56 protein-coding genes and 2 riboswitches are annotated in these 57,671 nt (G+C 44.5%); of the genes, 41 read left to right on the top strand and 15 right to left on the bottom strand.

Annotated features, from left to right (window positions below):
• Positions 1-15: 15 nt before the first annotated feature.
• On the bottom strand, positions 16-1,635 hold the full coding sequence (locus CS921_RS11100) for a putative polysaccharide biosynthesis protein (protein WP_099223894.1): 1,620 nt from the start codon (positions 1,633-1,635) through the stop codon (positions 16-18).
• A 250-nt stretch (positions 1,636-1,885) separates the two neighbouring features.
• Here CS921_RS11100 and licT point away from each other — a divergent pair, with 250 nt between their 5' ends.
• The 4 genes from licT (at position 1,886) to CS921_RS11080 (ending at position 5,073) form a co-directional block, all read left to right on the top strand.
• A complete protein-coding gene (gene licT, locus CS921_RS11095) occupies positions 1,886-2,731 on the top strand; it encodes a BglG family transcription antiterminator LicT (protein WP_099223892.1) in 846 nt (281 codons plus the stop codon).
• A 196-nt stretch (positions 2,732-2,927) separates the two neighbouring features.
• Entirely contained in the window at positions 2,928-3,377 is a 450-nt protein-coding gene (locus CS921_RS11090) for a VOC family protein (protein WP_099223889.1), read from the top strand.
• 113 nt (positions 3,378-3,490) lie between these two features.
• Positions 3,491-3,889 carry a MerR family transcriptional regulator gene (locus CS921_RS11085; protein WP_099223887.1) on the top strand — a complete coding sequence of 133 codons (399 nt, stop codon included), beginning with the start codon at positions 3,491-3,493 and terminating at the stop codon, positions 3,887-3,889.
• A 131-nt stretch (positions 3,890-4,020) separates the two neighbouring features.
• Complete coding sequence (locus CS921_RS11080) at positions 4,021-5,073, top strand: bifunctional transcriptional activator/DNA repair enzyme AdaA (protein WP_099223885.1); 1,053 nt, start codon at positions 4,021-4,023, stop codon at positions 5,071-5,073.
• A 52-nt stretch (positions 5,074-5,125) separates the two neighbouring features.
• On the opposite strand, the gene CS921_RS11075 is transcribed toward CS921_RS11080, so the two are convergent.
• From CS921_RS11075 to CS921_RS11060, 4 genes are read right to left on the bottom strand one after another with little or no spacing between them, the layout of a single operon-like run.
• A complete protein-coding gene (locus CS921_RS11075) occupies positions 5,126-5,905 on the bottom strand; it encodes an ABC transporter permease (RefSeq protein ID WP_099223883.1) in 780 nt (259 codons plus the stop codon).
• Positions 5,902-6,807, bottom strand: coding sequence for an ABC transporter ATP-binding protein (locus CS921_RS11070; RefSeq protein WP_099223881.1), 906 nt, complete (start codon positions 6,805-6,807; stop codon positions 5,902-5,904). The genes CS921_RS11075 and CS921_RS11070 overlap by 4 nt, the downstream gene beginning before the upstream one ends.
• Positions 6,794-7,144, bottom strand: a complete 351-nt coding sequence (locus tag CS921_RS11065) for a DUF1048 domain-containing protein (RefSeq protein ID WP_099223880.1) — start codon at positions 7,142-7,144, stop codon at positions 6,794-6,796. The genes CS921_RS11070 and CS921_RS11065 overlap by 14 nt, the downstream gene beginning before the upstream one ends.
• A gap of 5 nt (positions 7,145-7,149) precedes the next feature.
• Positions 7,150-7,470, bottom strand: coding sequence for a PadR family transcriptional regulator (locus tag CS921_RS11060; protein ID WP_099223879.1), 321 nt, complete (start codon positions 7,468-7,470; stop codon positions 7,150-7,152).
• A gap of 236 nt (positions 7,471-7,706) precedes the next feature.
• Between CS921_RS11060 and CS921_RS11055 the strand changes: the two genes are divergently transcribed.
• The 7 genes from CS921_RS11055 to CS921_RS11025 all read left to right on the top strand — a co-directional run bounded on the left by CS921_RS11055 (position 7,707) and on the right by CS921_RS11025 (position 13,913).
• A complete protein-coding gene (locus tag CS921_RS11055; protein ID WP_099223878.1) occupies positions 7,707-7,949 on the top strand; it encodes a hypothetical protein in 243 nt (80 codons plus the stop codon).
• A 272-nt stretch (positions 7,950-8,221) separates the two neighbouring features.
• Positions 8,222-8,905, top strand: a complete 684-nt coding sequence (locus CS921_RS11050; protein WP_099223877.1) for an N-acetylmannosamine-6-phosphate 2-epimerase — start codon at positions 8,222-8,224, stop codon at positions 8,903-8,905.
• The gene (locus tag CS921_RS11045) at positions 8,902-9,696 is read left to right on the top strand and encodes a Cof-type HAD-IIB family hydrolase (protein ID WP_099223876.1); all 795 of its coding nucleotides are present in this window, start codon (positions 8,902-8,904) and stop codon (positions 9,694-9,696) included. Before CS921_RS11050 ends, CS921_RS11045 begins: the two co-directional genes overlap by 4 nt.
• A 1-nt stretch (position 9,697) precedes the next feature.
• Positions 9,698-11,209 carry a DUF4127 family protein gene (locus tag CS921_RS11040; RefSeq protein ID WP_099223875.1) on the top strand — a complete coding sequence of 504 codons (1,512 nt, stop codon included), beginning with the start codon at positions 9,698-9,700 and terminating at the stop codon, positions 11,207-11,209.
• 18 nt (positions 11,210-11,227) lie between these two features.
• Positions 11,228-12,514 (top strand): PTS sugar transporter subunit IIC, encoded by a 1,287-nt coding sequence (locus CS921_RS11035; RefSeq protein ID WP_099223874.1) that lies wholly within the window; start codon positions 11,228-11,230, stop codon positions 12,512-12,514.
• A 123-nt stretch (positions 12,515-12,637) separates the two neighbouring features.
• Positions 12,638-13,462, top strand: a complete 825-nt coding sequence (locus CS921_RS11030) for a MurR/RpiR family transcriptional regulator (RefSeq protein ID WP_099223873.1) — start codon at positions 12,638-12,640, stop codon at positions 13,460-13,462.
• A 28-nt stretch (positions 13,463-13,490) separates the two neighbouring features.
• Positions 13,491-13,913 carry a GNAT family N-acetyltransferase gene (locus CS921_RS11025; RefSeq protein ID WP_240422344.1) on the top strand — a complete coding sequence of 141 codons (423 nt, stop codon included), beginning with the start codon at positions 13,491-13,493 and terminating at the stop codon, positions 13,911-13,913.
• A 47-nt stretch (positions 13,914-13,960) separates the two neighbouring features.
• Here CS921_RS11025 and CS921_RS11020 read toward each other — a convergent pair whose 3' ends face one another.
• Entirely contained in the window at positions 13,961-14,785 is an 825-nt protein-coding gene (locus CS921_RS11020; protein ID WP_099223871.1) for a DUF817 domain-containing protein, read from the bottom strand.
• A gap of 82 nt (positions 14,786-14,867) precedes the next feature.
• A complete protein-coding gene (locus CS921_RS11015; RefSeq protein ID WP_099223870.1) occupies positions 14,868-15,188 on the bottom strand; it encodes an SdpI family protein in 321 nt (106 codons plus the stop codon).
• Between the two features lie 158 nt (positions 15,189-15,346).
• On the opposite strand from CS921_RS11015, the gene CS921_RS11010 reads away from it, so the two are divergent.
• The 14 genes from CS921_RS11010 to CS921_RS10945 all read left to right on the top strand — a co-directional run bounded on the left by CS921_RS11010 (position 15,347) and on the right by CS921_RS10945 (position 27,046).
• Entirely contained in the window at positions 15,347-16,336 is a 990-nt protein-coding gene (locus tag CS921_RS11010) for an ABC transporter substrate-binding protein (RefSeq protein ID WP_420843755.1), read from the top strand.
• Complete coding sequence (locus CS921_RS11005) at positions 16,333-17,334, top strand: FecCD family ABC transporter permease (RefSeq protein ID WP_099223867.1); 1,002 nt, start codon at positions 16,333-16,335, stop codon at positions 17,332-17,334. The genes CS921_RS11010 and CS921_RS11005 overlap by 4 nt, the downstream gene beginning before the upstream one ends.
• On the top strand, positions 17,331-18,128 hold the full coding sequence (locus CS921_RS11000) for an ABC transporter ATP-binding protein (RefSeq protein ID WP_099223865.1): 798 nt from the start codon (positions 17,331-17,333) through the stop codon (positions 18,126-18,128). The genes CS921_RS11005 and CS921_RS11000 overlap by 4 nt, the downstream gene beginning before the upstream one ends.
• A 310-nt stretch (positions 18,129-18,438) precedes the next feature.
• Positions 18,439-19,614 (top strand): rod shape-determining protein RodA, encoded by a 1,176-nt coding sequence (gene rodA, locus CS921_RS10995; RefSeq protein WP_099223863.1) that lies wholly within the window; start codon positions 18,439-18,441, stop codon positions 19,612-19,614.
• Positions 19,615-19,798: 184 nt separating this feature from the next.
• On the top strand, positions 19,799-20,152 hold the full coding sequence (locus tag CS921_RS10990) for an arsenate reductase family protein (protein ID WP_099223861.1): 354 nt from the start codon (positions 19,799-19,801) through the stop codon (positions 20,150-20,152).
• A 46-nt stretch (positions 20,153-20,198) separates the two neighbouring features.
• Positions 20,199-20,576, top strand: coding sequence for a glycine cleavage system protein GcvH (gene gcvH, locus CS921_RS10985; protein WP_099223859.1), 378 nt, complete (start codon positions 20,199-20,201; stop codon positions 20,574-20,576).
• Between the two features lie 112 nt (positions 20,577-20,688).
• A complete protein-coding gene (locus CS921_RS10980; protein WP_099223857.1) occupies positions 20,689-20,994 on the top strand; it encodes a thioredoxin family protein in 306 nt (101 codons plus the stop codon).
• Positions 20,995-21,162: 168 nt separating this feature from the next.
• Positions 21,163-22,041: a cation diffusion facilitator family transporter gene (locus CS921_RS10975; RefSeq protein ID WP_099223855.1), complete on the top strand. Its 879-nt coding sequence runs from the start codon at positions 21,163-21,165 to the stop codon at positions 22,039-22,041.
• A 90-nt stretch (positions 22,042-22,131) separates the two neighbouring features.
• On the top strand, positions 22,132-22,824 hold the full coding sequence (locus CS921_RS10970) for a response regulator transcription factor (protein ID WP_099223853.1): 693 nt from the start codon (positions 22,132-22,134) through the stop codon (positions 22,822-22,824).
• The gene (locus CS921_RS10965) at positions 22,808-23,956 is read left to right on the top strand and encodes a sensor histidine kinase (protein ID WP_420843754.1); all 1,149 of its coding nucleotides are present in this window, start codon (positions 22,808-22,810) and stop codon (positions 23,954-23,956) included. The genes CS921_RS10970 and CS921_RS10965 overlap by 17 nt, the downstream gene beginning before the upstream one ends.
• A gap of 73 nt (positions 23,957-24,029) precedes the next feature.
• A complete protein-coding gene (locus CS921_RS10960) occupies positions 24,030-24,224 on the top strand; it encodes a hypothetical protein (protein WP_099223851.1) in 195 nt (64 codons plus the stop codon).
• A gap of 75 nt (positions 24,225-24,299) precedes the next feature.
• A riboswitch (SAM riboswitch) is annotated at positions 24,300-24,405 on the top strand.
• Positions 24,406-24,505: 100 nt separating this feature from the next.
• Entirely contained in the window at positions 24,506-25,528 is a 1,023-nt protein-coding gene (locus CS921_RS10955; protein ID WP_099223938.1) for a methionine ABC transporter ATP-binding protein, read from the top strand.
• The gene (locus CS921_RS10950; RefSeq protein WP_099223849.1) at positions 25,525-26,190 is read left to right on the top strand and encodes a methionine ABC transporter permease; all 666 of its coding nucleotides are present in this window, start codon (positions 25,525-25,527) and stop codon (positions 26,188-26,190) included. The genes CS921_RS10955 and CS921_RS10950 overlap by 4 nt, the downstream gene beginning before the upstream one ends.
• A 22-nt stretch (positions 26,191-26,212) precedes the next feature.
• The gene (locus tag CS921_RS10945) at positions 26,213-27,046 is read left to right on the top strand and encodes a MetQ/NlpA family ABC transporter substrate-binding protein (protein ID WP_099223847.1); all 834 of its coding nucleotides are present in this window, start codon (positions 26,213-26,215) and stop codon (positions 27,044-27,046) included.
• Between the two features lie 114 nt (positions 27,047-27,160).
• Here the strand turns inward: CS921_RS10945 and CS921_RS10940 are convergent, their stop codons facing one another.
• Complete coding sequence (locus CS921_RS10940; protein WP_099223845.1) at positions 27,161-29,701, bottom strand: WxL domain-containing protein; 2,541 nt, start codon at positions 29,699-29,701, stop codon at positions 27,161-27,163.
• A gap of 199 nt (positions 29,702-29,900) precedes the next feature.
• Positions 29,901-30,962 carry an Lmo2079 family surface lipoprotein gene (locus CS921_RS10935; protein ID WP_099223843.1) on the bottom strand — a complete coding sequence of 354 codons (1,062 nt, stop codon included), beginning with the start codon at positions 30,960-30,962 and terminating at the stop codon, positions 29,901-29,903.
• Between the two features lie 198 nt (positions 30,963-31,160).
• Here CS921_RS10935 and CS921_RS10930 point away from each other — a divergent pair, with 198 nt between their 5' ends.
• The 10 genes from CS921_RS10930 (at position 31,161) to CS921_RS10885 (ending at position 42,463) form a co-directional block, all read left to right on the top strand.
• Positions 31,161-33,239, top strand: a complete 2,079-nt coding sequence (locus tag CS921_RS10930) for a copper-translocating P-type ATPase (protein ID WP_240422342.1) — start codon at positions 31,161-31,163, stop codon at positions 33,237-33,239.
• Between the two features lie 225 nt (positions 33,240-33,464).
• The gene (gene sufC, locus CS921_RS10925) at positions 33,465-34,253 is read left to right on the top strand and encodes a Fe-S cluster assembly ATPase SufC (protein WP_099223841.1); all 789 of its coding nucleotides are present in this window, start codon (positions 33,465-33,467) and stop codon (positions 34,251-34,253) included.
• Between the two features lie 19 nt (positions 34,254-34,272).
• Positions 34,273-35,574 (top strand): Fe-S cluster assembly protein SufD, encoded by a 1,302-nt coding sequence (gene sufD, locus CS921_RS10920; RefSeq protein WP_099223934.1) that lies wholly within the window; start codon positions 34,273-34,275, stop codon positions 35,572-35,574.
• A 1-nt stretch (position 35,575) separates the two neighbouring features.
• On the top strand, positions 35,576-36,802 hold the full coding sequence (locus tag CS921_RS10915) for a cysteine desulfurase (protein ID WP_099223839.1): 1,227 nt from the start codon (positions 35,576-35,578) through the stop codon (positions 36,800-36,802).
• Complete coding sequence (gene sufU, locus CS921_RS10910) at positions 36,799-37,245, top strand: Fe-S cluster assembly sulfur transfer protein SufU (RefSeq protein ID WP_099223837.1); 447 nt, start codon at positions 36,799-36,801, stop codon at positions 37,243-37,245. Before CS921_RS10915 ends, sufU begins: the two co-directional genes overlap by 4 nt.
• Positions 37,246-37,265: 20 nt before the next feature.
• Positions 37,266-38,660, top strand: a complete 1,395-nt coding sequence (gene sufB, locus CS921_RS10905) for a Fe-S cluster assembly protein SufB (RefSeq protein ID WP_099223835.1) — start codon at positions 37,266-37,268, stop codon at positions 38,658-38,660.
• Positions 38,661-39,111: 451 nt separating this feature from the next.
• On the top strand, positions 39,112-39,444 hold the full coding sequence (locus CS921_RS10900) for an LPXTG cell wall anchor domain-containing protein (RefSeq protein WP_099223833.1): 333 nt from the start codon (positions 39,112-39,114) through the stop codon (positions 39,442-39,444).
• Between the two features lie 60 nt (positions 39,445-39,504).
• Positions 39,505-40,230: a WxL domain-containing protein gene (locus CS921_RS10895; RefSeq protein ID WP_099223831.1), complete on the top strand. Its 726-nt coding sequence runs from the start codon at positions 39,505-39,507 to the stop codon at positions 40,228-40,230.
• Between the two features lie 106 nt (positions 40,231-40,336).
• Positions 40,337-41,428 carry a WxLIP family cell surface protein gene (locus CS921_RS10890; RefSeq protein WP_099223829.1) on the top strand — a complete coding sequence of 364 codons (1,092 nt, stop codon included), beginning with the start codon at positions 40,337-40,339 and terminating at the stop codon, positions 41,426-41,428.
• A 351-nt stretch (positions 41,429-41,779) separates the two neighbouring features.
• The gene (locus CS921_RS10885) at positions 41,780-42,463 is read left to right on the top strand and encodes a cyclic nucleotide-binding domain-containing protein (RefSeq protein ID WP_099223827.1); all 684 of its coding nucleotides are present in this window, start codon (positions 41,780-41,782) and stop codon (positions 42,461-42,463) included.
• A gap of 61 nt (positions 42,464-42,524) precedes the next feature.
• Here the strand turns inward: CS921_RS10885 and metX are convergent, their stop codons facing one another.
• Both metX and CS921_RS10875 read right to left on the bottom strand, forming a co-directional pair.
• Positions 42,525-43,649, bottom strand: coding sequence for a homoserine O-acetyltransferase MetX (metX, locus tag CS921_RS10880; RefSeq protein WP_099223825.1), 1,125 nt, complete (start codon positions 43,647-43,649; stop codon positions 42,525-42,527).
• A gap of 20 nt (positions 43,650-43,669) precedes the next feature.
• The gene (locus tag CS921_RS10875) at positions 43,670-44,947 is read right to left on the bottom strand and encodes an O-acetylhomoserine aminocarboxypropyltransferase/cysteine synthase family protein (protein ID WP_099223823.1); all 1,278 of its coding nucleotides are present in this window, start codon (positions 44,945-44,947) and stop codon (positions 43,670-43,672) included.
• 90 nt (positions 44,948-45,037) lie between these two features.
• Positions 45,038-45,139: riboswitch (SAM riboswitch) on the bottom strand.
• Between the two features lie 204 nt (positions 45,140-45,343).
• Between CS921_RS10875 and CS921_RS10870 the strand changes: the two genes are divergently transcribed.
• On the top strand, positions 45,344-45,874 hold the full coding sequence (locus CS921_RS10870) for an HdeD family acid-resistance protein (protein ID WP_099223821.1): 531 nt from the start codon (positions 45,344-45,346) through the stop codon (positions 45,872-45,874).
• A gap of 125 nt (positions 45,875-45,999) precedes the next feature.
• Here CS921_RS10870 and cbpA read toward each other — a convergent pair whose 3' ends face one another.
• Positions 46,000-46,635: a cyclic di-AMP binding protein CbpA gene (gene cbpA / locus CS921_RS10865; RefSeq protein WP_099223819.1), complete on the bottom strand. Its 636-nt coding sequence runs from the start codon at positions 46,633-46,635 to the stop codon at positions 46,000-46,002.
• A gap of 80 nt (positions 46,636-46,715) precedes the next feature.
• Positions 46,716-47,549, bottom strand: a complete 834-nt coding sequence (locus CS921_RS10860; protein WP_162921748.1) for an SMI1/KNR4 family protein — start codon at positions 47,547-47,549, stop codon at positions 46,716-46,718.
• 186 nt (positions 47,550-47,735) lie between these two features.
• Between CS921_RS10860 and helD the strand changes: the two genes are divergently transcribed.
• The 5 genes from helD (at position 47,736) to CS921_RS10835 (ending at position 54,318) form a co-directional block, all read left to right on the top strand.
• Positions 47,736-50,051 (top strand): RNA polymerase recycling motor HelD, encoded by a 2,316-nt coding sequence (helD, locus tag CS921_RS10855; RefSeq protein WP_099223815.1) that lies wholly within the window; start codon positions 47,736-47,738, stop codon positions 50,049-50,051.
• A 101-nt stretch (positions 50,052-50,152) separates the two neighbouring features.
• Positions 50,153-51,343, top strand: a complete 1,191-nt coding sequence (locus tag CS921_RS10850; protein ID WP_099223813.1) for an iron-containing alcohol dehydrogenase — start codon at positions 50,153-50,155, stop codon at positions 51,341-51,343.
• Between the two features lie 76 nt (positions 51,344-51,419).
• On the top strand, positions 51,420-52,895 hold the full coding sequence (locus CS921_RS10845; protein ID WP_099223811.1) for a peptide MFS transporter: 1,476 nt from the start codon (positions 51,420-51,422) through the stop codon (positions 52,893-52,895).
• 115 nt (positions 52,896-53,010) lie between these two features.
• Entirely contained in the window at positions 53,011-53,706 is a 696-nt protein-coding gene (locus CS921_RS10840; protein WP_162921747.1) for a histidine phosphatase family protein, read from the top strand.
• A 15-nt stretch (positions 53,707-53,721) separates the two neighbouring features.
• Positions 53,722-54,318 (top strand): DUF4291 domain-containing protein, encoded by a 597-nt coding sequence (locus CS921_RS10835; RefSeq protein ID WP_099223807.1) that lies wholly within the window; start codon positions 53,722-53,724, stop codon positions 54,316-54,318.
• A gap of 59 nt (positions 54,319-54,377) precedes the next feature.
• On the opposite strand, the gene CS921_RS10830 is transcribed toward CS921_RS10835, so the two are convergent.
• Together CS921_RS10830 and gdhA are read right to left on the bottom strand one after the other, a co-directional pair.
• The gene (locus CS921_RS10830; protein WP_099223805.1) at positions 54,378-55,415 is read right to left on the bottom strand and encodes a lactonase family protein; all 1,038 of its coding nucleotides are present in this window, start codon (positions 55,413-55,415) and stop codon (positions 54,378-54,380) included.
• 682 nt (positions 55,416-56,097) lie between these two features.
• Positions 56,098-57,477 carry an NADP-specific glutamate dehydrogenase gene (gdhA, locus tag CS921_RS10825; RefSeq protein ID WP_099223803.1) on the bottom strand — a complete coding sequence of 460 codons (1,380 nt, stop codon included), beginning with the start codon at positions 57,475-57,477 and terminating at the stop codon, positions 56,098-56,100.
• Positions 57,478-57,671: the final 194 nt, after the last annotated feature.

Genomic DNA, 57,671 nt, shown 5'->3' with positions numbered 1-57,671 from the left:
TTAAAAAGAAACTAGTTAATTTATCCGCAATTTCTGGCGCAAAAGGTCCCCGCGTCCTGGGAAAATTTTATCAAATAGACGCGTTTTGAGGCTCAGATAACCATAACTGAAAACCCCAACTGGCACGCAGATCAGAAGAAGCACAACCGAACTTAAGCGGTGCTCAGGACTGATAAACTGGCTGCAAAGTAGATACACGAGATAGGTCGCAATCAACATGCCGACGTTTAGGATTAGAATGCCGATCGTTCGCTGGCCAATCCGTTTAAAGGAATAGTGGGCATATTTATGGATAATGATCAATGTGAAAATGACCGAGACGGTATAACCAAGACCAGTGGCCATTAGTGCCCCTTTTGTTCCCATTAAACTCATCAGCGGCATTTGCAATACGGATTTGACAAGGAGACCGAGCAGGAGACTCAGTACCGTAAAGCGCTGTTCGTCAATTCCCTGCAAGATCGCGGCGGTCACGCTAAACAATGAGAACAAAATGGCGATCGGTGCATAAAAGGCTAAGATGTCCGTACCAAACGCACTGTACCCATAAAAGATTGTGTAGATCGGCTCAGCCAAAAGGGCAATCCCCAGACAGGCTGGCAGCGTCAAGAAAAGCGTCATCTGCAAAACGTCCGTCAAATTTTTATGGACAACCTGATATTGCTTTTTAATGAATGCCGATGAAACGAGCGGAACGAGTGCTACCGAGAAGGAGAGGGCAAGCGTTCCTGGAATCATCACGATTTTCTGTGCGGAAAGGTTGATGACCCCCAGCTTGTCCTGCGCATCCTTCGCTGTATCCCCAAGCCAGACCATAATCCGCTGGAAAGTGAACAGGTCATACTGCTGATAGAGTGAAGAAGCAACCCCGACAATGATAAAAGGGATGGCGGTCACAATGATGCTTTTATAAAGCGCTGGGATTGAAATATGAAGCGTCCCTTTGTCCGCCTCGTATTGTTTCCGCAGATAGGGCCGCCGTTTAAAGTAGTAGTAAAGCAGACAAAGCATGCTGGCAATCGCACCGATGAAGGCGGAAAAAGTCGCGATGCTCATGGCTGTTACAATTGAACCGTCCAAAACGTGAAGGACGATATATGTTCCGGAAAGCAGGAAAATAATCCGTGCCAGCTGTTCGATCACTTGGCTGACAGCAGAGGGTGCCATGGAATAATGACCTTGGAAGTAGCCTCTGAAAAGACTCATGACAGGAATAATGATCAGTGCAAAGCTGACAGCCCTCATGACCATCGTCACGTCTTGAGCTGTAAAGCCATCGCTGTTACTTGTCACCTGCATGACCGCCAAAATAGGTGCTAAAGCGTACATGGCAATGAATGTCAGAACGCCCGTAATCAGCATCAAGAAAATCCCGGAACGGAAAAGTTTGCGGCTGACAGCATATTCTTCAATCGCATTATAGCGGGCGATATATTTGGCAATCGCTAGCGGGACACCTGCCGTTGCGATGCTTAGAAAAATTTGGTAGGGTACATATCCGTAATTGAAAAGAGCGGCATTTTCTTCGCCGCCAATAATCCAGTAAAAAGGAATAATATAAAGTATGCCAAGCACCTTGGACAAAACTGTTCCAAAAGTAAGGATGGCTGTTCCGCGCATTAATTTTGAAGCCAATTTCTTCATCCTTTTCTTCGTTTTTCATAGATTACTTTATCACGAAAGCAGAAAAAAAGCGACATATAATCGTCAAAATGGGGTTGCAAACGGTTACTTGATAGACTATAATAAATTGAGTATAGAAGGATTGTTACTGTTCGGCAGGCAAAACCTGAATTAATTTGAATACTACAAGTGCGATGAATCATGTATAATTGTAGTAATCAGATTAGTTTGGGTTTTTTTCTTTTGAAAGGGTGGAAAAAACATGGTGATAAAGAAAATACTCAACAACAATGTCGTCGTGGCCGAAAATTCTGGTGGTAAAGAAATCGTCGTGATGGGTCGCGGACTAGCTTTTCAAAAGAAGATAGGAGACATCGTGGATGAAAGCTGCATAGAAAAAACTTTTGTTATGGAAACAAATGAGCTGTCGGAAAAACTGTCTGAACTTATTAGTGAAATCCCTATGGAACATCTGAAAGTCGCCGATGATATTGTGAGCTATGCCAAGGAAGCACTGAATGCGGATTTGAGTGACAATATCTATCTTACTTTGACCGATCACATCAATTTTGCCATTTCCCGTTATAAGCAAGGCATCAATTTGAAAAATGCACTGCTTTGGGAAATCAAGAAATTCTATCAACCGGAGTTTCAGGTAGGTTTGAAAGCTCTCGGAATCATTCAAGAACGTCTAGGTTTTATTTTGGATGAAGATGAGGCTGGTTTTATTGCTCTTCATATCGTCAACGCGCGGCAAGACGGTCAGCAAATGACCAACACGCTGGCGATGACACAAATTGTTCAGGATATTTTAAGTATCGTGACCTACCATTTCGGCATGATGTTGGATGAGACCTCCCTCAATTACACACGTTTTGTGACGCACTTGCAATATTTTGCGCAAAGGATGCTACGTAACGAAGTGATTGAATCGGGAGACGACTTTCTTTACGAACAGGTTCAGAAAAAGTACCCAGAGGCATTTCGTTGTACTGAGAAAATTAATGCCTATCTCGTCAATACGCATCAAACCAAGCTAACACGAGACGAGCAAGTTTATTTGACGATTCACATTTATCGCGTAACAGAGCGCAATACGCTTCATTGATTTACCCGTAAGATATTTTAGAAAAAAACCCACTTTGCTTTCATCCAAGTATACGCATGGCAGTTAAAGGCGATTCCTTCATTAACATGTAAGGGAATTGTCTTTTTGTCTTTCCCTTGTAATAACAATTAACGATCTTTTCCGTTATAATGAGGTGGAGCGACCTGCTCAAGTATGAAAACAAGAGGTGGAGAAGATGGCAAATTTATATCCGTATTTGGCATTTGAACGCGCAAAAGAGGCACTGGCATATTATGAAAAAGTATTTGGTGCAACAAACATCACGAGAGTTCCCGTCACAGAGGAGCAAGCGAAACAATTTGGCTTACCTGCTGAGGAATTAGATAATTTGACCATGCATGCCGGATTTACCATTTTAGGGACGGAGCTATTTTGTGCCGATTCGTTTGGCAATCAGATAGCGCCCAGCAGACAAATCTCGCTAATGCTAGATGTGAACAGTGAGGATGCGGCGGCTGCAAAAGAAGCAGATGACTTTTTTGAAAACGTGGCAGCTTCTCCCGATGTGGACGTGACCATGCCTTTTGAAGAACAGTTCTGGGGCGGAAAAATGGGGCAGTTCACGGATAAATACGGCATCACCTGGATGATTCATTCACAACCGTATTCTAAACTTGGCAAATAAATCGTCACGAGAGGTCTTGGTGTAGCCACCGGGGCCTTTTTATCTGACTTGACTTGCAGGCTACGCGAAGTGTTACAATAGAAGAAATAGAGCATGGAAAAGGAGGGCGGCAGGTGAATATTACACAAGTTGCCAAAGAATATGAACTGACGCCAGATACGCTGCGTTATTATGAAAGAATCGGCTTGATTCCGCCGGTCAATCGGTCGGCAAGCGGCAACCGCGACTATACGGAAGAGGATTTGAAATGGGTCTTTTTTGCCAAGTGTATGCGCGGAGCTGGACTTCCTGTAGACATGCTGATCGAATATGTCCATCTGTTTCAGCAGGGAGATGACACGCTGGAAGAACGCCGCGAACTTTTAAAAGAGCAGCGCGACAAGCTTCGAGAGCGGCTCGTTGAGATGCAGGCCACTTTGGAAAAATTGGAAAGTAAGGTCGAAAATTATGATCAGCGCCTGTTGAATCGTGAACGAGAATTGTACGGTAAGCAGGCTACAGTAGTTGAATAAAGGAAAACAGCGTTCAAAACAGCTTGATTTGAATGCTGTTTTTCATTTCCTAGAGCTAAAAATAGTTGTTCATTTTTCGGAAGATCTTTCATCACAATGCTCGTATAATGGTGGTAAAGGAGGGGAAGCCAGTGATCACTTCCACTAGTCAAAAGCAAGAGTTTTATCGGGCGTTGGTGGAGAAAGACCCAGCCTATGATGGGATTTTCTTTGCAGGAATCAAGACGACCGGCATTTTTTGCCACGCAACCTGTACCGCCAGAAAGCCAAAATTTGAAAACTGTGATTTTTTCTTGTCGGCAGAAGAGGCGCTCTTGGCAGGTTTCAGGCCTTGTAAAATTTGTCGACCGTTGTCATTTCCTCACACAATTCCGGAAGAAGTTCAAATGCTTGTTCGCGAAGTTGAAAGAAATCCGGAAAAAAGATGGCAGGAAGCGGATTTTTCAAAATTGGGCCTGCATTCTGCCACTGCAAGAAGGAAATTTAAAACGATTTACGGCATGACATTTGTCCAATATGCACGTGCGCGGAGAATGGGCATGGCGTTCAAAGAAATCATGGAGGGCAGCCGGGTGATCGATCAGCAATTGTCGCTGGGATATGAGTCCTCTAGTGGCTTTAACGATGCTTTCACCAAAATTATGGGCAATCCGGCCAAAAAAGCCGATATACGAGTTGTGAATGCCCATTTTATTTCCACGCCGATCGGTCGAATGCTCAGTCTGTCGGATGAGAACTATCTGTATTTGCTGGAATTTGTCGACCGGAGAGGCTTGGAGAGAGAAATTGAAAAGCTGCGTCAAAAGCATAATTTTCGGATCATTCATGGTCAAAATAGCATCAATCAAGAGTTGGAAAGGCAGTTGGGACGCTACTTTCAAAAAGAACCGATCGACTTTTCCATTCCGTTATATATGGATGGCTCGGCGTTTCAAAAACAAGTATGGGCAATTTTGGCGTCGATTCCAGCCGGTACAACACTCAGCTACCGGGATATCGCGCGGGAGCTTGGCAACAAGGATAAAGTCAGGGCGGTGGGCAATGCGAACGGTGCCAATCAGATCGCCATTTTGATCCCGTGCCACCGTGTCATCAAAACGGACGGAGAGTTAGGCGGCTATGGCGGCGGCATTCAGCGGAAAAAGTATCTGCTTGAACTGGAGCGGCAGGCAGTAAAAGCATAAAAAAGCCCGGCAGTCGCGCCATTTTGAAAACGGTTCGACTGCCGGACTTGCTTTAATTTTTCGTATAAATTTGCTGGTAGCGTCGATAGGCGAAGAATCCGCAGACGAGCACAAGACCGATCAGCCAAATGAGGGCCTGAGCAGCAGTCGAACTGGAAAGTGGTGCGCCGTTTAGCAGGTCACGGGTGGTCTCGACAATGGGGGTCATTGGTTGGTATTCAGCGAAGAGCCGGATTGGCAGCACCATGCCGTCAGTTGGGATCAAAGCAGAGCTGACAAACAGTAGCATCAGCAGAATGTAAGAGAAGCCGCCAGCCCCATTGTAGTCCTTGGCTTTCAAGGAAAATGGAATGGCGAGCAGTGTGATCGCAAAGGCGAACAGGATGGAGATCCCGATGAATAGCAGAAAGTCGCCAGTCGTCGCGTTCGGCCGGAAGCCCATCAGAACGCCTGCCAGGAAAACGATACATTCGGCGAGTAGCATAAACAACACGGAAGCCACGACATGCGAGCCCAGAATGACCCAACGTCTGATCGGCAGTGAGTGAAGTCTGTCGAGAAAGCCTTTATTTTTATCCATATTGATCCGCAGCGCCGTATAGGCAGAGCCCATCGACATGGAAATCAGCAGAAAGCCAGGCAATGAATAATTCAAATAGGCGGCTGTACTGGCCTGATCGCCATCAATTGCAATATTTCCGCCAAATACATAGACGAAAAAGAGCAGCATGAAAAGTGGTGTCCCGATTACCGTGATAAGCGTGTCGGGATTGGTCAGATTGAGCCGGATGACCCGTTTTGTCAGGACGTTCAACTGTTTGAAGGAGTTCATTTTAGCGCCTCCTTTCTGGTGACATTCAGGAAGATGGTCTCAAGATTATTTTCGTTTAATAAGAATTTTTGAACCTCGATTTGGTGGGCCGTCATGAGCGCCAATCCTTTGTGAGCATTATCTTCGTCCAGCTCAATCAATTGGTCATTTGTCGTGTAGACAATTCCAGCCTCGTTCATTAAAACCAGCGTTTTCGGCAGGGCATCATCCGCCACTTGCAGGGAATACGTTTTGCTGACCGTATTCTTGATTTCAGCAGGCGTCCCGTATAAAACGATTCTGCCGTCGTGAATAAAGCCAATATGATCCGACAGATGATCCGCTTCTTCCAAATATTGGGTCGTTAGAAAGACGGTTTTCTTGGCGTCACGGATTTCCTGAATGATTTTCCAAATTTCGAGCCGGTTTTTCGGGTCAATACCCGTTGTCGGCTCGTCTAGGAAAATGATTGCCGGGTCACCAATCAGCGACATGGCCATGTTGAGCCGTCTTCTCATGCCACCAGAATAGGTGCTGACTTTTTTCTTCCAGAAGGTGGTCAGATCCAGCCGCTCCGCCAGCCGTGTGATTTCCTCTTTCGGTTGGGAAACACCTCTGAGACGTGCAATCATCAGCAGATTATTATAGCCGCTAAATTCCTCATCTAGAGTATTAAACTGGGAATTCAGACTAATGAGCGACCGAATGGCATCTGGTTCCTGCAGCGTCTTGCCCATGATTTCTACAAAACCGCCATTCGGCATGATCAACGTGCTTAAAATATTGATTAAAGTGGTTTTGCCGGCACCGTTTTCGCCTAGCAGCGTAAAAATTTCCCCACGCTGAACAGTCAAATCGATGCCTTTTAGCACCTCGTGATCCTTGTAGCTTTTGGTCACGTTTTGGATTTTAATCGCATCCATGTTCATCACCTATTTCTTTGATATCTTTTCTAAGCTTTTCTCTGATTTTAATGAGCCAAAGCGTTTCAGGATACTGTTCCATGATGGTGTCAGCGAATTCAACAGGATCATGATTAACGATCTCTGAAACCGGGATATGTTCGATGGCACTTTCCTGAAAAATTTCTAGCACATCTTCGAGAACGACCATGAAATTATCCCCTTTGGCAAAATTCCACATATACTTTTCCAGTGCGGCGAGCGCTTCCTGATAATCGGCAGGCAAGGTGAGCTTATCTTTTTTATATTGTTTATAGCGTTTTTTTGATCCGGTGACTTTTTCAATTAGATTTTTCATTTTTATTACTCTCCTTTCAATTGGTGAAGCTTATCTTCAATAAAGGACCATTTTTCCCAGAAAGTGGTCAAATAATCTTGACCCGCTTCATTTAATGTGTAGAATTTTCGCGGCGGCCCCATCTCAGATTTTCTTTTTTCGACGTTGAGCAAGCCTTTTTTCTCGAGACGGAGGAGAACCGTATAGACAGTGCCCTCCACGATATCTTCAAATCCCAGATCGATCAGATAGTGGGTGATTTCATAGCCATAGGTCTCTCCCTGACTGATTTTTTGTAAGACGATGCCTTCTAAAACACCTTTGAGCAGCTCCGTTAAGCCTTTCAAATGGATCCCTCCTTATGCTAAATAGTATTACTTAGTAGTGTGCCTGCTAGAAAATTAATTTGGGTAATAAATGAATTCACTACCTTGTAATGTTAGGTTCTAATATATAGTAATACAAAGTAGTGGGAATGTCAATCAATGTGTTTGTTTTTTACGTGAGCGGATCTTCATGGTACTATAAAAACATGGCGTGAATGTAAGTATAATGCTAAAATTTAGTCGACATAGGTGATAAGATGAAAAAAATTCTAGCAATCGTAGTAGTTCTTGCAATGGTCCTTGTGGTGATTGGTCTGATGATGGATATGATTAGCACGGGGAGCGGACTGAATTATCCAATTTGGGTGCAGCTGATTTTTATCCTCTGTTTTTTGGCGATGACGATTGCCAATCTGAGAAAGCGAGACTGGCTTTGGGGCGCGGTTTCCATTAGCGGAGTAGCCATTTGTGCAGTCAGTGTAGGATTTTCGATTTTGTAAGAAGCAATACGAAAGAAAAGATAAAGCGGCTCATTTCTGCAAAGGATGGGCGGCTTTTTTTGATTGTAGGAAAATGCGGCCATTTAATTTGTACGATTTTATGGCAAAAAAGTGTGTGGAGTTGTTGGCGATACATAGCGAATAACCAACATCAAATCCTTGAAAAACTATTTTGGTGTAAAATTCCATTTAAAAATATAAAAAGAAAAATATTTACAACAGAAAGAAAGCGTGCTATACTTTGGGTGTGAAATAGAAAGAAGGTGTAGGAAATGTTGGAAAAATTAGCACAGGGGCTGATCGTCTCTTGTCAGGCACTTGAAAACGAGCCGCTCCACAGTTCATATATTATGTCACGGATGGCAGTCGCGGCAGAAATGGGTGGTGCTGCTGGAATCAGAGCCAATAGCGTGGCGGATATCAATGCAATCAAACAAGCAACTTCCCTGCCACTGATCGGAATTATTAAACGAGACTATCCGGATTCTGAAATTTATATTACGGCTACGGCAAAAGAAGTGCAGGAACTACTTACAACAGATGCAGAAATTATTGCGCTGGATGCGACTGATCGCGTGCGTCCTCATCAGGAGAAAACGGTCGACTTGGTGGAGATGATACATGAGGCAAATAAACTTGCGATGGCGGATATTTCGACATTTGCAGAAGCCAAGCAGGCGGAAGCGGATGGCTTTGATATGGTGAGCACGACACTGTCTGGCTACACGGCAGCAAGCGGATCACATGAGGCGCCGGATTTTGAATTGGTGAAGCGGATTAAAGCGGAACTAGGATTGCCGGTCATTTTGGAAGGCCATGTCAGCGAACCGGCACATGTGGCAGAAGCGCTTCAAGCGGGAGCCTATGCGGTTGTGGTTGGCTCGATTATTACCCGTCCACAGCTGATTACGCAGCGCTACGTGGCAGCATTAGAGGAAGCAAAGGAGTCATTATGAAGAAACCAAAACTATTGATTTGTGATTTAGATGGAACACTACTTGACCATACGGGGCAAGTTGATGCGTCCAGTTTGGAAGAGATCAAGGCTTTCTGTGCATCAGGCGGCGAGCTTGTGATCTGTACTGGCCGGCTCGATCAGGATATTGAATTTGTTGAGGAAGCACTGGGCTTTAAAGGTGCTTTCCGAATCAGCCAAAACGGGGCGGTCATCAAAAAACGTGATGGAGAAATTTTGCAGGCTTTGCCGATCGCTAGTGACATGATTGAGCCGATCAATCGAGTGGTTTTTGCAAGCGGGCTTCGAGTGGAGATCTCAAGCGTCCAAAACCGCTATTTCCCATCGCCGCGTAACCCGGAAGAAGTGGCAGAATTTGTCGATACATCGATTGTGGTGGCCGATTTGGATGCTGCAAGTCGCTCAGAATTTGATCCGGTGATTTATTTGATGTTTGGCAATCGTGAAAAGTTTGCCGAAATCAAAGCAAAACTGCCACTTGGCGAGGAGTCCCCAGTTCAGGCGACCATGACAAGCGAGCAGTCATTGGAGATTTTTTCCAAAGAAGTTTCCAAAGGTCGGGCAGTCAAGAAAGTCATGGCACAGATGGGACTTAGCTCCGAACAAGTCGTCATCTTTGGCGACGCGGAAAGCGACACAACGATGTTCCCGCTAACCGAGTACTCCTTTGCGGTCCAAGATGCCAGCCAGGAAGTGCGCAGCCAAGCGAAACACTATGCAGCAACAGTTGGCGATGCCTTACGATTTTTAAAGAAAAAGGAGCTGATTTGATATGACTTCCATTTTTTATTTACCACTCGACGAACGGCCATGCAATGCCGTGTATCCGATTAACGCGGCCGAGGTGGCGGACTGGGAAATCCTAACGCCGCCAGTTGAATGGCTTGGCAGTAAGAAGCAACCGGCGGATACGGAACGGCTGTGGCGCTGCTTGGAAGAACAAATAGAGGGAACAGATGCGGCCGTTCTCTCGTGCGAAATGCTCGTCTACGGCGGTTTGCTACCATCGCGGCTACATCATTTGGAAGAAATGGCGATTGAAAGCTACGCGAACCGTCTGGCTGACCTGAAAGCACGGCGGCCCAGCCTGAAAATCTATTTATCCAATCTAATCATGCGGACCCCGCGCTACAGCAGTAGTGACGAGGAACCGGACTACTATGCGGATTACGGCAAAGAAATTTTCCGGCATGGTGAACTTACGGACAAGGCTGCACGTCAAAAGATTACACCGGAGGAAGAGGCTGAGCTGGCCCAGCTGAAGCAACTGATTCCAGCAGCCGACCTGGAGGATTATGAAACCCGCCGCCGCTTCAATGTGGCGCTCAACCTAAAAAACATCGAGCTAGTCGAGGCCGGCACCATCGATTTTCTGGTCATCCCGCAGGACGATTCAGCGGAATACGGCTACACGGCGATCGACCAAAAGCAAGCTTATCAAAAAATTGCGGGTAGTGAGGCTAGTCTGCGCATCATGGTTTATCCGGGGGCGGATGAGGTTGGCTGGACGCTTCTGGCACGCGCTTATAATGAGCTAAATCAGGTACGACCAAAAATTTTCCCACTGTTTGCATCGACTTTGGGGCCATCGGTTGTGCCGCTTTATGAGGATCGGATTATCGGCGAAAGTATGAAAGCACATATCATGGCGGCAGGATGCGTCTTGACGGATGATAAAAATGAAAGCGATTTGATACTGGCTTACAATACGCCGGGCAAATGGATGCAGGAATCGTGGGATCAGTTTGAGGAAAAAGATGTGACCTATAGCAGCTATCGGCACTTGCTGACTTTTGTCGATCAAATGGCGACAGAGATGGCAGCAGGGCGCAAGGTGATTCTTTGTGATGCGGCTTTTGCCAATGGCGGCGATTTGGAACTGCTACGACTGCTTGAAAAACACGGCATTACGAAAGATCTGCTTAGCTACAAGGCTTGGAATACCAACTGTAATTCACTTGGCAGCTCGATTGCGGCTGGCGTATTTGCAAGAAACAGCACGAAACAGGCGCTGATCACGCGGAACCTACTGCACCACTTTTACGAAGACCTGTTCTATCAGGCAATCATTCGCATGGATTTGACTCATCAGTTTTTACCGAGTCTGGGCTTGAACTATTTCGATTTGAAGGATCAGGCGGATCAAGTCACACGCAGAATCACCGACGATCTTGAAAAATATCACCGTCAATTCTTACAAAATAGTTTTGAGGAACCGGAGCATGTAAACGTTTCAATGCCTTGGAATCGTATGTTTGAAATTCACTGTACAATTAATTCCTAAAAAAGGAGACAAGACAAAATGGAAAGTAACAAATGGATCGATAAAATTTTGCCTCTCGCGAACAAATTTGCCGGGCAGCGCCACATTGCGGCCATACGCGATGGCTTTATCACGCTGATTCCGGCGACGATCATCGCTTCCTTCTGGGTGTTGATCAATAATCTGGTTTTAAATCCTGACAACGGTCTTTTGAAAATGGTCGACGGGATTGAACAATGGCAGGCAGTCGGTAATCAGGTCTACAATGCGACACTTGGGATCATGGCGCTTTTGATTGCCTTTACAATTGGGTATAAACTGGCCCAAAGCTACAACGAAGATGGCCTACTTGGCGGCGTCATGGGCTTGATCAGTTTTGTAACCTGCTTGCCGGCAACGGTTGTTTTGACAGATGTGGCGGGCAAGGAAGTCACGGCTGGCGGTGTTCTGACACAGACTTTGACCAGCTCAACCGGTATGTTCCTAGCAATTATTGCTTCTTTGATCGGTGTGACACTACTGACAAAATTCGGCAAAATTGAGCGACTGAAAATCAAAATGCCGGAAGCTGTTCCACCGTCCATTGCTAAATCTTTCAATATTCTAATTCCTGCTTTTCTAGTGACCCTCATTTTTGCTGTAATCGAAGTGGTTACTGTGATAGCTTTCAATACGAATATTCCTGATCTTATTACTAAATTTTTCCAAGCACCACTTGTCGGTTCTTTCCAAAGTCTGGGCGGCATCCTAGTTTATGTCTTCCTCTGCAACCTGCTTTGGGCATTTGGGCTACACGGAACATTTATTCTCGGATCTATTGGCGAGCCGATCATGCTGACTGCCATCCAGCAAAACATGGATGCGCTGAAAGCTGGCCAAGAGCTGCCAAATATTGTCACTAAACCATTTATCGACTGCTTTGCCTGGATGGGCGGCGGCGGTGTGCTGATCTGTCTCGTGATTGCACTGTTTATCGGTTCAAAACGGGCCGACTACCGTGCAATGACTAAAGTCGGCGTAGTACCATCGATTTTCAATGTCAGCGAGCCGATCATGTTCGGTCTGCCAGTCGTATTCAACCCAATTCTGGCGGTTCCACTCATCGTGACACCACTCGTGACGACAACCATTGCCTATTTTGCCACAAGTCTCGGCTGGATAGCCAAAACGAGCGTACTGATCCCGTGGACGACCCCACCGATCATTTCTGGCTTCTTAGCAACAAATGGCGACTGGCGGGCATCCGTCTTGCAGATTATCCTGATTGCCATCGGGGTTCTCATCTATCTGCCATTCGTCTGGATCACCAACCGCGAGAAATATTAAGTCATCAAACAAGACCTTTCCGGCTCGACTGGAGAGGTCTTGTTTTTCATCATAAGTGGATCACTTTCACAAATACAATTGCCTGTCCTTTTTATGCTATAATGTAGGCGGAGGTGCAGACGCGTGAATTTATTAGCCATCATTAGCAGTTATTTTCCATCCTTGACCAAGTCTGAACAGAAGGTCGCTCAATTTGTTCTGACCAATCCTGATGAGGTCGAAAATTATTCCATCAACGAGCTGGCCGAATTTGCCGAAGTTGGCGAAAGTACGGTTGTTCGTTTTTGTCGAAAAGTGGGATTTCCCGGATTTCAGGATTTTAAAATCGCTCTTGCGAAAAATCAAACCGCTCAATTTACGCCGGGTGCGACTGAAGAGGAAGGTTTAAAAGGGCTTGTCTATCATCAGCTGGTGGAAAGTCTGACAGAAACCAAGCAATTTATGGAAAATGAGGAGATCAGTCAGGCGGCCGAGTTGATTGATCAGGCCGAACGGATCTTTCTGTTTGGGGTCGGCAATACGCTGGCGACCATTACCGAACTGCGCAACCGCCTTTCCCGCATCGGGTTTCAGGTTGTCTATTCAGCAGACAGCCACTTGCAGGCGATTGATGCTTCGCTGATGACGGACCAAGATGTCGCAATCGCGATCAGCACATCAGGCAATACGAAAGACGTGCTCGTCGATATCAAAATTGCCAAAGAACAAGGCGCAAAAGTCATTGCAGTCACAAATTACATCAAATCGGCCATCACGAAAGAGGCAGACTTGGCGCTGATCTGCTCGGCAAAGGAAGCGGCGACAGATGCCGGATCTTTTGCCAACAAGATTGCCCAGCTGTATCTGCTCGACGTACTGTGCAAAAGCGTGGCAGAACGCAATAAGGAGCATGTCCATGAGCTGAGAAAACGGACGAATAAAGCGCTGATGGAACGACTTGAATCCTGAGTGAGAGGAGGCGGCAAATTTGAAAGAAGTGATTGCCCAGCCGAAAGACTATCCGGTCATTCTGGCGATTTGGCGGGCTTCCGTCAACCACACACATGATTTTGTCCGGCGAGAGGATTTGGCAGAAATTGAAAAGGAGATTCCTCACTATCTGCCGCATCTAAAGGTGGCATTATGGTACAGCGATGAAGGCGAGCTTGTCGGCTTTTCCGGCATGCAAGATCGGCAGCTGGAAATGCTGTTTCTCAAGACGGAAAAACGTGGACAGGGCTTCGGAAGCAAAATTCTGAAACGGCTGACAGAGAGGGATAATCTGGAAACGACAGATGTCAACAAGGCCAATCAGGCTGCCCTGCAATTTTACCTGAAAAACGGTTTTCAAATCGTTGGAGAAAGCCCGCTCGACGGAGAAGGCCGGCCGTATCCGCTGCTTCATTTAGCAAAAAAATAATCAAAAACCAGAAATCACGATTGGCCGCTTGCAAGTCACGCGCCTCATCAGCTGATTTTCTGGTTTTTTGTTTTTAGCGGGAAGAAATTTCTTCTTTTTGTGGAAGAGAAAATCCCTGCGGCTTTGATTTTTTTCAACTGTGCCACGATGATGATGCTGATAATAATTAAGAGAAACCAGCTGGTAATTTTACCGATATGTACAGGACGCCAAGCAGCAAGCTGATCTGGATAGCTCCACGCGCCGAAAAAGCTGGCGATATTTTCAGCAAGGTAGATGAAAAAGGCAATCAGTAGAAACGACACAGAGAGCGGCATTTTCAATTCTTTTCGTGAAACTGTAAAGTAGACACTCGTCCGCGCAAAGAGGATGAGCACGAGAATGATCAGTAAATAGCGGAAATCCGGCAGAAAATGATGCGTGAAAAAGTTCGCATAAATAAGGCCGCAAATCCCGACCGCCAGAAAGCTGTTCGGCCAATTTTCAAGCCGCAAGTGAAATTCTTTAAAGGCACGACAAATGTAACTGGCCACACTGGCATACATAAACCCGCTGTAGAGCGGAACACCAAGCAGTTTTGAAAAGCCGGGCTCAGGATAGCTCCAAGACCCCATCTGCACTTTGTATATTTCCAGTCCAAGCCCGATAATATGAAACAGCATGATCACCTTGAGTTCATCCAGCGTTTCAAATCCAAAACGAATCAGCAGGATCTGAGCAAGCAGGCAGATGATCAAAAGCAGATCATATCGAGAAATGAACGAGAGCGGGAACAGCTTTGTCACCGCCAGCGCACAAAAAATAATCACTGGAAAAAGGCAGCATTTCATCTGTTTCCACGTAAAATCCATGAGTCCGGTCAAAAAATTCATTTTATCACCACGCTTTTTCTCTAGGATAGCAGAAAGAGTTTTAGAAAAGAATAAGATTTTGGGGGCGGATAAAAAATCAGCCTTATTTTTGCCATCTTTCCAAATGTCGCTCCGTCAAAATCACCGACCCGAAAATGACAATGAGCGAAAACAGAAAAAATATACTGCTGCGAATCAAAAAAGCAAGGGGTAAAAAAAGCAGTCCTACATATATAAGAAACAAGACCCCACTGCTGAATAGCCAAGCTTTTCCTAAAAATAGATGTGCTTCCCGAAAAGCCTCCGGACTGCGCAAGCTATTTTTCGTGCGGTAGGAAAAGGTCCCTGCACGATCCTTTGGTGGATTTAAATAAAAAATCAGCCCTAGTACAAACAGAATGAGTGGAATCAGAATATCAAACATCGAATGCCCCTTTCATGAAATCTCTTCTTCTATTATAAAGCGGAATCTGCTAAAATGTCTGTTAGAAGTGAGTGAAAATTATTCTCAATTAGAAACTGCATATTTTGAATATCAAAAAGGAATTTAGTACAATGAAATTAACACAAAATAGGGAGGAAATCATGAAAAAGGGATATCTTGGCTTACTTACAGCATTTATTTTAATTTTCCTAACTGCCTGCGGATCGAATTCAAATGAAGCGGATAGCAGTTCCAATAAAAAAGCAGACCCACAGGCGACTTCCGAAAAAGCAGCCTTGACGCTTACGGATATGGCCGGGCGGGAGGTTTCGTTTAAAGAACAACCGAAGCGAATCGTTGCGTTGACAAATTCAGATATGAACATTATCTATGCGCTCGGCGGCACAGTCGTGGGTCGGCAAACGCAGGATGCAAGCGGTGTTGATCCAAAAGAAGCGGAATCGGCCACAGAAGTCGGCAATACGCATGATCTCAATCTTGAAAAAATCGCTTCTGTCACGCCGGATGTTGTTGTGGCTAGCTCCGAACAAAATCAGAAGGACGTCCCGGCACTGGAAGGAATCGGCACACAGGTCGTCCTAACAGGTGCCAACTCCATCGATGACATCAAAAAGCAGGTTGCCACACTAGGCGAGCTACTCGGCAAACAAACGGCCGCCACAGAATTGACCGATTCAATCACAGCCAAGGAGCAGCAGATCGCGAGCCAGCAAAAGGATAAAAAAGTCCGCTCCCTGTTAATCCTTGGCGCGCCCGGAAGCAACTACGCGGCCCTGCCCACCTCACTTAGCGGTGACATTTTAGAAAAAGCAGGCGGTGTCAATATTGCGGCAGATTTCAAAGGTGTGGAGAACTTTCCTCAGTATGCGGCCCTGAATATCGAAAAAATCGTCCAAGCCGACCCGGAAATCATTTTTCTGATGATCCATGGCGGTGACGAAAAGGAAACCGAAGCAGCCCTGCGCAAAGAAATGAAGCAAAATGACGCTTGGAATTCAACGACCGCCGTCAAAAATGACCGCATTGTCGTCCTGCCAGCCGAATTGTTCGGAACCAATCCCGGTGTCAGAATTGATGAGGCGCTGACCTACATGGCCGACCAGATCAACCAGGTGGACAACGGATGAAGCGTCATGACCCGCGTTCCAAAAGACGCCTCGCCACATTGATCATTGTTCTCTTGCTACTCGTTGTCGTCTTTTTCTACGGCCTCACGACTGGCTCCGTCCACATCAGCTATCAGGAAGTCTGGCAAACGCTCACCGGTCATGGGAATGCTATGAGTGACCAGCTTGTATTAAATCTGAGACTGCCACGTTTATTGATTGCCTTTTTGGTTGGGGCAGCCCTTGCGATAAGCGGTGCCCTGCTTCAAGGCGTGATGCGCAATCCGCTTGCTGATCCCGGCGTTATCGGCGTTTCGGCAGGCGGCGGCTTCGTGGCCATCGTCCTCACGATCGTCTTTCCAGAAATGGCCAGCTACGTGCCGATTGGGGCTTTCCTTGGGGCATTTGGAACGGCACTGCTCATCTATCTGGTGGCTTGGGATAAAGGCGTCTCCCCACTCCGCGTCATTTTATCAGGCGTGGCGATCAATGCTTTTATCACCGCGATGACATCTGGCATCATGGTGCTGTACAGCAACCGGGTTCAAAGCGTGATTTCGTGGATGACCGGCACACTTTCCGGAAAAAGCTGGTATCACTTGAATTTGATCTGGCCTTATATGCTCGTCGGCTTTATTCTGAGTATTTTTGCCATCCGTTCATCCAATGTGCTGCTACTAGGAGATGATGCGGCTAAACTGCTTGGCTACCGAGTCGAGCTGCACCGCTTCTTTATTATCATGCTGGCGGCCTTTTTGAGCGGAATTGCGGTCAGCGTGGCCGGACTCATCGGCTTTGTCGGCCTGATCGTGCCGCATATTTTCCGCCTGATCATCGGCAATGATTACCGCTATCTGCTGCCAATGTCCGCACTTGGCGGAGCGCTTCTCGTCGCATTTGCCGATACGGGTGCCAGAAGCTGGTTCGGCTCGATCGAGTTGCCAGTCGGAATCCTGCTTGCAATGATCGGTGCACCGTTCTTCTTATTCTTGCTTCAACGAGGGAGGGTCACATCATGAAGCCACTCATCGAACTGCAAAATGTTCATTTTTCCAGAAAAAAAGATTTTACATTAGAAAATATCAACCTGATAATCCCGGAAGGAAAAATCACCACGCTGATCGGCCCAAACGGCTCCGGAAAGTCCACACTGCTGCGGCTGATTATGCGACTTTTGAAACCGGACCAAGGCGAGATACGCTTGAAAAGTCGCCCGCTTGCGGATTATTCCCCTAAAGAACTGGCGCAAGAGATGACGATGCTTTCACAAAGCCCAGATGGCATGCTAGACGTGATGACACGCGACCTAGTGGCCTATGGTCGACTGCCTCACAAGAAATGGCTCGACCGGATTGGCGAAGAGGACGAATCCGTGATCGATTGGGCGCTTCGTGTAACCAATCTGACAGAACTCGCTTACCGGCCGCTTCATACCTTATCCGGCGGGGAACGGCAACGCGCTTGGCTTGCCATGGCTCTTGCACAAAAAACGCCGATTTTGCTGCTTGATGAACCGACGACTTATTTGGATATCGCGCATCAGCTTGAACTGCTCGAACTTTTGAAAAAACTGAATGGCGAATATGGACTGACCATACTGCTCGTACTGCATGATTTAAATCAGGCGGCCCGCTATAGTGACCACATTGTGACCTGTGCAGATGGACGACTTGTTCAATCAGGCACGCCACATGAAGTTTTTACTGAGGCGCTTTTGAAAGATATTTTTCATATCCGGGCAGAACTGGCAGAAATCGGCGGCAAGCTTCGGATCGAACCAGTAGCATCGACTCGATTTGATAATTTAGATTAGAATTTAGTGAAAAAGCTTCCTATCGAGCGAAAACTTTATTATAATGGTACAAGGCGAAAAATGTTTTATAAACGAAGTCAGATTATTTTTGACTGAACCCACGGAATTGAAGTGGGAACAGCCGCCTCTACTTAAACAGCTACAGGGGAAAATGCGCTTTTTGGCAAAATGCGCAAAAAGTAAGTGGTAAAAAGACAGGGCAGAGTGAGAGGCCTTGGTTTTTTGCTTAGCTGCTTGGAGGAACGAACAAGGTGTCACGGAGAGAGAGAAACCGTGTTGTTAGGCCAATCAGTAAGGAGCGTATTATAAAATGAACCAGCAGAATAAATTAGCAGGACGGATTGACTATGGAATCATATTGTCTCTCATGCTTCTATGTATCATCAGTCTTATATCAATTTACAGCGCCCAACTGACCAATGAGCAATATGACGCCAATTTTGTCATCAAACAGGCAATTTGGTGGGTCATCAGCTCATTTGCCATTGTTGTCGTCATGCAGTTCGACTATGAAAAGTTGACTAAATGGGCCTATTATTTTTATGCATTAGGGATTGCCATGCTCATCTTTGTATTGCTTTTCGGAACAGAGATCAAAGGTGCCAAGAGCTGGATTGAGATTCCGTTTCTAGGAAGCCTTCAGCCATCTGAGATCGTGAAAGTCATCATGATCATCGTTTTAGCAAAAGTCATCATGGAACACAATAAAAGGTATCAGCTTCATACAGTCGGTCGAGATTTCGTCTTGCTGGGTAAAATTATCGGCGTCATGATTCCACCAATGATTCTGATCATGCTGCAACCCGATTTGGGGACGACACTGGTTTTCATTGCAGTGACAGCCGGCATGATTCTGATTTCTGGAATCACATGGAAAATTATCGTTCCGCTTTATACATCGATTGCAGCAATTGGTGTCACAGCCATCTGGATGGTTATCTATCATCAGGACTGGCTACTGAAACTGGGCTTCAAATCCTATCAATTTGACCGGATTACGACCTGGATCAATCCCGAGTCAGATCCGCAGGGTGGCGGCTATCAAGTTCTCCGCGCCATGACTGCGATTGGTTCCGGGCAAGTGACAGGAAATGGTGCTGGCTACAATGCGATCGCCATTCCAGAAAACCACAATGACTTTATTTTTACCGTTATTGGCGGTAACTTTGGTTTTGTTGGGGCAAGCTTGCTGCTCATTCTTTATTTCTTACTCATCTATCAAATTATCCGTGTAGCACTGGATGTCAAAATTCCCTTCTACTCGTATATCTGTACGGGTGTCGTAATGATGATCATGTTCCACGTGCTTGAAAATGTCGGCATGAATATCGGACTGCTACCAATCACAGGTATTCCACTTCCGTTTATCAGCTACGGGGGGAGTGCGCTTCTCGGGAATATGATGGCTGTCGGGCTGGTGCTGGGCATCCGTTTCAACTACCAGAAGTCGATGTTTACAATCAAAGAACAGGAATTTGCGGAATAATAAAATCGGGCACAGACTGGTGAAAACTGGTCTGTGTTTTTTGCTGTCGGGGGAGTAAAATGAGCCGTATTTCAGCCACTTTAAAATACATGCTGATTTCCCCCATTTTAAAGTGCTTCCAATTGTACTTTCTCGCAAAATCTACTATGATAGAAGTAGAATTCATGCTGAAGGGAGCAACAAAATGATTAACTTTTACTGGTATCCAAAATGCACAACCTGCAAGCGAGCAGATGCATGGTTGAAAGAAAACAATGTGGAAGTGAATAAAATTGATTTGATTCAAGAAACGCCTACTGCAGATGAATTAAAAGCTTTCTGGAAAAGTAGCGGTCTGCCGATTCGTCGTTTTTTCAATACAAGCGGCATCAAGTATCGTGAACTGGGCTTGAAAGATAAAGTCGATCAAATGACGGAAGATGAGGCTTTTACACTTCTTGCATCGGACGGCATGCTGATTAAGCGCCCGCTGACAACAGATGGCAGCAAGGTGACACTTGGTTTTAAAGAAAGTGAATTTGAAGCAAACTGGAAATAAGACATCATTTGTTTGACATAAAAAGCGTAAAAAGGAGGAAATAAGGATGAGTTTACCAAAAGAATTTGTGTATACGGAAGAACATGAGTGGGTAAAAGAAGAGGGCGGTACATACCTAATCGGAATCACAGATTTTGCGCAGGATCAGCTAGGCGATATCGTATTTGTTGAACTGCCAGAGGTGGGGGATACGATTGAACAGGGGGATTCCATCGGCTCAATCGAATCGGTTAAAACCGTTTCTGACTTTTATGCACCGATTACGGGGAAAGTCGTCGAAATCAATGCCGAATTGGAAGATGCACCGGAACTATTAAACAGCAATCCGTATGACAAGGGTTGGCTTTTAAAAGTGGAGGAAGTGGACAGTGCGCAAGTTGAAGCGCTTCTTTCAGCAGATGATTATCAAAAAGTAATCGACTAAAAGAAAATTTTCAAGATCGGCTGCTTGCGTGCGGTCGATTTTTTTATGGGTGCTTCGACGGAATCAGTGACAGCTTCCCGTGAGCAGACTTTATCAAAAGGAGCGATGAAGAATGGAAATTTGGCAAAAAACGCAATTTGAACAGCAGCTTGCCGAGCGGCGGGATTTTATTCTCTATTTCTACACACCGACTTGCGGCGTTTGTCAGCTTGCCGGGCAGTTGATTGAATTCGTCGAAGCGGCTCAGCCAGAACGCCATTTCGCGAAGGCAGATCTGAACTTTTTTCCAGATGTGGCCGAACAGCATCATATTCGTTCAGTCCCAGCCTTGCTCAAATACCAAAATGGGCAGCTGCAAAAAATCAGCTATGAATTAAATAATGTTACTAGTATTTTTGAATTTGTCACGGCTGATTAGAAAAGAAAAATTTGGTGTAGGGAAAAACTTTTTCACCCCCGATATAGACCTGCATATTGCTAAAAAGGTTGCTGTAGACTCATATAACGTTGATATGATAAGATAGTTCAGGCGTTAAATTTCTTATACATATTAGCATCATAAAGCATTCAAACGGGGGCTATCAAAATGAATCACACAAATCTCACCATTCTTTCAGTTATCAGCAATTTTTGTATTGTTATTTTAAAACTGGTGGTTGGATTTTTAACAGGGTCAGTAGCAGTTATTTCAGAAGGGATCCATTCATCGATGGATTTTTTTGCGTCGGTCATTACTTTTTTCTCCATTCGGATTGCCGAACGGCCGGCAGATGAAGACCACCCGTATGGACATGGGAAGGCAGAAAATATTGCTGGAACGATCGAGACGCTGCTGATTTTTGTGGCGGGAATCTGGATCATTATTGAATCAATCAATAAATTTACTCATCCGCATGAAATTAAGTTTCCTGCGCTGGGGATTGCCGTGATGCTGTTTGGTGCACTCGTCAATGTCATTATTTCACGGATTATCAATCGAGCAGCGGAAAAGGCCAATTCGGTTGCGATGAAATCCAATGCTCTGCACTTGTTTACAGATGTTTTTACATCGCTCGGCATTGCCGCCAGCTTGCTACTTGTTCATTTAACCGGCTGGCTTTGGCTGGATCCTACGATTGCCATCATGACGGCCATTTATATTATGTTTGAAGCTTGGAAGCTGCTCAAAGAATCGTTCCCACCACTAATGGATAAACGACTTTCACGTAAAGAAGAAGAAGAAATCAAGCGAATTATTTTGGCGCATAAAGAAGAGTTTATCGAATTTCATGATTTCCGCACTAGACGTGCCGGAGCAGAAGAATACATTGACTTCCATCTGGTGGTTCCGTCTGAGCTGACGATTGAAAAAGGGCATCATCTTTGTGATGAAATTGAAGGCGAGATCAGCCGCTATTATTCGAAAGCACAGGTCCTAATCCATCTTGAGCCGGAAGAAGAACGGGTTTATCTAAGGAATGTTTAATTTATTTTAAAGAAGTCTGGAAACGGATTTCTTTTTTGTTTTGTGGAGTGGTACAATAAATAAAAACACGTTGGAAAGGAACACGGTGAAATGACCTCTATTTTAATCGCGGATGACGATAAAGAAATTGTCGATTTAGTTAAACTCTATCTTCAAAATGAAGGCTATGAGATTTTTCAGGCACATGACGGCGCCAAAGCATGGGAAATCGCCCAAGAACAAGATCTCTCACTGGTTATTTTAGATATTATGATGCCGGAAATGGACGGACTTGAAGTTTGTAAAAGAATGCGCAGTGCCGGTATCAATACACCTATTTTAATGCTAAGTGCAAAAGCAGAGGATAATGATAAAATTATGGGGCTTTTGACAGGCGCGGATGACTATATGGTCAAGCCTTTCAATCCGCTTGAATTATCCGTGCGGGTCAAAGCCATCTTGCGGCGCTTGCAATTGATGAAATCAAACGAAGCCTCCACCTCTGACACACTTGTGATTGGGCCGATTGTGGTGGATCGCGATCAGCATATTGTAACAGTGAATCAGAAGGAGCTGCATCTGACCACCTCTGAATTCGATATTCTGTTTCTGCTTGCAAGTGAGCCCGGTCGTGTTTTCAGTTCGGAGTATATTTTTGAAAAAAATTGGCAAGAAAAAGCATTTGGTGCCAGCAAAACAGTCATGGTCCACATTAGTAATTTGCGAGATAAATTACGAGAGGCGATGGGCGGCGAGAATGTGATCAAAACCATTTGGGGAGTGGGCTATAAAATTGAAGTTTAACCGCTGGATTAGTAATGTTACCCATGTCATGAAGCCATGGCAGATCGGCTTTTTTGCGATCGTTTCTTGGCTGCTCAGTGTGGCCACCCTTCAGACGTTTTATTTGTGGATGATGTACATCATGTCGAATTCTGTGGTTCTGAGCGGACTAAGTGACGCATTTTTCAGTTTGTTCGGTTATGGTAAATATCAAAATACCGTGCAGTCCCCCTTGTTCATTGCGATAAAGTACCTGATTCTTGCTGTGATCGCACTCTTTATTTTCTATTTCTTCTACCGGATCATGCGGCAGCACAATTTAAAGCTGCAGCTGCGAGTTATTAATTCGGCGCTTAATAATGATCAGCCCGTCGATACAGAAAGTCTCGCCCCTGAGATCCGCGAACTTGAAGTGAATATTGAAAAAATGCGCGAACGGCAGAAAAATCTTATGGCACAGGAGCAACAGGCGCAACAAGCAAAAAATGATCTGATCACAAATGTGTCGCATGATTTGCGGACGCCGCTCACATCCATTCTTGGTTATTTGAGCTATATTCACGAGGATCGTTATCGCGATGAAATCGAATTGCGTTATTATACAGACCTAGTCTACGATAAAGCCCACCATTTGCATAAATTGATTGATGATCTATTTTCCTATACGCGGCTTGAGAGCCCGGAATATCTGCTTGCGAATGATCAGCTGGACATGATCGAGCTGCTTCGCCAGTTGGTGGCCGAATTCGACCGTTCGGCACAGGAGAAGGGAACAGAGGTGATGGAGCACTATCGGGTAGATAATCTAATGGTCAGCGGCGATGGGAATCAGATCATGCGACTGTTTGAAAATCTGTTTTCCAATGCGCTTCGTTACGGTGAAGAGGGCGGACAGATAGAAATCACTGCTCAGCGAGACGGAGAGTGGGCCGTGATTGATGTCAGCAATTATGGTGAGGAGATTCCAGCGCTTGATTTACCGCATTTATTTGACCGTTTCTACAAAGTTGACAAGAATCGGACAACCAATGGAACAGGGCTCGGACTGGCCATTGCTAAATCTATTGTAGAGAAACACGGCGGCTTGGTAACAGCAGAGAGTAAAAACAGACGGACAACCTTTACAGTGAAATTACCGCTGATCAATCTTTAACTTTTCTTAAACTTTTCTTTCTGCTGCATTTATTTTAAGAAGTTAACATAGAGAAATGCAAGGAGGGGGAAAAATGACAAAAAAAAGTAAGATTGTGATTGTGGTTGCCTGTTTGACTGTGCTCTTGTTTTTCTTTATCACTTATCTGCTCGGCCCTCAATTTCTAGATGGATATAACGAAAGTCAGCCAACCTGGAAGATAATGGAATTAAGTACCTCTGCTGCCAAAACTGGCGGTCTGTATCATCTGATTTCTTTTGCTAACTGAAAAATTGTTTGTTGACAAAATACGGATGCCCATGTAATATAAAAAAACAGGATACTAAATCCTTATAAAGTAAATTTCTTATCAAGAGTGGCTGAGGGAACATGCCCAGTGAAGCCCGGCAACCTAAGTGGATACTTAAGGTGCTAAATCATGCAGGACGAATCGTTCTGAAAGATGAGAAGAGAGTGAATCCTTAAATGTGGTGCCTTTCTGCTCATGATGCAGAGAGGCTTTTTTTATTCGCTTTTCCGATAGAATTTAAAGAAAAAGGTGAGGAAGCAATGATTACTTTACAAAATGTCATCAAAGATTATACATCTGGCAAAAAGAAAGTACGCGCGGTTGATGATGTCAGCCTGACCATTGAGCCTGGTGAAATTTTTGGCGTAGTCGGTTACTCAGGGGCGGGAAAAAGCAGCCTGATCCGAATGTTCAATGGACTTGAATTACCGTCAGAAGGTGTCGTCAAGGTTGGCGAGCGTACGATCAGCCAAATTCGTGGTAGAGAACTTCGCAAAGCCCGCCAAAAAATCGGCATGATTTTTCAGCATTTTAATCTGCTATGGTCGCGGACGGTTTTTGAAAACATTGCCTTTCCACTTGAGATTGCAGGCGTTCCCAAGGCACAAAGAAAAGAACGGGTGAATGAACTGATTGGGCTGGTCGGCCTGTCGGGTAAAGAAGATGCCTACCCGTCCGAACTAAGCGGCGGCCAGAAGCAGCGTGTCGGAATTGCCCGGGCGCTTGCCAATGATCCAACCGTCCTCTTGTGTGACGAAGCGACATCTGCACTAGACCCGCAGACAACGGATGAAGTGCTAGATCTACTGCTCGACATCAACAAACGGCTTCATTTAACGATTATCGTCATCACACATGAAATGCACGTCATTCGTAAAATTTGTAATCGGGTGGCCGTCATGGAAGCAGGGAAAGTCGTTGAGCTCGGGCCTGTTCTTGAAGTTTTCAAGCATCCAAAAGCCCAGATTACCAAACGCTTTGTTCGTCAGGTCACCGAATCCGATGAAACAGAAGAATTGATTCATTTGCTACTTAAAAACTACCAAGACGGCAAAATTGTCAAGCTACTCTTCATGAGTGAAAATGCCACTCAGCCAATCATTTCACAAGTCGCCCAGAAAAACGGTGTCCTGTTAAATGTTCTGCACGGCAGCTTGACACAAACACAAAACGGTGCTTATGGAACACTTTACATTCAAATCCAGGGTACCGACCAGCAGATCACAGATGCCATCAATCATCTTCGCGAACTGCAAGTTGAAACGGAGGTGATTGAAGGATGAGCACACTATTTCCAAATGTCGACTGGGACATGATGTGGACCTACACAGAAGAAACCCTCTATATGACGCTGATTTCTCTAGTGGCCGTTTTTGTTCTTGGGATTCTGCTCGGTCTGCTGCTGTTCCTTTCCAATCGCAAAGACGGCAAAGGAGCCAAAGTCCTTTACTGGATTACCGCCATTCTTGTCAATATATTCCGCTCCATCCCGTTCATCATCCTGATCGTCCTGCTGCTACCAATGACCAAAACCCTAGTCGGCACCATCATTGGCCCCAAAGCGGCACTTCCAGCACTGATCATTTCGGCAGCACCATTCTATGCCCGCATGGTCGAGATTGCTTTTCGTGAAGTGGACAAAGGCGTGATCGAAGCGGCTCGTGCTATGGGAGCCAACATCTTTTCAATCGTATGGAAAGTCCTGATTCCAGAAGCCCTACCGGCAATCGTTTCCGGTATCACCGTAACGGCCATCTCACTGGTCGGCTTTACCGCCATGGCTGGTGTCATTGGGGCAGGCGGCTTGGGGAATGCCGCTTATCTCGAAGGTTTCCAGCGTAATCAACCAGATGTGACACTTGTATCGACCATCATTATTTTGGTGATCGTCTTTATCTTCCAAATTATTGGCGACTTAATCACAAAAGCCGTCGACAAACGTTAATTAAAAAAGGAGAGTAATAAAAATGAAAAAATGGATTGCTGCAATTCTAATTACCAGCCTGGCTGCAGTGCTTGTTGCTTGCGGAGGCGGATCTTCCGATGAAAAATCTTCCAGTTCCAAGGATAACCAACTTGTCGTAGGGGCGTCCAACACGCCGCATGCACAAATTCTGGAACAAGCGAAACCGATCCTTAAAAAAGAAGGGATCGACCTGAAAATCGTCAAGTATTCTGACTATGTGATGCCGAATAAAGCCTTAGATGAAGGGGAACTAGATGCCAACTACTTCCAGCATAAACCCTATCTTGAATTAGAAGAAAAGGAAAAAGGCTATGATTTTGCAGATGTAGGGGCTATCCATATCGAGCCGCTGGGCATCTATTCCAAAAAAGTCAAAAATTTGGAAGATCTGAAAGACGGCGCAACCATCCTTGTTTCCAACAGCCAATCTGACTGGCCGCGCGTTCTGGGCATTTTTGAAGATGCCGGTTTGATCACATTGAAAGACGGCGTTAAAAAAGAAGAAGCGACTTTTGATGATATTAAAGACAATCCAAAAAACTTGAAATTCAAGTATGATTTAGACCCAGCCTATCTAATGACCGCCTATAACAACGAAGAAGGCGATGCTGTAGCAATCAATTCCAACTTTGTCGTCGATCAAGGCTTGAATCCGACCAAAGATGCGATTGCACTTGAAAGTAAAGATTCTCCATATGCCAATATTGTCGTCACACAGGAAAAGAATAAAGATGACAAAAACGTGAAAAAACTTGTCGAAGTTCTTCATTCCAAAGAGATTCAAGATTGGATCTTGGAAGAGTGGGACGGAGCAGTCGTTCCGGTTGATAAATAAAATCAAATCCCGCAATAATACCTTTTTAACAAGGATTATTGCGGGATTTTTAATTTCTAACGAATAAAAAAGCTATGTAAGAGACCGTTCAAAGTCACTTTACATAGCTTTTTATCAAGGGGCTGTAATAATCTGCCATTCAAGATTTGTTGTATATTTATCTGTGAGAGCTTCACCCGCGTTTGCTTGCAGGAAGAAGCCGTGATTTTGATCCCAAGAAATACGGCACTCATGACTAGCCGGATCTGTGGAATTGTATGAATAAATCTGCTGGGCAGTGCCAATGGTTAAACTAGATCCGCTAGAACTACCATTTGGGACATAATATAGTGGCAGCTGCAGCTCATTTCCAGCATCTGATTTAAATTTTGCTGTTTGAGCTACAGTTAGCCGCCAGTTTTTTTCACAGGCACGGGTATCATCAATGATGACTTGGCGTGAACTAGCTTGATTGGCAAACCGGGTATATTTTTGCGGAATAACCTGTGTACCAAAATCCAAACTGTCGATTTGTTTGATGACTAATTCGCCAAGAGGCAGATCATCTAGAGGAACAAATCCTGTGTCAGTCACTTTAAAAGCCCTTTTATTATCCTTAAGCGCTGGGACTGTTGGATGGCTATCATCATCATTATATAAAGTTGCGGCTTTGGATTCTATAACCACAATGTCACCATAGCGAACAGTTTGACTTGGATAAGCACTTCCTGAGCTATCTTTGTAGCTAGATTGGAAACTGACAGAAGTAGTGCTGTCGTCTGCAACCTGGTATACAAATGCATTTGCACCGTCTGAACTATAAGCGATGTTGCCAGCGTCATTTGTATGGTAATAGCTCATGGTAAATGGTCCAGCTTTTAAACTGCTCTGCTGGTTATTTCCATATGTAGCTGTAATTGTAGGAACGCCACCATGATGCAAAGTCAGAACTGCACCATCAGTACCACTTTTTGTAGATGGAATGGCTAAGCTATCCCCATAAGTGACATTGACAGGCACCTCGATTGTTGCTTGAGATTCTTCTTTTTGAATGACAACTTTCGCTTTTACCGGAGTACTGCCAGTAATAAACTGTGTGGACGGAATACCATCTGCAGCAAAACCGACCACTTTTGCATCACTTGATAAATTTGTGACAAAATTTGCCGCTGTCATTTGACTGACATCCGTTCCAAGTGGGACAGTTTGTGGAACAGGATCAGCAGTTGGCGCTGATGATTTAATAAAATCGAGTGATACCACATTGGACTCCATACCTAACGTATTTACGCAATGGACTTTAATGGTGTGTTTTCCGTAACTTAAAGTGTCGATAATGCTCTCAGGAACTGTGAACTCTCCCCATACGGACTCGTTTTCCGGGTAATCATTTAAAAACTCAATATCTTTCCCATCATCAATTGAATAGTAGAAATTAGCTGAGGAAGATGAAGAAGGGTCCGTCCATGTTCCTGACAATTTTAGTAAATCACCTTGATTGATTGTCATTGTAGACTTCTGGTCAAGTGTAATTGTAGGTGGATCAAGTGCGCCAAAATAAAGGTCAAAATTAATCGTGCGGCTCTCATTTCTCAGAAGAGGAATTTGATCCCATTCTAAAAACACACCGCTGTTAGCCCCATTATAAATGACTGAACCTGTATTTAGATTTTCAATTTCCTTCCCTTGAACAGCATCACTTGGATTAGAAATCATTTGACTTCGGTTGAAAGTACTAAATATTCCGCTTTTTTCAACATAGCCCATCTCATCATATGTATCACCATTAAAAGATTGACCGGCAGACCAACTATCAACATCAGTTGTCAAAAAACTTAGTTGATGGACGCCATCTTCCACATACATCCCGCGATTACTACCAATAGCTTTAATCGGATAGTTGACGTTATTAATTTTTGCATCAAAAGCCCAAATAAAACCAGTATTCTGGGAAGATACATAATTCATGTATATGGCTCCCATTGTAGAATTTGTGATATTTGTTGAAACATGAATAAGTCCATCAGTCCGTGGAGTGAGTGTTGTTTCAAAAGTAAAACTGATCCCTGCCAATGTGGAGCCTAAGTGGTCCAATTTTGTTTTACATGTAATCGAGTAGATAGGATTCCCTTGAGCATCCACTTCATTTGTATTATGTGAAACAATTGTGTCACTTCCAAAGTTTGTTTCGTGATCGATTACCTGATCCTGATATTGATGTGAATAAATCCGCATCTGTGTATAATTAGCAGCACCATTTTGGAAAAATTCAAAATCAGTTCGGTTGCCACTTGGATCATAGTAGGCTACATACGGCTTAGAAGCACAAGGCTGGCTATTTTTGCTAGAAAAGCCATATTCAATTTTAGAATTGTCTGCCATAGTAATATATTTACTAGATTGAGAACTTTTTAGGTTGGACGATGGTGCTGGTGCCGCATCGCTCTGGTCAGAAATAGAATCAGATGTATCGGCGGATGTTTCTTGTTCGTTAGCGTATTGTGTATTTTTTTGACTATTATCATTAAAAGGAGCTATATCGCTTGTTGACTGTGGTGAGTCAGTCGTGCTCGCATTTAAGTCAATTTTATTCTCTGCAAAAGTATATATAGGAGATACAAGTGCAAAAAATAAAAGGATGAAAAATAGAAAAAGCATGTAATTTTTTTTGGTCATAAGACACCTCCCAAAATATAATAGCGCGATTGTCAAAAAAAAATAGTATGAAATTAGTATGAAATTCTTTTTTTATTTGTCGAAATTATGAACCTTGTAGTAGAAACAGAACTGAAAAATGCAGGAAACTAAATAGAACCAAAACGGCCCAGTCATTTTTTGACTAGAGCTGTTTTGGTTCTCATCTTTTTTGATTGAATTATTCACTCAAGTAAACCTTTAAACCATCTGAAATGGCTTTATCCAGTTCTTTTTTGGTGACAATTTGGCTATTGGTCGGCAGTGCAGGAATTTCTTGAAAGTCCTGCATGGTAATATCAGTTGTAAAGCCGATATTTTCTTTTGTTTGTCGATTTTGATAATCAAGCTTGATTTTTAAGGAAGAAAATCCTTTGTTAGCGTCCGGTTTCATAATCAGCTTGGCCGTCAAGGATTGATCGTTGTCATTTTCGATCGTTTTAAATGTAGCGAGCAGATTTTTCTTCATCGTCTGCCACTCTTTCTCAGCCTCTTTTTTAGAAGTCTGATTATTATCAGCAATCAAATGAACAATCGCGTCACTCTGATTTAACTCCTGAGTCAATTGCTTCGCTAGTTCTGTAAAATCTTGTTTAGTAAGCTCAATCGTTACCTGACCGTCTTTATTGGTTTTGAAACGATCATCCTCCAGCGTATTTAAAAAGTCATAAATGGCTACCCCAACTTGCTGTTGAAGCTCATTCATTGATTTAGCCTGCATCTTGACAGACTCCTGGTCGATCGTTTTGTTCGTGATATTTTGCATAGCTTCGTAGAAATCTAAATACTTATCCTTCAAATCCTTGTTGTTTGAGAGCACAGTATCGAGCACCTGATTAATTTGATCCGAGAAAAGACTTTGCAAACTGCTGTCCGTATCATAAATGACGCTAACCGGTACATAGACTCGGCCGTTTTCTAAGTCAGTCAAGGTTTCAAATTGAAGGTCATACTGATTGCCAAAGAGAAAATCAATCTTTTCAAGCGACCGTCCCGCATCTCCGTCGTAGGACAAGGAATAATCTAAAGTAGCATTCGTTAAATCACCAATCGGGTCCACATTCAGCTGCTCAGCCAGATTATCAGAAAGATGATCTATTTTCATCGTGACATCTGCTGTATATTGCTTGTTTGCTGCAACCTTCTGCAAGGCTGAGGTAAATTCGGATTTTGGCGAACTGCAACCAGATATGGTAACTAAAAGCAATGCTAAAAGCGAAATAAGGGCCATTGCTTTCTTCATAAAAATTCTCCTTTATAAGTGATGGCTTTTTTTAGATAAAAAGTCTAATCAAATATTTCATTTTTGTTACACTAGAATAACAATAACATATCAAGACAAATAGTTCAATATTTCAAGACAAAAAGGTGTTTACGAAAAATAAAAGGTGGTATAATTCTCATATAATACCTATAGGGGGTATATGAGGAGTGAATAAAAATGAACCACAATCAAAATTCAGGAACTGTTCAACGGCATAAGGAACACTCGCCCATGAAACAGCACGATCATCACAAGCAAACAGATAGACATCATGAAAAGACAGGCCATGGCGGGCATCATGATTCCGGTGACGGGCAAATGATGCATCATCATGGGGACTTTAAAAAGCGTTTCTTTCTCTCACTGATTCTCACGCTGCCCATTTTTTTCTTATCCTCCATGACAACCATGCTTACAGGAATTGAAATAAGTTTTCCCGGTGCAGACTGGCTGTTGTTTCTATTGTCGACCATTATTTTCTTCTATGGAGGCTGGCCGTTTCTAACGGGGATGATGACAGAAGTCAAAGCGAAAAATCCGGCGATGATGACATTGATCTCGCTTGCCATCGTGGTCGCGTATCTTTACAGCACGGCGATTCTGTTCTTTTCCTCAGGGATGAATTATTTTTGGGAACTAGCCACGCTGATCGACATTATGCTGCTCGGGCATTGGATTGAGATGCGCGCCGTCATGAAGGCTGGAGATGCTTTGCAGAAAATGGCCGAGCTGCTGCCAGGGGATGCCCACCTTGTCACCGAACAAGATGAAATCAAAGACGTTCCCCTGCAGGAAATCCAAAAAGGCCAGATCGTGTTGGTAAAAGAAGGCGAAAAAATGCCGGCGGATGGTCGAATCGTCCGTGGTAGCACCCATGTCAACGAAGCCATGTTAACCGGAGAATCAAAAGCCGTGGCCAAAGAGGTTGGCAGTGACGTGATTGCCGGCTCGATCAATGGGAATCAGGCGGTCCGCGTGGAAGTAACTGCTACTGGAGAGGACAGCTACTTGTCGCAGGTGATCAAACTGGTGAGCGATGCCCAAAAGGAAAAATCACGCACCGAAACGTTATCCGATAAAGCCGCCAAACTATTGTTCTACGTGGCCTTGGCAGCAGGCATCATCACATTTATCGTCTGGTTCTGGCTGTCAGCCGACTGGTCGGAAGCCATCAATCGAGCGGTCACCGTCCTGATCATCGCGTGTCCGCATGCACTAGGCCTGGCCATTCCGCTGGTCGTAGCAAGATCAACCTCCCTGTCCGCAAAAAACGGCCTTCTAATCCGCCGCCGCATGGCCCTTGAAGATGCCCGCTTGATCGACACGGTTGCATTCGACAAAACCGGCACGCTGACAGAAGGCGAGTTCAAGTTGACCGATATCGTGGTCGAAACTGGCACAGAAGACGAGCTGCTCCAAATTTTTGCTGCTCTTGAAAATCAAATGAGCCACCCAATTGCGATAAGCATCGTCCAAGAAGCCAAAAGTCGAGCGCTCACTTTCCAGAATGCCGATCAAGTGACCGCCATTTCAGGCGTCGGACTAGAAGGAAAAGTTGGCGGTGCGACATATAAAATTGTGAATACCCGTTATTTGCGGCAGCACTGGCCAAACCTTGATCTGGCGAAAGCCGACCAGTTTGCCGGTGAGGGAAAAACCGTTTCCTTCTTATTAAAAGAAAATCAGCTGATCGGCTATGTGGCCATTGCAGATGAAGTGCGCGAAACGGCTAAAGAAACCATCAACGGCCTGCACAAACTGCACAAAAAAGCGATGATGCTGACAGGTGACAGCCGCCAAGTAGCAGATAAAGTAGGCGCCATCCTTGGAATCGACTATGTGGAGGCGGAACTCCTGCCGCAAGATAAGGCGAAAACGATCCAAAAATATCAGCACCAAAAGGAAACCGTCATGATGGTCGGCGATGGTGTCAATGATTCGCCAGCGCTTGCCACTGCCAAAGTAGGCGTTGCCATTGGAGCCGGCACAGATGTTGCGATGGAAACCGCCGATGTCATCCTATCAAAAAGCAACCCGAAAGATGTGCTCTATCTAATTCGCCTCTCCAAAGAAACCTACCGGAAAATGATTCAGAACCTGTGGTGGGCAGCCGGCTATAATATTCTGGCCATCCCACTGGCAGCTGGAGTTCTGGCACCAATCGGGCTCATTCTTTCCCCAGCGCTCGGTGCCGTGCTGATGTCACTAAGTACGATCATCGTGGCCATCAACGCCCAGCTCATGAAAGTAAAATGAACACACAAAAGAGTGCCGCTTCGCGTGGTGCTCTTTATTTTTTAGGCTCCGCTTTTCTCAAATAACTTTACAAAAATGATAATGATTCAAGGGTGGAAAAATCCGCTTATTAATAGTAGAATGAAGGATAGATATGAAAGCAGTCCATTTCTTATATTTGTAATTAAATTAGAATTATACTAAACTGGATTTATGCTGAAAATGAACTGAGGGAGGGTATTTTGAATGGCAACACTTAAGATTCAAGATTTACATGTTGAGATAGAAGGAAAAGAAATTTTAAAAGGTGTGAACCTTGAAATTTCCACTGGCGAGATTCATGCCATCATGGGACCGAACGGAACGGGCAAATCGACGTTATCTGCTGCAATCATGGGGCATCCAAAATATGAAGTCACACAAGGAACCATCACCCTTGACGGGGAAGATGTACTTGAAATGGAAGTAGATGAAAGAGCGCGGGCAGGCCTGTTTCTTGCCATGCAGTATCCAAGTGAGATCAGCGGCGTCACCAATGCTGAATTTATCCGAGCAGCGATCAACAGCAGACGCGAAGAAGGTCAGGAAATCCCACTCATGAAATTCATTCGCATGCTGGATGACAAAATGGAACTGCTTGAAATGGACGAAGAAATGGCAGAACGTTACCTGAACGAAGGCTTCTCCGGCGGGGAGAAAAAACGGAATGAAATCTTGCAGCTGCTGATGATCGAGCCCAAAATTGCGATTTTAGACGAAATCGACTCCGGTCTTGACATCGATGCCCTGAAAGTTGTTTCTAAAGGGGTAAATGCCATGCGCGGCGAAGGCTTTGGCTGCATGATCATCACGCACTATCAACGCCTGCTCAACTATATTACCCCTGATTTTGTCCACGTCATGATGCAAGGGAAAGTGGTCAAAGAAGGCGGCCCTGAACTGGCGAAACGCTTAGAAGCAGAAGGCTATGACTGGATCAAACAAGAGCTCGGCATCGAATTTGACGAAGAAGAAGAAACGGTTGACCAAAATTAAGAAAGGTGAGGTTAAAATCATGACAGAAAATACAATAGTACAAGATGATTTTATCCGCGCTTTTTCTGAAAATGCAGGCGAGCCTAAGGAACTGACCGAACGCCGTCTTGCATCTTGGAAACTTGCAAGTGAACTCGACTTGCCTTTTGTGGATAAAACAAAAATCAATCGGTGGAATTTGACCAAATTTGATACCTATCAGGCCTTCCAGCCAGGTGTAACAGAGGAAACATTGCCGGAAAAAGTCCAAGCGATTGTTGATTTTGAAAATAAACAAGCCAATTACTATATCCAAATTGATCAACGCCCAGCGAAATGCGTTTTAAATGAAGAACTGAAAGCAAAAGGCGTCATCTTGACGGATATTTTTACAGCAGCGAAAGAATACCCGGAGCTGTTTGAAAAGTATTTCATGACGACGGCCGTTGAAGCAAATGAACACAAACTGACGGCTTTCCATGCGGCACTTGTAAATGGCGGTGTTTTTCTATATGTGCCTAAAAACGTGGTCATTGAAGAACCCATCCAAGCCGTTTTTGCCAGCAATCAAACTGATTCACCGCTAATCAATCATGTGCTCCTTGTAGCGGATGATAACAGCCAGGTCACCTATGTGGAAAACTATGTGTCCCTGCACGCAGACGCAAGCGGAATTGCGAATATTGTGGAGGAAGTAATCGCCCTGAACAATGCCAAGATTACTTTCGGCGCAGTGGATACTTTGGCAGAAAATGTCGTCAGCTATGTCAACCGGCGCGGCCATATCGGCAGTGACAGCCGGATTGAGTGGGCACTGGGCCTGATGAATGACGGCGACACCATCAACGAAAATACGACCAACCTAATTGGCAGCGGCTCAAGCGGCGATGTCAAAACGGTCACAGTCGGCCGAGGCAAGCAGACACAAAACGTCACCACTCGTGTCACACATTACGGAAAAGGCTCCATCGGGACGATCCTTTCACACGGCCTCATGCGCGACAAAGCGACAACGATTTTCAACGGGATTGGCCATATCAAACACGGCGCTTCCAAATCAGACGCTCAGCAAGAGTCGCGCGTTCTGATGCTCAGCCCGAAAGCCCGCGGAGATGCCAATCCGATCTTGTTGATCGATGAAAATGATGTTGTGGCAGGTCATGCCGCATCAGTCGGCCGTGTCGACCCGGTTCAAATGTTCTACCTAATGAGCCGCGGCATCTCGAAGCACGAAGCAGAACGTTTGATCATCCATGGCTTCCTCGATCCGGTAGTCCGCGTATTGCCGATCGAAGGCGTCAAAGTCATGCTGAAAGACGTTATCGAAGGGAAAGTGCGGTAAAATGATAGACATCCAAAAAATTCGGTCCGATTTTAAAATTCTCGATCAAAAAGTGAATGATCAGCCGCTCGTCTATCTGGATAATGCGGCGACCTCGCAAACGCCCAAACAGGTGATTGATGCCTTAGTCAATTACTATGAGCTGGACAATGCCAATGTCCATCGCGGTGTGCATACGCTGGCTGGACGGGCGACAGATGCCTACGAGGCGGCACGTGCCAAAGTGGCTCGATTTCTGAATGCCCGAGTGACAAGTGAGATCATTTTCACACGGGGGACGACGACAGCTTTGAATCTTGTGGCGGACAGCTACGGGGAGGCGAATGTTTCAGCAGGAGACGAGATTGTGATTTCCTATTTGGAGCACCATAGTAATCTGATCCCCTGGCAGCAGCTTGCCAAAAGAAAAGGGGCCGTCCTGAAGTATCTGGATTTGGAAAAAGACGGGACAATCACAGTCGAACAGGCTGAACAAGTGATTACAGAGAAAACGAAAATTGTCGCATTGGCCCATGTTTCCAATGTTCTCGGTAGCATTACGCCAATTAAGGAAATCGCAAGCATCGCGCATAAGCATGGGGCGGTCATCGTAGTAGACGGTGCCCAGGCTGTCCCGCATCTCAAAGTAGACGTGCAGGACTTGGATGCTGATTTCTATGCCTTTTCTGGTCATAAGATGCTTGGCCCGACCGGAACGGGTGCCTTATATGGAAAACGCGAGCTGCTGGAAAATATGGAACCGACCGAATTTGGCGGAGAAATGATCGACTTTGTGGAACTATATGACTCCACTTGGAAAGAACTCCCTTGGAAATTTGAGCCGGGAACCCCAATCATTGGCGGGCAGATTGCCATGGGGGCAGCAATCGACTATCTGGAAGCAGTCGGAATCGACCATATTCACCAGCATGAAATGGAGCTGGCCGGCTATGCGATCGACAAAATGCAGCAGATTTCCGGACTTGAAATTTATGGTCCGCTTGATCCGGCCAAGCGCTGCGGACTTGTGACATTTAATCTTACAGGTGTCCATCCTCACGATGTGGCAACAGTCCTTGATGAGGAAGGAATTGCGATACGGGCAGGCCATCACTGTGCCCAGCCATTAATGAAATGGCTTGACGTAAGCTCGACTGCTCGCGCAAGTTTCTACCTATATAATACAAAAGAAGAAATCGATGCTCTGATTCAAGGGCTCGAATTAACGAAGGAGTATTTTGGCTTATGAAAAGTCGCAAATTAGATCAGCTTTATAGACAGGTGATTATGGATCATTATAAAAATCCGCGCAATAAAGGTGAACTGCCGGATTCCAGTGTAACGATCGATCTTAACAACCCGACCTGCGGCGACCAGATCCACCTTCACCTGAAAATTGACGGCGACAAAATCACAGCAGCAAGCTTTACCGGAGACGGCTGCTCGATCTCCATGGCCAGTGCCTCGATGATGACGCAAAGTGTTGTTGGTCATACTGAAAAAGAAGCACTTGAAATGAGCCACCAGTTTTCAGAAATGGTACAGGGACATGCGCATGAAGTGATCGACGACGAGGGAGATGTAGAGGCACTTGCCGGTGTGGCTAAATTTCCTGCTCGAATCAAATGTGCAACCCTCGCCTGGAAAGCGATGGAAAAAGCCATCTATGAAAAAGAAGCCAGTGAAAAATAACGCTAAAGGAGGAGAAGCATGTGACTGAAATTCCAGAAATTGGCGAATACCAATATGGATTCCATGATAAAGACACATCTGTGTTCCGTACCGAACGCGGACTTACAGCAGAAATCGTAAAAGAGATTTCAAAAATAAAAGAAGAGCCGGAATGGATGCTTGACTTCCGCCTTAAGTCACTTGAACAGTTCTACAAAATGCCGATGCCAATGTGGGGTGGGGACCTGTCTGAGCTGAGCTTTGAAGATATTACGTATTACGTAAAACCATCCGAGCAGACCGTTCGCTCGTGGGATGAAGTGCCGGAAGAAATCAAGCGAACCTTCGACAAACTAGGTATTCCGGAAGCGGAGCAAAAATACTTGGCCGGCGCTTCTGCACAGTACGAATCAGAAGTCGTTTATCACAATATGAAGCAAGATTTGGAAGATATGGGGATTATTTTTAAAGATACAGATACGGCATTGAAAGAGGACGAAGAAATCTTCAAACAGTATTTCTCCAAAATCATCCCGCCTTCTGACAATAAATTTGCCGCACTCAATTCAGCGGTCTGGTCGGGCGGATCGTTCATCTATGTACCGCCAGGCGTTAAAGTCGATACACCGCTTCAAGCCTACTTCCGCATCAACTCTCAAAATATGGGCCAATTTGAACGGACACTCATCATTGTTGATGAAAATGCCAGTGTCAATTATGTCGAAGGCTGTACAGCACCCGTCTATACCACCAACTCTCTCCATGCAGCAGTTGTAGAGATTATTGTGAAGCCGGGCGGATACTGCCGCTATACGACCATTCAAAACTGGGCGAACAATGTGTACAATTTGGTGACGAAACGAACCTATGTCGAAGAAAATGCCACAATGGAATGGATTGATGGGAATATCGGTTCCAAACTGACGATGAAGTATCCATCCTGTTATCTGCGCGGAGAAGGAGCTCGGGGTACAACACTTTCCATCGCCATTGCCGGCAAAGGTCAGCGTCAGGATGCCGGTGCGAAAATGGTCCATTTGGCACCTAATACATCCAGTACAATTGTTTCCAAATCGATCTCCAAACAAGGTGGTAATGTGACGTATCGTGGAATTGTCCATTTTGGTCGCAATGCTGACAGTGCGCGTTCCAATATTGAATGTGACACACTGATTATGGATAACGCTTCGACATCTGATACGATCCCTTATAATGAAATTTTAAACAGTAATATTTCCTTAGAACATGAAGCAAAAGTTTCCAAAGTCTCAGAAGAGCAGCTTTTCTACCTGATGAGTCGCGGGGTTTCTGAAGAAGAAGCAACAGAAATGATCGTGATGGGCTTCATTGAACCATTTACAAAGGAATTACCAATGGAATATGCTGTTGAAATGAACCGCCTTATCAAGTTTGAAATGGAAGGGTCAATTGGTTAAAAACTTTTTTAAACAGACGAAATCTAAATGAAAAGAGGTCTAAATAATCTTTGACGAGATTATTTAGACCTCTTTTTTTGGTTATGATAGAAGTTGTTCAATTTTTGTTCACAAAAAAAGGCGATATTTGTACGAATTAGAACTACATGATTTTAAAAGCAGTGATATTCTTTTAACAGGATCTGTGGCAAGAAGACACAAACTATACAATATCAAATTTTATAATCTTTATTAAAAAATGAAATTGGCTAAAAGACGAACTATTTTTATTGAAGGTAGTTGAGTGAGACAAATTATACATAATATTGTTACGAAATTATGAAGACAATATTTTTTGCTCTAAATTTTTAGTACATTCCATTGATACAAGGTTTTTAATTTGATAAAGTACAGTGTGTGCTAAATTAGTAAGAGGAGGAGGAACGTGAAGAAGTTACTTATATTGGGTATTATGACGTGTAGTTTCATCATCATGCCGCAAGTGATTTCAGCGGACACAACGTATTCTGATCAGGGTGCGGTTAGTGAAGCAGGAATTACCTTTAGTGGTTATGAAGATGGCACGAAGCCTTCAGATGATGAGAACCATTCAGGATCAGATGGCAGCACGATACCAGATGGATCAAGCAGGTCGATTGATCAGGGGGATACCACTAAAAGTGTCATCAGTCTTCCTAAAACCGGGGATACACAACCGCAGTTAGCTTGGGTTGCAGGTGCAGGACTAATTTGCCTGGGAATCTATGGTCTCAAGAAAACAAGCAAAAAAGAACAAGAAAAATAAGCAGAAACAAGCGCATCAAGCGTTTGATTTTCTAAAAAAACTAAAGGAGTTTAACACAGAATGAAAATGAAAAAAACACTTACAGTATTGACTGCTTTTGCAGTAACAGCACTACCAGTTATCACACTAGTTGGTACAGATGTATCAGCTGCTAATACAACTTATGGCGATGGTACAGCAACTTCAAACGGGACGATTACGTTCACACCAAATACATCACCAGTTAACCCAGTTGATCCAGACAATGACGATCCATATACACCGGACGATAACCCTGTTAATCCAGATGTGGAGGATGCACTAAAAATTGCCTATGTTTCTAGTTTAGACTTTGACACAAACCAAATCAACACTACAGATCACACCTACCCTGCTAAACAAGTAAAAATGACTAATAATGAAACTGGTGAAATAAAATACACAGATCCAGCAGTAACTGTATCCGATGGTCGTGGTACTGGTGCTGGTTGGAAATTAAAAGTTAAACTAGGTGGAGAATTTACTCAAACAGGAACAAATGCAGATACCCTTGAAGGGGCACAACTTACCCTAGCAAGTACTAAGGTCTATTCCAATAAATCTAATGAAGGAAAGACGACACCAGTAGCAGCCCAAAGCCTTACTTTAACTACGGCAGACCAACCTATGCTGACAGCAGCTACAAATACGGGCTTGGGTACTTGGCAAGAAGAATTTTCAGCTAACCTAAATGTAAAAGCCAACACAGCTAAAGAAGGAACATATACAAATACCTTGGTTTGGACATTAGCAGATACCCCTGCTTGATTTTTGACCATAAAGAATATTGCGCCGACTTTTTTGTCGGCGCAACTATTTTTATTATTATGTCGAACTTTCGGCACCGAATATTTGAAGGAGTGACTGAGAAATAATGCGATTTACTGTGAAATTCTTTATAGCGCTCGGTTTATTGTTTACCGGGCTGAATTTATTACCGCAGATGGCGAGTGCGGATTCTACAATTAATTTTGGTGTTGAAGCTGAAATACCGGATAACCAAATTGACAAAAAGCAAAGCTACTTTGATTTAAAGATGTCTCCTGGTCAGGAGCAAACGGTTTATGTAAATGTTTCCAATGCAACAAGTAATAAAGTAACGGTTGAAATGAATATCAATGCTGCTACAACAAATGATAACGGCTATGTCGACTATTCAGAAGGCGATAAAAAACCGGATGCCTCAATGAAAAACAATATTACAGATATGGTTGAGTATGATAAAGAGATTGAAGTTCAACCTGGTGAAACAAAAAAAGTGCCAATCAAAATTACCATGCCGGACGAATCCTATGACGGCATTGTTTTAGGCGGTATTAATTTTACACAAAAAGAATCAGAAGTAGCAGGGGATGAAGAATCCTCAAAAGACGAATCAATGGTTAAAAACCGCTATTCTTACGTTATCGGCTTAATGCTGACAGAGACGGATACGGCAGTTGAGCCTGATATGGAACTGAAAAGTATCAAACCAGGGCAATACAATTATGCGAACTATGTCAAAGTAAACTTACAAAATCCAACTTCTGCCATGATCACTGGCCTTAATATTGATGCAAAAGTTTATAAAGACGGCAGTGATGAAGTTTTACATGAAACTAAAAAAGAGGGCCTATCAATGGCACCTAATTCTAATTTCAATTATATGATTGATTGGGAGAATCAGGAATTCAAGCCGGGCACGTATCGAATGAAGATGACGGCAACAGATGGAAATGACCATACGTGGAAATGGGATGAGAAATTTACCATTGAGCGTGATGATGCCAAAAAGTATAATGACCGTGCTGTGGGCTTAGAAAAAGATTATACATGGTTGTACATTACGCTGGGTATTGTAGGCTTGCTGATCTTGTTACTGATTGTATTCCTATTAGGACGTCGTTCTTCTAAGAAAAAAGAAAATCGTCTGAAAGAACAAATGAAACAGGAACTAGAAAATAAAGACAATGATCCAAAAGAATAAGCATAATAGGCACCGCACTCTTTCTACATGAGAGTGCGGTGCTTTTTGTTCTAGTAATTTGTAGAAAGTATGGGGAACAAATCTCGTTTTACAAAACTCCATATGTGGAAAAAGTTAACTCATTAGCGCTATTTAACATCCATAAAACAGGACTTTTGCCACTAATAATGTGAATTTTTATTAACAAAGAATGATTATTTTGTATATATTCTCAAAGTGTAAGGGATATTTTAGTTAAAAAAAATGATTTGTTCACTATTTCGCCATATTTAAGGAGAGTTTTACTGTTTGGCTTAAACTTTGAGGTAGTTTATCAAGTGCTATTATAGTATTGACGAGGAGGATTATAATATGGAGGAAATTTTTTCGTATCAAGAATTCACTGCTATGATGAAGAAATACAATTTTCAGGTTATCACTGAAGTTGTCCCAAGTAAAAAAAAGATTCTGAGTGACGAGGATGATCTTTATGTATCTTTGTTAATGTCAGGCGTTACAGCGGGATGTTTGAAGGAGAACCCTAAAGAAATCTTAACTATTATTGGTAAGGGGTATTTTATTGGCTATCATAAAGTATTGGATCATGAGCCAGTACTTGTTGAATATAAGGCCTTGTCGGATTGTTTGATCTATAAGTATAGAAAAGAAGACGTCCAATATGCCCTTTCTTTTTCAGAAAATTATGGTTTCCAATATTTCATCATGAAATCCGTTTGTTTAGCTGTTTATAATAAAGCGATGTTGATGCATCAGCCGCTACATCATTATCTAGCAGCTGTTTTTAAGACGATTGTTGACATTGTAGTGGGGGAAGAAATTGAAGATATTTGTGTACTACCTAAGGGAATTACCACATCTGTCATCATGAGCTACAGTACGCTTTCACGTAGTTCCTTTTATACGCAGCTACTGGAATTGCGGCAAGCGGGCATTATCGAAAAGAACAATAACTGCTGGTCTGTTGACATGCGGTCGATTCATCAGCTACTTGAAGAGGCGAAAACAGAAGGTGAGAAAGCTGTTGTTCACTCATAAAAAATAAAACAAAGCTTGAAGTGTAGGGTGGGAGTATACTTCAAGCTTTGTTTTTTTGCGTTTATTTTGTTTTGAGTATCGGGAGTTGTGGCCTGTTAGCATTGGTTTCTAAAAACTGCTGAATGAGTGGCTGGAATTTAGGTAGCTCACTGGAAACTAAGAAGGCATCATGACCGTATTCAGAAGAAATTTCGTGGTAGCTGACAGGGACCGCCGCTTGTTTTAATTGCTCGTAACTATTTCTTAAATCATGAATGCGAAAAAGCTGGTCTGTTGTAATACCAATCAGCAGATAGGGGATATTGATGGCCTGATAGGCAGGTTTATGATCTGCTGACTTGACGGTTACATCAAAAAGGTCGATCGCCTTGGTCAGATACAGATAACTATTGGCATCAAAGCGCTCGACGAAGACGTCCCCCTGATACTGCAGATAAGACTCAATCTGGAAATGTTCTTTGGAAAATGCAGCTGGGGAGCTCTCGGCGACTGTGAACCGCTCAAATCGTTTGGAAAATAGTTCGCTGGTTCGGTAGGTCATCATGCCGACCATTCGTGCTGTGGACAGACCGCCTTGTGGCTGCTCGGAATAGTTGCCGTCATTGAAATCCGGGTCATTGAGAATCGCCATCCGCATGATCAGATTGTAGCCGATTGCATCTGGACCGGCGGCAAGCGGGGAGGCAATATTGATGACAGCATCCACGAGTTCTGGATAGGAGATGGCCCACTGAGTTGCCTGCATGCCGCCCATAGAGCCACCGACGACTGCCGCTAATTTTTGGATGCCTAGTGCCTTGATTAAGCCTCGCTGTGCCTGGACAATGTCAAGAATGCTGAAGCCGGGAAAGGAAAGCCGGAATGCCCGACCTGTCAACGGATTGATGGAAGATGGGCCTGTCGAGCCGCTGCAACCGCCGAACACATTGGTGCAGATGATGTAATAGCGATTCGTGTCGAGCGCTTTTCCGGGACCAATGTAATCGTCCCACCAGCCTGGATCGTCTTCCTCGAAATGCTTGGCCGCATGTGCTGTGCCAGTTAGGGCGTGTTCAAGCAGAATCACATTATCGCGTGCTGCATTTAATTCGCCGAACGTTTCGTAACCGATCACAATGGGGCAAAGCTTTTCGCCATTTTCCAGCACAAATGGCTGCTCGGCAAAGAGCGTCTCTTGTTTTAACATTCTGCTTCACTTCCTCTTGTTCAGATATTTTGAAGGGCTGTATCCAAGTCATTGATAATATCGGCTATATTTTCGATGCCGATCGACAAGCGGATGGTTTCAGGACGGACGCCTGCTGCTGCTTGCTCCGCTTCATTCAACTGCTGGTGTGTCGTGCTGGCCGGATGGATGATCAGAGATTTCGCATCGCCGACATTGGCTAAATGTGAGAAAAGAGAAACTGATTTGATGACCTTTTTGCCCGCCTCGTAACCGCCTTTTACGCCAAAGGTAAAAATGGAGCCGGGACCTTTTGGAAAATATTTTTCGGCTAGTGAATGGTAGGGATTATCTGCCAGACCGGGATACTGAATCCAGGCGACTTTTGGATGGGCTGCCAGATATTCGGCTACTTTTTGCGCATTGGCCACATGGCGTTCCAATCGGAGGCTCAGTGTTTCAAGTCCTAGAATGAGTAGGAAGGCATTGAATGGCGATAGGGCGGCTCCTGTATCGCGCAATAGGGAGACGCGCAATTTGGTGATATAGGCGGCATCGCCAACATCGCGGGTATAGGAGAGGCCGTGATAACTTGGATCCGGGTCGACAAGTGTGGGGAACTTACCATTTGTCCAGTCGAACTTTCCGGAATCAATGACAACGCCGCCAATTGCCACGCCGTGTCCGCCAATGAATTTTGTGGCAGAGTAGACGACGATATCAGCGCCAAAATCGAATGGCCGGTTCAAATAGGCGGTCGCAAAAGTATTGTCCACGATTAGCGGGATGCCGTTTTGGTGGGCGATTTCGGCCACTTTTTCCAAATCGATCAGATTGATATCGGGATTGCCGATCGTTTCGATGAAAATGGCTTTCGTTTTTTCATCAATGGCGTCTTGGAAGTTAGCCGGCTCGTTCGGGTCGACAAATTGTACTTGAATGCCAAAGGTTGGCAGCGTATGAGCAAAAAGGGTGTGGGTCCCGCCGTAAATCGTACTGGCGGAAACAATGTTGTCACCGCTTGAGGCGATGTTCAAAATGGCATAAGTGATCGCGGCCATGCCGGATGCTACTGCTACAGCACCGATGCCGCCTTCAAGCTCTGCCAAACGTTCTTCGAGGACTGCTGTGGTCGGATTGGTAATGCGCGTGTAGATGTTGCCGGTTTCTGCAAGGCCAAATAGGGCGGCGGCATGCTCCGGGCTGTTGAACGTATAGGATGTGGTCTGATAAATCGGGACGGCGCGGGAGTTTGTTTCCTGATCGGGCGTGTGACCGCCGTGAACCTGAATCGTTTCAAATTGATAATGGTTTGTCATAAAAATTGCCTCCTTTGATTGCTTTGTTCCCATCAAAAAATCCCCCGACTGAAAAAAGTCGGAGGATGTGTAAACGCGTAGAATTCGCTCGACTTATCTTTCAGAATTAACTGCTGGAATTAGCACCGTAAACATATAGTTCCGGTTGCTAAGGCATCGCTGGGCCAGTCCCTCCGCCTTTCTTGATAAGAAACAAATATGAAATTATATTTATAATACGCTTAGGAATCTGAATTGTCAATAAAAAGATTTTAGCGAGTAAAAAGGCTGAAAATAGGCGCTTTGTAAACAAGTGTGAAATAGGGAAGATATTGGCGGCGCAAATAGTTGTTTTTAGAAGGTGAAATAAGGTAATATTAGTGAAGTAACTTGAATATAAAAAAGGAGGAAGTACATATGAAAACATTTGGGAGAGTTTTACTTTTAATTGCAGGCATTTTAATGATCATTATGGGAATTTGGTTACTTTTTAATCCAGTAGCTACTTTACTTGCATCAAACGTCTTTTTTGCCATTGTTTTACTTGTTTCAGGAATTTTTCATACTGTATCATATTTTTCGGACAAAAAATTGCAACATGTATCAGGCTGGGTATTAGCAGAAGGGATTTTATCTATTTTGCTTGGCGTATTCATGCTATTTAATGAAATCGCAGGTGCTGCAACGCTTGTGATGCTGTTTGCGATGTGGGTTTTATTTGCCGGAATTATGCGTATCATCAGTTCGATGTCGGCGAAAAACAACAATGTATCAGGTTGGGGCTGGCTTCTTGCACTTGGAATTATCGGGGTTGTGCTAGGCTTTATCGCGATGTTCGATCCGGTTGTGAGTGTCATTGGTATCGTGATCGTTATGGCAACATTCTTTATCGTTCAAGGTATTAGTGCGATTGCAAGCTTTTTCTTCCTTGGCAAATTTAGTAAATAAAAAATCAAGAGACAGAGGTCAGTCTAAACGGGCGGCTCTGTCTTTTTTTGTGCCCTTTTTTGAGATTCGATGTGTTCGGGGCAAAAGAAAAAGCGGCGCCGTTTGATGGGGCCGCTTCATGGTGCTTACTTTTTGACTCTTTCCACTTCGACAACGCGGAATCCTTTGCGATCCAAGTGTTGAATGATTTCGTCTTTTAAATTTTCATCGACGTTTAGTGGTAGGGAGACCAGGACGCGCCGGATAAAATCTTCGCTTTGGTTATCCAGCGTGATGACGTTGGCGATATTGGTGAACCGGTCAATGATTTTCGTAATTTTTGTCAGGGAGCCGGGTACTTCGCCTGTCGCAACAGTTAAAACATAGCTGGTTGTATTGACATTCCAAGCGTCTTCCAAGAGACCGAGCATTTTACCATGGGTCAAAATACCGTAAAAATCGCCTTTTTCATTTAGAACGGCAATATATGGAAGTTCTTTGATCGTGAAGAAGACTTCAAAAAAGGAAGATTTGACACTGATCGTTTTGGTGGCATTTTTGAGCAGCGATGTGACGGGCTCGTTTAGACTGCCGCCATTTGCCGCGTGACGGTAAATATGCATTTTATAGATATTGCCAAGAAATTTTTCACCCGTTTCATTTACAATCGGCACGCAGCGGTAGCCGGATTCCTCAAGCAGTTCAATGGCCTCTTTTAATGTGGCGCTTTCTTTGACAGTCGTAAGCGATGCTTTTGGAATGCAAAGGTTTTTGATTAACATGACGGTCACTCCATTCTTTTTGTATTTTTCCACTCTTATTTTAGCTTAAAAAGCTGTAATAGTACAGTATGAGCCGAAAGTCAGTCGAATTCTGGAAAAAGGTGAGCCATTTCCGCGTCGCTTTTTAGTCCGCAGATGAATGCTTCAAAATTTGCGGCAAGCGGCGTGATGGCAAAATCGTTTTCCTGATCTACAAGAACGACGGCGGGTTCACCGGGGCTTCTGTAATCTAGAAAGATGAGTTCATGGCCGCCAGATGGGGTATCTGCAATGACCAGCCCGACATTTGGATACTGCCATTCCTGCTGCCAAAATTGCGTTGCATACGTGCCACAGATAGCATTGGGCGCTTCAAAACCAATCGGCATGAAACCTTGAATTGTGATATAGCCATTCTGATTGGGTAAGGGGAAGTGGTACCTGCGCGGAATCCCGCCGTTTCCAGCGTGGCGCATCAGATAGGTGTAGGAAGCGGGGAGCTGGATAGTTAGATGCTGCTCGATTTGATGGACGATCTGCTTCGTCGGATAGCGGTCGCGATAACTTTTATCTTGTACATCCGCCCAAAATTGCTCCAAGTCAATTGCTTGAAAATATTGTCCGGTTTCTGCAAAATACTGCTCGATTTCTGCTACGAGTTTCTTTGCCTGTTGGATCTCCTCGTCCAGCATGTCATCGAACCATTCTTCGTGGCTTAACTCTAGTGCATCGTGTAGGAGCTTTTGGCAGTAAGTGAACCGCTCACCGCGCAAGAAGAGTGCATGAGCCAGTACGATGGAAATTTGAATGGTGGCAACATTTTTTTCGGCTTGTTTAGCGAGCGGCAAAATCGTTTCGAGCGTCTTGAGGGCTTCTCGTTCTTTTCCTTTATCTAAATAATAGAGGGACTTGCGGAATTGTTGGTCAATGTTCATTCTGTGCAGCTCCTTCGTCCGGCCAATAAAAAAACACCTCGAAAAACGAAGTGATTGCATCTGGCCGGGAATGGTGGTATACTTAAGGATATTGTATTTTAGGGTAAATTTAACCTAATTTTATAATAACAAGTTAATTATACATGTTGGCGATTAAAAAGTCAAGCGATAAGGTGGGATTCAAACATGGAAGAAACACAGGAATGGCAAAACGAACAGGCGCGAGTCGAACGGACGCTTCAACAAGTCGAGCGTGAAGAGGCGCGTCTCAAAACTTCTGTAGAATCTGTCAAAGGTGAAGCGAGCACCATTCGGGAAAATTTTTGGGAAGATGTGCGCGTCAATTTGAGTGAGCCGGACGATGTGGAAGAGACAACGATTAGTATCCGCCAGCAGGAAATGTTCTTGCGGGAACGTGAAAGAAGCTATCAACATAGTGAAAAGCAGCTGGCGGTTTTTGATAAAATGAAGAATTCTCCTTATTTTGCACGCATTGATGTGGAGGACGAAGAGGGAGAATGTGAGCAGGTGTATATTGGGATTTCTTCCTTGCTGGATGAGGAGGACCAATTTTTGATTTATGATTGGCGGGCGCCGATTTCAAGTGTCTATTATGACGGACAAAAGGGTCTTTCGACATATCAAACGCCAGACGGCAAGCTGACGGTCGATGTGTCACTCAAACGGCAATTTTTGATTAAAAAAGCGATCATTCAAGCCATGTTTGATACCAATGAAGCGATTGGCGACGAAATGCTGCAGGAAGTGCTTGGCAGTGGTTCCAATGTCCAAATGAAAAATATTGTGGCGACTATCCAGCAGGAACAAAACCAGATCATCCGTGACACGCGGAGTGCGCTTCTTTTTGTTCAGGGGGCGGCTGGCAGTGGGAAGACTTCGGCGGTTCTGCAACGGATTGCCTATCTGCTGTATCGTTTTCGTGAGGGGGTCGATGAGACGCAAATGATCATCTTTTCGCCCAATCGCTTGTTTAATCACTATATCTCCAACGTATTGCCGGAGCTTGGTGAGAAAAATATGGTGCAGTCGACTTTTCAGGACTTTGTGGATTCGCGGCTGGGCGACTTGCGTGTGGAGAGCCTATTTGAACAGTTTGAAAATAAGGCGAGCACGGGGCAGCTGGGGATTAGGCGTTTGAAAGAGCAGCAGGTTCTATTTGAACAGTTGCCGATCTATTTAAAGAAAGTACAGAAACAGTTGCAATTCAAGGATATTCGGTTTCGCGGAGAAGTGTTGATTTCTAAAGAGCGGATTCGCCGACTTTTTGATGAACAGCCGGATCATTTGAAGCTTCCTGAAAAAATGAAGGCACTCAGCAAAGCGTTGCGGGAAGAGCTCTATGTGATTGCTCAAAGTGAGGCGAAAAAAGACTGGGTGACAGATGCGGTCGAGCTGCTTAGTGAGGAAGAGTATCGTGCGCTTGTACCGGGACATCTTGAATTCCAAGGGTTTGACGAGGAAGCGGACTACCTGGCGAAAAAAATGATTCGTCTGAAATTCCGGCGGCTGCATAAGCGGATCGACAGGTATGGTTTCTTTCATCAGAAGCAGCAGTTCGTTCATTTTATGCAAAGTGTTCCACAGCTGATCGACCTGGCTGATCATGGGATCACGGAAGCGGAGTGGCGACAGGAAGTGAAGCAGCTCGTCGAACGGCTCAACAAAAAGCAATTGTCACAAGAAGATGCAGTTTTTTACCTGGAATTGCAGGATCAAATTTTAGGGAAGCATCCTAATCGGGCGATGCGGTTTGTATTTATCGATGAGATTCAGGATTATACGCCGGCGCAAATTTTATACATTCAATCGATTTTCCCATCTAGTCGCTTTACCATGCTGGGGGATCTGAATCAGGCGATCTTTCAGGCGGACGATCGAAAAGGAGGTTTGCTTGCGGAAATGCTGGCTCTTTTTCAGGCTGAGAAAACCAAGCTGATTGAACTGAAAAAAAGTTATCGCTCTACCTATGAAATCACAGAGTTTACGAGGGCGATTATTCAGGATCAGGATCGAATCGTGCCGTTTGAAAGGCATGGTGAGCTTCCGCAAATGGTGCAGAGCGCTTCTTACGTGCAGATGATGGATCAAATTTTAGAAAAGGCAGAGGAATTGCGGCAGAAGAGTGGGATGGTTGCGATTATCGGGAAGGATCAGGAGGCCTGCGGGAACTGCTATTTGTCGCTTTATAAAAAGATGGATGTCAAGCTGATTCATTTGGAAAATCAAAAGCTGGCAGATGGCGTGATGATTATTCCGTCGTATTTGGCGAAAGGGCTGGAATTTGACAGTGTGATTGTGCTGGATGCCTCTGATGAAACATATCATTCGGAAAATGAACGGACGCTTGTTTATACGATTTGTTCGCGTGCGATGCATCGGCTGGTGGTTACGGCAAATGGCGCTTTTTCAAGGCTTTTTGGGCAAGTGGAGAAAGAGCGATTTGAGGCAGTGGGCGAAGAAATCATTGTTCATGAAGGATGAGGATTTCATTCTGTCTGGAATAGGCGTATAATGTTTAATAGTCTATGAAAAAGTGTATAAATGTAGAGATATCCATAACTGAAAGAAAGTGGGGGAATCACATGCAAACTGGTATAGCTAATTTTGATTATTATAATCCGACGAGGATCGTTTTTGGGAAAAATCGGCTGAATGAGCTGGCTGAACTAATCCCGAAAGATAAGAAAGTACTGCTGCTTTATGGCGGCGGGAGCGTTAAAAAATTCGGCACACTTGATAAAATTAAGCAGGTGTTGAAGGACTATACGGTAGGGGAGTTTGGCGGTATTGAGGCCAATCCGACCTACGAAACATTGATGAAGGCGGTTCAGTTGGTTCGCAGCGAAGGCTATGACTTTTTGCTGGCGATTGGTGGCGGTTCTGTGATTGACGGCACCAAATTTGTGGCGGCTGGTGCGCTTTTTGATGGAGATCCGATCGATATGTTTGGTCAAGGCGTGGGTGCGCATCGGCCGATTGAACGGGCATTGCCATTTGGGACTGTTTTGACACTTCCGGCAACGGGCTCTGAGATGAACAGTGGCGGCGTGGTCACTTTTGTGAGTAAAAAAGCGAAACTGGGCTTTGGTAGCGCCTATACGTTCCCGGTATTTTCAATTTTAGATCCGGAGCTGACTTATACACTTCCTAAACGGCAGCTGGCCAATGGGGTGATCGATGCATTTGTGCACGTGATGGAGCAATACATGACCTATCCGGTTGGTGCACTTGTACAGGATCGCTATGCAGAAGGGCTGCTTGCCACGTTGATTGAAATCGGGCCGAAAGTGATTGATGAAACGAATCATGACTACAATTTGCGGGCCAATTTCATGTGGGCGGCGACGAATGCTTTGAACGGCTCCATTAATCGTGGGGTTCCGGGCGACTGGGCAAGTCATAGCTTGGGGCATGAGATCACGGCGCTTTATGGGATTGATCATGGGCGGACTTTGGCGATTGTCCTACCGGCACTTTTGGAAGTACGGAAGGAACAGAAGTTTGATAAATTGTTGCAATATGCAGAACGTGTATGGGGCATTCAGGAAGGTTCGGCGGATGAAAAGGTCGAATTTGCCATTAAGAAAACAGGTCAATTTTTTGAAAGCCTTGGTGCGGGAACGCATTTCAGCGACTATGATCTTGGAGAAGAGGTTGTAGACGTGCTGGTCGATCAGTTGGAAAAACACCAATTGACTGCCATTTCAGAGCGCGGCGATCAAACGCTTGCGGTCAGTCGGCAAATCTATCAAAAAGCCTTACGTCCAGATTAATGAACAAAATTAAAGTGGGCTGCATATCCGGCCCGCTTTTTTATACATAAAGGAATGAAGAAAGAGGGGATTCACTTTGGACGACCAGAAAACGAAAACATTTTTCGGTCACCCGCGCGGACTGGCAACACTGTTTTTCACAGAGTTTTGGGAACGTTTTTCCTACTACGGGATGCGGGCAATTTTAATCTATTATATGTATACGCAGGTAACGGCTGGGGGGCTAGGCTTCAGTCAGGCTACTGCGACGGCGATCATGTCGATTTACGGGTCGCTTGTTTATATGTCGGGTGTCATCGGGGGCTGGGCGGCTGACCGCGTGCTCGGGCCAAGACGGACCATTTTTTATGGTGGCTTTTTGATCATGTGTGGGCATATTGTTCTCTCACTGCCATTCGGTGCGACGGCTCTATTTATTTCCATGGCACTGATTATTCTGGGAACGGGCTTCTTGAAACCAAATGTTTCCAATGTTGTCGGTGATTTGTATGATACACAGGATAAACGTCGTGATGCGGGTTTCAGTATTTTTTACATGGGGATCAATCTGGGTGCCTTTATTGCGCCGTTTGTCGTTTCAGGTGTGCAAGGGGCAGCGAATAGTTTCCATGCTGGTTTTGCGGTAGCCGCTTTCGGGATGGCTGCTGGTTTGATCGTGTATGTGATCACTGGAAAAACTTATTTGAAAGACGCTGGCAAGCAGATTCCGAATCCGCTCAGCAAGGAAGAAACGGGCAAGCTGGTCTGGTATGCTCTGGCAATTGCAGCGGGAATTGGTTTACTGATTGCGTTGATTGCTTTTGCTACAGGTAGTTTTTCGATTAATACGGTCATCTTGGCGGTCACGATTCTAGGCATTGTGATTCCGCTGGCTTATTTTGTGACCATGGCGAGGAGCAAGAAAACCACTTCGGACGAACGGTCGCGGCTGTATGCGTATATTCCGCTATTTTTGATCGCTGTGTTGTTCTGGATGATTGAGGAACAGGGCTCGACGACGTTAGCAATCTTTGCGGCGGAACGGACGCAGCTGGATGTTTTTGGGCATACGCTGAATCCGGCTAATTTTCAGTCGCTCAATCCGGTCTTTATCATCATTTTATCGCCGGTATTCGCTTGGATTTGGACGAAGCTTGGTGACAGACAGCCTTCTACGCCGAAAAAATTTGCTTTGGGGCTATTCTTTGCAGGCTTGAGTTTTGTGATCATGATGTTCCCGGGAATGATTAACGGGAATACGACGACACTGGTGAGCCCGCTTTGGCTGGTGGCGAGCTTCTTCATTTGTATTGTTGGGGAAATGTGTATTTCACCTGTAGGGCTTTCGGCTACGACAAAACTTGCACCGGCGGCCTTCTCTTCGCAAACGATGAGCTTGTGGTTCTTGTCGGATGCAATGGCACAGGCGTTCAATGCGCAGGCGACACAATTCTTTAGTGCGGATACAGAAGTGGTTTATTTTGCCATTACTGGTTTTGTGGCGATTGCTTTTGCCATTCTTCTTTATCTCTTCTCCCCACTACTGAAAAAATATATGAAAGGGATCGACTAAATCCCTTCTGGCGCATGGCCTTTCCGGCTGTGCGTTTTTTGTGCATATTGCATTTCCAGTTTTTGATTGATAAGATGAAAGAGGAGCTTTTCAAAAGGGAATGAGGAGGAGAAGCATGACAGACAAAGTGATTTTATATTTAACAAGGCATGGGGAGACCATGTTCAATCGACTGGAGCGTGTTCAAGGGTGGTCAGATACGCCGCTCACAGAAGAGGGGATTCGCGTGGCCGAGGCACTAGGACGCGGGCTTCGGTCGACTTCTTTTTCGGCTGTCTATACGAGCGATTTAAGGCGAACGGTTCAGACGGCTGCGCTCATTTTAGGAGATCGTTTTAATGAAGAATTACCGATTCAGCCCCTTTCGGAATTGCGGGAATTCTGCTTTGGTCACTATGAGGGGCTGACAGATCAACAGCTTTTCTCGGAGATATGGGCGGCGAATGACTTTCATTCGATGGAAGAGATGGGGGAGGCGGCTGGCTCGGAAATGATGCCGCTTGTTACAAATACTGTGGAGAAACTGGATCAAACCGGCATGTCGGAAAACTGGGAAAAGGTGTCCACTCGGCTGGAACAAGGCATCAAGCAGATTATAGAAGCAGAAGCTAGTGAAGAGGAAAGCCATGTGCTAGTTGTGACGCACGGCATGGCGATTAATATTGTGCTGGCAATGCTCGCACCGGAAAAAGTGGAGCCTGAAATGAAAAATGCTAGTATTACAAAAATTATTTATGAAAATGGGCACTTCTTTGTGGAGTCCGTCAATGATATGCAATATGTCGAAGCAGGCAATGCGATTGTAGAATAAGGAGAGGAGGCAGCCATGACGGATTATTTTGAAATTAGAGCTACTTATGACGCAAAAACGATTACGGTTTATCAAGCCTACAATGATCAGATTGCGGATGTGGCTGTACGTGAGCAAAAATTTGGTGGGGACTTTTCTTTTGGACGGATGACGTGGATCAAACCGTCTTTTCTATGGATGATGGAAAGAAGTGGCTGGGGGAGTAAGAAAAATCAGGAGCGGATACTGGCTGTCAAGCTTTATCGGCCGTTTTTCGATGATTTGATTGAGCAGGCGGTTCTAACAAGTCCGGAAGCGCACGTTTATCCAAATCCCCAAATCTGGGAAGCGCGCAAGCTTGAGACGGATGTCTATGCGCAGTGGGACCCGGAAAGAAGTATCCACGGCAAGAAGCTGGAGTATCGTTCCCTGCAAATTGGGATTTCTCGGAATCTGGTTCGCGCGTATAGTGAAGAGGGAATTGCGGAGATTGTGGACATGACGCCTACTGTGAAAAAATGTCGGTCATTATTACAGAACGGAAAAACGAAACAGGCTAGGGCTTTTCTTCCAAATGAAAAAATTTATCCAGTTGAAAAAGCTGCGCGCAAATCACTGGGTATGAACGCTTAATAAAAACACGCTCCAAGTCGGGCCGCGAGATGCAGCTGGACTTGGAGCGTGTCTTTTCATTATTTCATGAATTTCACACAAACAGGTTCTGGCACCTTGATGCCTTTTTGAAGAAGGGTCAATTCGCCGTTTGCTGGGTTTACTTTAAAGATAGTTACATTATTGGAATTTTCATTGGTAGCTACAAGAATTTCGCCGCTGCGGTCCAGATCAAAGTCGCGTGGTCCTTGTCCTTCAACGGAAATCGTTTGTTTCAAAGTCAGTTTGCCATCTTCTGCGACTTCAAAAGAAACAATGGCATCTTGTCCACGATTGGAAACATACAAGAAGCGGCCGTCAGGAGAAATATGGATCGCGCTGCCTTTATTCTCTCCTTCAAAATCTGCTGGCAAAGAAGCGACCGTTTGAATAACTTCCAGACTGCCAGTAGCTTCGTCGTACGTGCAGACGATAACATCAGAAGTGAGCTCTGTCATGATGTACACATATTTGGCATTGGGATGGAAGACAAGGTTACGTGGGCCACTGCCAGGCGTTACAAGCAGGTCGGATACTTTTTCCAGCTTGCCTTCGTGAGCATTATAAGTCGTCACGTAGTCTGTGCCGAGGTCGCAAGTAAGCACGAATTTTTGATCAGGTGTATAGCCGGCAAAATGCGCGTGCGGTTTTTCCTGACGTTCATGTACGCTTTTACCAACATGCTGGATTTCAGCGATCGGTTCGCCTAATTTGCCATCCGTTGTTGGGTAGCTGATGATCGTACCTAAATGATAGTTTGCAGAAACAACAATGCTGTTATCATGAGAAGCATCCACATAGCAAGGAGGATTGCCGTTTTTTACTTGGGTTCCTAAAAATTCCAGAGAACCGTCTGCTTGAATTTTGAAAGCTGCAAGTCCACCCTTGTCGCCATCTTTGGCAACGGAATAGACATATTTTTCATCATCAGAGATTTTTAGGTAAGTCGGGTTGTCCATTTTTCCAGCTAGTTTGTTTTCAACGACTTCGCCCGTTTCTTTATCGATCACTAGTCGATAAATCCCTTCACTTTCTACTTTTGTATAAGTGCCAATATAAGCTGTTGCTGTATGTGTCATAAAACTAAATTCCTCCCATTCTAAATATGCGTGATCAGTCATTCATGTGATGGCTGTAGTTAAATTATACCATATTGTGGCAAAAGCATAGACGAATAAAACCAAAAGTTAAATATTACGTAAAAGTTTCTTTTGTGTTAGATAAGAGCGGATTATTGGTTTTTTAAAAACATTTTTGTTTCAAAAGAAATATATTTGTAACAAAAGTATTGACTTAGAAATGAAAAGGCGATATAATAAAGACATCCCTAAAATAGGTTGCTCAGAATTGGCAGTTTCTTACGGTAAATATCTTCCCCCAAAGAATGCTGTAAGTCCTGTAACTGTCATATTTTGTGCACACACTCCTTGTCGGTACAGTTTTTCTGTACCGGCTTTTTTTATGCGCACAGTAAATAGTTTGATTGGCCAAATAAAAAAACCAGTATGGTAAAGGGAACCATACTGGTAAAAAAGGGAGTTTGGAAATCAATCATTAAAAAGGGAGTAAAAAATGAGTTGATTTCATTTGATGTATCTATCATAACGAGCGCAGTTTAAAATTGCCTATCATTTAAATAAGAGTTTTATGAGAAAGGGAGCGTCAGGGGTTTTTTCTTGGAGAAAAAATCAATCTTTCCATCCAGCAATAAAAAAACCTCCCTCTTCAAGTGAAAAGGAAGGCTGGTGAGAGTCTGGTGACTTAAATGATACCGTGAAGTAGCATCGTGTCAGCCACTTTGAGGAAGCCGGCAATGTTGGAGCCGACGACTAGGTTGCCTTCATGGCCGTAACGGGTCGCTGCTTCGCTGGAATTTTGGTAGATGGTGGTCATGATGCGGTCCAGTTCTGCATCTACTTGTTCAAATGACCAGGAGAGGCGTGTGCCGTTTTGGGCCATTTCGAGCGCGGATACGGCTACACCGCCAGCATTGGCTGCTTTGGCTGGGCCGAATAGGACGCCATTTTGGTGGAACAGGTCGATTGCTTCCAAGGTTGATGGCATATTGGCACCTTCAGCGACTGCAAGAACTCCTTGATCAATCAATAGCTGGGCTTTCTCGGCATTGATTTCATTTTGAGTGGCGCATGGCAGGGCTACTTGGCACGGAAGTTCAAAGACGTTGCCGTTTTCCACATAGTCGGCATCTGGATGTGTTTGGAGGTATTCTTTGATTCGTTTTCTTTCTACTTCTTTTAATTGTTTGACGGCTGGAATGTCAATGCCGTTTGGATCGTGAATATAGCCGTTTGAATCACTGCAGGCAATGACTGTTGCCCCTAGTTCTTGGGCTTTTTCCATCGCATAGATGGCTACGTTGCCGGATCCGGAAACAACCACTTTTTTATTTTGGAAGGTTTCGTTTTTGGCTGCCAGCATTTCACGTGTAAAATAGACGAGGCCATATCCAGTGGCTTCCGTACGTGTCAGGCTGCCGCCGTATGTGAGACCTTTGCCTGTCAGTGTACCGGCATCAAAGCGATTTTGCAGGCGTTTATACTGACCGAAAAGATAGCCGATTTCACGTCCGCCAACACCAATGTCGCCGGCTGGAACGTCTGTATCTGGGCCGATATGCTTGGAGAGCTCTGTCATAAAACTTTGGCAAAAACGCATGACTTCAGCGTCTGATTTGCCTTTTGGATCAAAGTCAGCGCCGCCTTTTCCGCCACCGATGGGAAGGCCCGTTAAGGAATTTTTGAAAATCTGTTCAAAGCCAAGGAATTTGATGATACTGCCGCTTACTGATGGATGGAAACGAAGGCCGCCTTTGTAGGGGCCGATTGCGCTGTTAAACTGGACGCGGAAACCACGGTTGACATGGACTTTCCCTTGATCGTCTGTCCAAGGAATCCGGAAAGTGATGAGACGTTCTGGTTCAGTAAGGCGCTCAAGAATCCCTTGTTTTTCATATTCAGGTTGTTCGGCAAGGGCGGGAATAACAGAAGCGAGAAATTCTTCCACCGCTTGATGGAATTCTTCTTCACCGGGATTACGTTTTTTGATCGTTTCAAATACGCTCGCGGCATATTTTTCTGCCTGCTCTTTGGCGGGTGTTACTGTTGTGGATAATTGAACCATTCTAACATCTCTCCTTAGCGAAAATTTCGGGTCACTTCATCTATCATTCTATGGAAGCTGATGGTCGTCAACATTTTGATAGAACATGATAATCGTAAGTTTTTCTGACCTATGATGTTAAGTTTACACATATAAAGAATTTTTTTCAAGTACTGAGTTTATTAATTTGAAATTTTTAGAAAACAGAAAAAATA

Origin of the sequence: Listeria costaricensis (assembly GCF_900183385.1) — a bacterium.
GTDB classification, from domain to species: Bacteria; Bacillota; Bacilli; order Lactobacillales; family Listeriaceae; genus Listeria; species Listeria costaricensis.
This window is presented reverse-complemented; position numbering and strand designations above follow the sequence as displayed.

Excerpts from the sequence above, each read along its gene's own strand:
- licT (WP_099223892.1), top strand. The coding sequence starts at position 1,886 with ATGGTGATAAAGAAAATACTCAACAACAATGTCGTCGTGGCCGAAAAT.
- CS921_RS11090 (WP_099223889.1), top strand. The coding sequence starts at position 2,928 with ATGGCAAATTTATATCCGTATTTGGCATTTGAACGCGCAAAAGAGGCA.
- CS921_RS11075 (WP_099223883.1), bottom strand. The coding sequence starts at position 5,905 with ATGAACTCCTTCAAACAGTTGAACGTCCTGACAAAACGGGTCATCCGG.
- CS921_RS11070 (WP_099223881.1), bottom strand. The coding sequence starts at position 6,807 with ATGGATGCGATTAAAATCCAAAACGTGACCAAAAGCTACAAGGATCAC.
- CS921_RS11065 (WP_099223880.1), bottom strand. The coding sequence starts at position 7,144 with ATGAAAAATCTAATTGAAAAAGTCACCGGATCAAAAAAACGCTATAAA.
- CS921_RS11055 (WP_099223878.1), top strand. The coding sequence starts at position 7,707 with ATGAAAAAAATTCTAGCAATCGTAGTAGTTCTTGCAATGGTCCTTGTG.
- CS921_RS11050 (WP_099223877.1), top strand. The coding sequence starts at position 8,222 with ATGTTGGAAAAATTAGCACAGGGGCTGATCGTCTCTTGTCAGGCACTT.
- CS921_RS11045 (WP_099223876.1), top strand. The coding sequence starts at position 8,902 with ATGAAGAAACCAAAACTATTGATTTGTGATTTAGATGGAACACTACTT.
- CS921_RS11040 (WP_099223875.1), top strand. The coding sequence starts at position 9,698 with ATGACTTCCATTTTTTATTTACCACTCGACGAACGGCCATGCAATGCC.
- CS921_RS11035 (WP_099223874.1), top strand. The coding sequence starts at position 11,228 with ATGGAAAGTAACAAATGGATCGATAAAATTTTGCCTCTCGCGAACAAA.
- CS921_RS11020 (WP_099223871.1), bottom strand. The coding sequence starts at position 14,785 with ATGAATTTTTTGACCGGACTCATGGATTTTACGTGGAAACAGATGAAA.
- CS921_RS11015 (WP_099223870.1), bottom strand. The coding sequence starts at position 15,188 with ATGTTTGATATTCTGATTCCACTCATTCTGTTTGTACTAGGGCTGATT.
- CS921_RS11005 (WP_099223867.1), top strand. The coding sequence starts at position 16,333 with ATGAAGCGTCATGACCCGCGTTCCAAAAGACGCCTCGCCACATTGATC.
- CS921_RS11000 (WP_099223865.1), top strand. The coding sequence starts at position 17,331 with ATGAAGCCACTCATCGAACTGCAAAATGTTCATTTTTCCAGAAAAAAA.
- rodA (WP_099223863.1), top strand. The coding sequence starts at position 18,439 with ATGAACCAGCAGAATAAATTAGCAGGACGGATTGACTATGGAATCATA.
- CS921_RS10990 (WP_099223861.1), top strand. The coding sequence starts at position 19,799 with ATGATTAACTTTTACTGGTATCCAAAATGCACAACCTGCAAGCGAGCA.
- gcvH (WP_099223859.1), top strand. The coding sequence starts at position 20,199 with ATGAGTTTACCAAAAGAATTTGTGTATACGGAAGAACATGAGTGGGTA.
- CS921_RS10980 (WP_099223857.1), top strand. The coding sequence starts at position 20,689 with ATGGAAATTTGGCAAAAAACGCAATTTGAACAGCAGCTTGCCGAGCGG.
- CS921_RS10975 (WP_099223855.1), top strand. The coding sequence starts at position 21,163 with ATGAATCACACAAATCTCACCATTCTTTCAGTTATCAGCAATTTTTGT.
- CS921_RS10970 (WP_099223853.1), top strand. The coding sequence starts at position 22,132 with ATGACCTCTATTTTAATCGCGGATGACGATAAAGAAATTGTCGATTTA.
- CS921_RS10960 (WP_099223851.1), top strand. The coding sequence starts at position 24,030 with ATGACAAAAAAAAGTAAGATTGTGATTGTGGTTGCCTGTTTGACTGTG.
- CS921_RS10955 (WP_099223938.1), top strand. The coding sequence starts at position 24,506 with ATGATTACTTTACAAAATGTCATCAAAGATTATACATCTGGCAAAAAG.
- CS921_RS10950 (WP_099223849.1), top strand. The coding sequence starts at position 25,525 with ATGAGCACACTATTTCCAAATGTCGACTGGGACATGATGTGGACCTAC.
- CS921_RS10945 (WP_099223847.1), top strand. The coding sequence starts at position 26,213 with ATGAAAAAATGGATTGCTGCAATTCTAATTACCAGCCTGGCTGCAGTG.
- CS921_RS10940 (WP_099223845.1), bottom strand. The coding sequence starts at position 29,701 with ATGACCAAAAAAAATTACATGCTTTTTCTATTTTTCATCCTTTTATTT.
- CS921_RS10935 (WP_099223843.1), bottom strand. The coding sequence starts at position 30,962 with ATGAAGAAAGCAATGGCCCTTATTTCGCTTTTAGCATTGCTTTTAGTT.
- CS921_RS10930 (WP_240422342.1), top strand. The coding sequence starts at position 31,161 with ATGAACCACAATCAAAATTCAGGAACTGTTCAACGGCATAAGGAACAC.
- sufC (WP_099223841.1), top strand. The coding sequence starts at position 33,465 with ATGGCAACACTTAAGATTCAAGATTTACATGTTGAGATAGAAGGAAAA.
- sufD (WP_099223934.1), top strand. The coding sequence starts at position 34,273 with ATGACAGAAAATACAATAGTACAAGATGATTTTATCCGCGCTTTTTCT.
- CS921_RS10915 (WP_099223839.1), top strand. The coding sequence starts at position 35,576 with ATGATAGACATCCAAAAAATTCGGTCCGATTTTAAAATTCTCGATCAA.
- sufU (WP_099223837.1), top strand. The coding sequence starts at position 36,799 with ATGAAAAGTCGCAAATTAGATCAGCTTTATAGACAGGTGATTATGGAT.
- CS921_RS10900 (WP_099223833.1), top strand. The coding sequence starts at position 39,112 with ATGACGTGTAGTTTCATCATCATGCCGCAAGTGATTTCAGCGGACACA.
- CS921_RS10895 (WP_099223831.1), top strand. The coding sequence starts at position 39,505 with ATGAAAATGAAAAAAACACTTACAGTATTGACTGCTTTTGCAGTAACA.
- CS921_RS10890 (WP_099223829.1), top strand. The coding sequence starts at position 40,337 with ATGCGATTTACTGTGAAATTCTTTATAGCGCTCGGTTTATTGTTTACC.
- CS921_RS10885 (WP_099223827.1), top strand. The coding sequence starts at position 41,780 with ATGGAGGAAATTTTTTCGTATCAAGAATTCACTGCTATGATGAAGAAA.
- metX (WP_099223825.1), bottom strand. The coding sequence starts at position 43,649 with ATGTTAAAACAAGAGACGCTCTTTGCCGAGCAGCCATTTGTGCTGGAA.
- CS921_RS10875 (WP_099223823.1), bottom strand. The coding sequence starts at position 44,947 with ATGACAAACCATTATCAATTTGAAACGATTCAGGTTCACGGCGGTCAC.
- CS921_RS10870 (WP_099223821.1), top strand. The coding sequence starts at position 45,344 with ATGAAAACATTTGGGAGAGTTTTACTTTTAATTGCAGGCATTTTAATG.
- cbpA (WP_099223819.1), bottom strand. The coding sequence starts at position 46,635 with ATGTTAATCAAAAACCTTTGCATTCCAAAAGCATCGCTTACGACTGTC.
- CS921_RS10860 (WP_162921748.1), bottom strand. The coding sequence starts at position 47,549 with ATGAACATTGACCAACAATTCCGCAAGTCCCTCTATTATTTAGATAAA.
- helD (WP_099223815.1), top strand. The coding sequence starts at position 47,736 with ATGGAAGAAACACAGGAATGGCAAAACGAACAGGCGCGAGTCGAACGG.
- CS921_RS10850 (WP_099223813.1), top strand. The coding sequence starts at position 50,153 with ATGCAAACTGGTATAGCTAATTTTGATTATTATAATCCGACGAGGATC.
- CS921_RS10840 (WP_162921747.1), top strand. The coding sequence starts at position 53,011 with ATGACAGACAAAGTGATTTTATATTTAACAAGGCATGGGGAGACCATG.
- CS921_RS10835 (WP_099223807.1), top strand. The coding sequence starts at position 53,722 with ATGACGGATTATTTTGAAATTAGAGCTACTTATGACGCAAAAACGATT.
- CS921_RS10830 (WP_099223805.1), bottom strand. The coding sequence starts at position 55,415 with ATGACACATACAGCAACAGCTTATATTGGCACTTATACAAAAGTAGAA.
- gdhA (WP_099223803.1), bottom strand. The coding sequence starts at position 57,477 with ATGGTTCAATTATCCACAACAGTAACACCCGCCAAAGAGCAGGCAGAA.